Source organism: Micromonospora sp. CA-249363, from assembly GCF_050950185.1.
Classification (GTDB): domain Bacteria; phylum Actinomycetota; class Actinomycetes; order Mycobacteriales; family Micromonosporaceae; genus Micromonospora.
This window is the reverse complement of record NZ_CP192020.1, coordinates 678,197-733,337: the sequence shown is the minus strand read 5'-3', so window position 1 is coordinate 733,337 and position 55,141 is coordinate 678,197. Positions and strand designations below refer to the sequence as shown.

At 72.4% G+C, this 55,141-nt stretch carries 62 protein-coding genes and 1 tRNA gene (2 of these 63 cut by a window edge); 26 read left to right on the top strand and 37 right to left on the bottom strand.

All coding sequences use genetic code 11. From position 1 onward, the window contains the following. From ACQPZK_RS03560 to ACQPZK_RS03525, 8 genes are all read right to left on the bottom strand, one after another. A protein-coding gene (locus ACQPZK_RS03560) for a DMT family transporter (RefSeq protein WP_433536922.1) crosses the window boundary here: on the bottom strand, positions 1–357 show its start. 618 nt of this gene lie to the left of the window's left edge; only the first 357 of its 975 coding nucleotides appear in the window; the start codon lies at positions 355–357; the stop codon falls past the left edge of the window. Between the two features lie 179 nt (positions 358–536). Beyond that, the gene (locus ACQPZK_RS03555) at positions 537–1,172 is read right to left on the bottom strand and encodes a LysE family translocator (RefSeq protein WP_433536921.1); all 636 of its coding nucleotides are present in this window, start codon (positions 1,170–1,172) and stop codon (positions 537–539) included. A 262-nt stretch (positions 1,173–1,434) separates the two neighbouring features. Beyond that, a tRNA-Ala gene (locus ACQPZK_RS03550) sits at positions 1,435–1,508 on the bottom strand. 466 nt (positions 1,509–1,974) lie between these two features. Continuing rightward, a complete protein-coding gene (gene sepX / locus ACQPZK_RS03545; protein ID WP_433536920.1) occupies positions 1,975–2,754 on the bottom strand; it encodes a divisome protein SepX/GlpR in 780 nt (259 codons plus the stop codon). A gap of 179 nt (positions 2,755–2,933) precedes the next feature. Next, positions 2,934–3,584, bottom strand: coding sequence for a GNAT family N-acetyltransferase (locus ACQPZK_RS03540; RefSeq protein ID WP_433536919.1), 651 nt, complete (start codon positions 3,582–3,584; stop codon positions 2,934–2,936). Between the two features lie 55 nt (positions 3,585–3,639). Beyond that, the gene (locus tag ACQPZK_RS03535; RefSeq protein WP_421474421.1) at positions 3,640–4,953 is read right to left on the bottom strand and encodes a molybdopterin molybdotransferase MoeA; all 1,314 of its coding nucleotides are present in this window, start codon (positions 4,951–4,953) and stop codon (positions 3,640–3,642) included. Then, complete coding sequence (locus tag ACQPZK_RS03530) at positions 4,950–5,912, bottom strand: UTP--glucose-1-phosphate uridylyltransferase (protein WP_433536918.1); 963 nt, start codon at positions 5,910–5,912, stop codon at positions 4,950–4,952. Before ACQPZK_RS03530 ends, ACQPZK_RS03535 begins: the two co-directional genes overlap by 4 nt. A gap of 9 nt (positions 5,913–5,921) precedes the next feature. Then, entirely contained in the window at positions 5,922–8,303 is a 2,382-nt protein-coding gene (locus ACQPZK_RS03525; protein WP_433536917.1) for a diguanylate cyclase, read from the bottom strand. Positions 8,304–8,388: 85 nt separating this feature from the next. Between ACQPZK_RS03525 and ACQPZK_RS03520 the strand changes: the two genes are divergently transcribed. After that, positions 8,389–9,066, top strand: a complete 678-nt coding sequence (locus ACQPZK_RS03520) for a 5-formyltetrahydrofolate cyclo-ligase (RefSeq protein WP_433536916.1) — start codon at positions 8,389–8,391, stop codon at positions 9,064–9,066. A 63-nt stretch (positions 9,067–9,129) separates the two neighbouring features. Next, on the top strand, positions 9,130–9,507 hold the full coding sequence (locus tag ACQPZK_RS03515) for an FmdB family zinc ribbon protein (protein ID WP_433536915.1): 378 nt from the start codon (positions 9,130–9,132) through the stop codon (positions 9,505–9,507). A gap of 13 nt (positions 9,508–9,520) precedes the next feature. Here ACQPZK_RS03515 and ACQPZK_RS03510 read toward each other — a convergent pair whose 3' ends face one another. Beyond that, positions 9,521–9,700: a hypothetical protein gene (locus tag ACQPZK_RS03510; protein WP_433536914.1), complete on the bottom strand. Its 180-nt coding sequence runs from the start codon at positions 9,698–9,700 to the stop codon at positions 9,521–9,523. A 51-nt stretch (positions 9,701–9,751) separates the two neighbouring features. On the opposite strand from ACQPZK_RS03510, the gene ACQPZK_RS03505 reads away from it, so the two are divergent. Further along, a complete protein-coding gene (locus tag ACQPZK_RS03505; protein WP_433536913.1) occupies positions 9,752–10,078 on the top strand; it encodes a hypothetical protein in 327 nt (108 codons plus the stop codon). Positions 10,079–10,116: 38 nt separating this feature from the next. On the opposite strand, the gene ACQPZK_RS03500 is transcribed toward ACQPZK_RS03505, so the two are convergent. Continuing rightward, positions 10,117–10,599, bottom strand: coding sequence for a DUF2231 domain-containing protein (locus ACQPZK_RS03500; protein WP_433536912.1), 483 nt, complete (start codon positions 10,597–10,599; stop codon positions 10,117–10,119). A 199-nt stretch (positions 10,600–10,798) separates the two neighbouring features. Between ACQPZK_RS03500 and ACQPZK_RS03495 the strand changes: the two genes are divergently transcribed. Further along, entirely contained in the window at positions 10,799–11,227 is a 429-nt protein-coding gene (locus tag ACQPZK_RS03495; protein WP_433536911.1) for a Fur family transcriptional regulator, read from the top strand. A 74-nt stretch (positions 11,228–11,301) separates the two neighbouring features. Beyond that, the gene (locus tag ACQPZK_RS03490) at positions 11,302–12,159 is read left to right on the top strand and encodes an oxygenase MpaB family protein (RefSeq protein ID WP_433536910.1); all 858 of its coding nucleotides are present in this window, start codon (positions 11,302–11,304) and stop codon (positions 12,157–12,159) included. 122 nt (positions 12,160–12,281) lie between these two features. Here the strand turns inward: ACQPZK_RS03490 and ACQPZK_RS03485 are convergent, their stop codons facing one another. The 11 genes from ACQPZK_RS03485 to ACQPZK_RS03435 form a co-directional block, all read right to left on the bottom strand. Continuing rightward, a complete protein-coding gene (locus tag ACQPZK_RS03485; protein WP_433536909.1) occupies positions 12,282–13,202 on the bottom strand; it encodes a RecB family exonuclease in 921 nt (306 codons plus the stop codon). A gap of 44 nt (positions 13,203–13,246) precedes the next feature. Continuing rightward, complete coding sequence (locus ACQPZK_RS03480) at positions 13,247–13,861, bottom strand: MarC family protein (protein WP_421474411.1); 615 nt, start codon at positions 13,859–13,861, stop codon at positions 13,247–13,249. A 41-nt stretch (positions 13,862–13,902) separates the two neighbouring features. Then, on the bottom strand, positions 13,903–14,775 hold the full coding sequence (locus ACQPZK_RS03475) for a PHP domain-containing protein (protein WP_433536908.1): 873 nt from the start codon (positions 14,773–14,775) through the stop codon (positions 13,903–13,905). A 79-nt stretch (positions 14,776–14,854) separates the two neighbouring features. After that, positions 14,855–16,117, bottom strand: coding sequence for a hypothetical protein (locus tag ACQPZK_RS03470; protein WP_433536907.1), 1,263 nt, complete (start codon positions 16,115–16,117; stop codon positions 14,855–14,857). Next, complete coding sequence (locus ACQPZK_RS03465) at positions 16,114–16,938, bottom strand: SigE family RNA polymerase sigma factor (protein ID WP_433536906.1); 825 nt, start codon at positions 16,936–16,938, stop codon at positions 16,114–16,116. Before ACQPZK_RS03465 ends, ACQPZK_RS03470 begins: the two co-directional genes overlap by 4 nt. Before the next feature lie 103 nt (positions 16,939–17,041). After that, positions 17,042–17,917, bottom strand: coding sequence for a PH domain-containing protein (locus ACQPZK_RS03460; protein WP_433536905.1), 876 nt, complete (start codon positions 17,915–17,917; stop codon positions 17,042–17,044). Between the two features lie 6 nt (positions 17,918–17,923). Beyond that, positions 17,924–18,082 (bottom strand): hypothetical protein, encoded by a 159-nt coding sequence (locus ACQPZK_RS03455; protein WP_007455302.1) that lies wholly within the window; start codon positions 18,080–18,082, stop codon positions 17,924–17,926. 116 nt (positions 18,083–18,198) lie between these two features. Beyond that, the gene (locus ACQPZK_RS03450) at positions 18,199–18,831 is read right to left on the bottom strand and encodes a DUF6758 family protein (RefSeq protein WP_433536904.1); all 633 of its coding nucleotides are present in this window, start codon (positions 18,829–18,831) and stop codon (positions 18,199–18,201) included. Positions 18,832–18,955: 124 nt separating this feature from the next. Beyond that, on the bottom strand, positions 18,956–19,579 hold the full coding sequence (locus ACQPZK_RS03445; protein WP_433539095.1) for a TrmH family RNA methyltransferase: 624 nt from the start codon (positions 19,577–19,579) through the stop codon (positions 18,956–18,958). A 39-nt stretch (positions 19,580–19,618) separates the two neighbouring features. Next, on the bottom strand, positions 19,619–20,143 hold the full coding sequence (locus ACQPZK_RS03440) for a hypothetical protein (protein ID WP_433536903.1): 525 nt from the start codon (positions 20,141–20,143) through the stop codon (positions 19,619–19,621). A gap of 88 nt (positions 20,144–20,231) precedes the next feature. Beyond that, complete coding sequence (locus ACQPZK_RS03435) at positions 20,232–20,747, bottom strand: MaoC family dehydratase (RefSeq protein WP_433536902.1); 516 nt, start codon at positions 20,745–20,747, stop codon at positions 20,232–20,234. Between the two features lie 548 nt (positions 20,748–21,295). Between ACQPZK_RS03435 and trxA the strand changes: the two genes are divergently transcribed. The 3 genes from trxA (at position 21,296) to ACQPZK_RS03420 (ending at position 23,194) form a co-directional block, all read left to right on the top strand. Further along, complete coding sequence (gene trxA / locus ACQPZK_RS03430; protein ID WP_421474404.1) at positions 21,296–21,658, top strand: thioredoxin; 363 nt, start codon at positions 21,296–21,298, stop codon at positions 21,656–21,658. A 157-nt stretch (positions 21,659–21,815) separates the two neighbouring features. Next, positions 21,816–22,256: a hypothetical protein gene (locus tag ACQPZK_RS03425; protein ID WP_433536901.1), complete on the top strand. Its 441-nt coding sequence runs from the start codon at positions 21,816–21,818 to the stop codon at positions 22,254–22,256. Further along, the gene (locus tag ACQPZK_RS03420) at positions 22,253–23,194 is read left to right on the top strand and encodes an MFS transporter permease (protein ID WP_433536900.1); all 942 of its coding nucleotides are present in this window, start codon (positions 22,253–22,255) and stop codon (positions 23,192–23,194) included. The genes ACQPZK_RS03425 and ACQPZK_RS03420 overlap by 4 nt, the downstream gene beginning before the upstream one ends. On the opposite strand, the gene ACQPZK_RS03415 is transcribed toward ACQPZK_RS03420, so the two are convergent. Beyond that, a complete protein-coding gene (locus ACQPZK_RS03415; protein ID WP_433536899.1) occupies positions 23,158–23,577 on the bottom strand; it encodes a thiol-disulfide oxidoreductase DCC family protein in 420 nt (139 codons plus the stop codon). The two genes, ACQPZK_RS03420 and ACQPZK_RS03415, sit on opposite strands and share 37 nt — an antisense overlap. Positions 23,578–23,669: 92 nt before the next feature. On the opposite strand from ACQPZK_RS03415, the gene ACQPZK_RS03410 reads away from it, so the two are divergent. Next, positions 23,670–25,736, top strand: coding sequence for an intein-containing Rv2578c family radical SAM protein (locus ACQPZK_RS03410; RefSeq protein WP_433536898.1), 2,067 nt, complete (start codon positions 23,670–23,672; stop codon positions 25,734–25,736). Positions 25,737–25,762: 26 nt separating this feature from the next. Continuing rightward, positions 25,763–26,170: a CoA-binding protein gene (locus ACQPZK_RS03405; protein WP_433536897.1), complete on the top strand. Its 408-nt coding sequence runs from the start codon at positions 25,763–25,765 to the stop codon at positions 26,168–26,170. A 121-nt stretch (positions 26,171–26,291) separates the two neighbouring features. Here ACQPZK_RS03405 and ACQPZK_RS03400 read toward each other — a convergent pair whose 3' ends face one another. Next, a complete protein-coding gene (locus ACQPZK_RS03400) occupies positions 26,292–27,488 on the bottom strand; it encodes an acyl-CoA dehydrogenase family protein (protein ID WP_433536896.1) in 1,197 nt (398 codons plus the stop codon). A 175-nt stretch (positions 27,489–27,663) separates the two neighbouring features. Between ACQPZK_RS03400 and ACQPZK_RS03395 the strand changes: the two genes are divergently transcribed. Then, the gene (locus ACQPZK_RS03395) at positions 27,664–28,200 is read left to right on the top strand and encodes a DUF4190 domain-containing protein (RefSeq protein WP_433536895.1); all 537 of its coding nucleotides are present in this window, start codon (positions 27,664–27,666) and stop codon (positions 28,198–28,200) included. A 12-nt stretch (positions 28,201–28,212) separates the two neighbouring features. Here the strand turns inward: ACQPZK_RS03395 and ACQPZK_RS03390 are convergent, their stop codons facing one another. Next, positions 28,213–29,118 carry an SDR family NAD(P)-dependent oxidoreductase gene (locus ACQPZK_RS03390; protein ID WP_433536894.1) on the bottom strand — a complete coding sequence of 302 codons (906 nt, stop codon included), beginning with the start codon at positions 29,116–29,118 and terminating at the stop codon, positions 28,213–28,215. Between the two features lie 117 nt (positions 29,119–29,235). Here ACQPZK_RS03390 and ACQPZK_RS03385 point away from each other — a divergent pair, with 117 nt between their 5' ends. Beyond that, positions 29,236–29,778 (top strand): DUF4190 domain-containing protein, encoded by a 543-nt coding sequence (locus ACQPZK_RS03385; RefSeq protein WP_433536893.1) that lies wholly within the window; start codon positions 29,236–29,238, stop codon positions 29,776–29,778. A 76-nt stretch (positions 29,779–29,854) separates the two neighbouring features. Here ACQPZK_RS03385 and ACQPZK_RS03380 read toward each other — a convergent pair whose 3' ends face one another. After that, positions 29,855–30,811, bottom strand: coding sequence for an HpcH/HpaI aldolase/citrate lyase family protein (locus ACQPZK_RS03380; RefSeq protein ID WP_433536892.1), 957 nt, complete (start codon positions 30,809–30,811; stop codon positions 29,855–29,857). 125 nt (positions 30,812–30,936) lie between these two features. On the opposite strand from ACQPZK_RS03380, the gene ACQPZK_RS03375 reads away from it, so the two are divergent. Both ACQPZK_RS03375 and ACQPZK_RS03370 read left to right on the top strand, forming a co-directional pair. Then, the gene (locus ACQPZK_RS03375) at positions 30,937–31,761 is read left to right on the top strand and encodes an SDR family NAD(P)-dependent oxidoreductase (protein ID WP_433539094.1); all 825 of its coding nucleotides are present in this window, start codon (positions 30,937–30,939) and stop codon (positions 31,759–31,761) included. 10 nt (positions 31,762–31,771) lie between these two features. After that, a complete protein-coding gene (locus ACQPZK_RS03370) occupies positions 31,772–32,047 on the top strand; it encodes a hypothetical protein (protein ID WP_433536891.1) in 276 nt (91 codons plus the stop codon). Positions 32,048–32,059: 12 nt separating this feature from the next. Here ACQPZK_RS03370 and ACQPZK_RS03365 read toward each other — a convergent pair whose 3' ends face one another. Beyond that, on the bottom strand, positions 32,060–33,028 hold the full coding sequence (locus tag ACQPZK_RS03365; protein ID WP_433536890.1) for a DMT family transporter: 969 nt from the start codon (positions 33,026–33,028) through the stop codon (positions 32,060–32,062). A gap of 94 nt (positions 33,029–33,122) precedes the next feature. On the opposite strand from ACQPZK_RS03365, the gene ACQPZK_RS03360 reads away from it, so the two are divergent. Further along, on the top strand, positions 33,123–33,833 hold the full coding sequence (locus ACQPZK_RS03360; protein WP_433539093.1) for an HAD family hydrolase: 711 nt from the start codon (positions 33,123–33,125) through the stop codon (positions 33,831–33,833). A gap of 5 nt (positions 33,834–33,838) precedes the next feature. Here ACQPZK_RS03360 and ACQPZK_RS03355 read toward each other — a convergent pair whose 3' ends face one another. After that, complete coding sequence (locus ACQPZK_RS03355) at positions 33,839–34,369, bottom strand: hypothetical protein (protein WP_433536889.1); 531 nt, start codon at positions 34,367–34,369, stop codon at positions 33,839–33,841. A gap of 12 nt (positions 34,370–34,381) precedes the next feature. Next, complete coding sequence (locus ACQPZK_RS03350; protein WP_433536888.1) at positions 34,382–35,257, bottom strand: PhzF family phenazine biosynthesis protein; 876 nt, start codon at positions 35,255–35,257, stop codon at positions 34,382–34,384. Between the two features lie 33 nt (positions 35,258–35,290). Here ACQPZK_RS03350 and ACQPZK_RS03345 point away from each other — a divergent pair, with 33 nt between their 5' ends. The 3 genes from ACQPZK_RS03345 to ACQPZK_RS03335 all read left to right on the top strand — a co-directional run bounded on the left by ACQPZK_RS03345 (position 35,291) and on the right by ACQPZK_RS03335 (position 38,403). Next, the gene (locus tag ACQPZK_RS03345) at positions 35,291–36,577 is read left to right on the top strand and encodes a magnesium transporter MgtE N-terminal domain-containing protein (protein WP_433536887.1); all 1,287 of its coding nucleotides are present in this window, start codon (positions 35,291–35,293) and stop codon (positions 36,575–36,577) included. Then, positions 36,570–37,178: a DUF1003 domain-containing protein gene (locus tag ACQPZK_RS03340; RefSeq protein WP_433536886.1), complete on the top strand. Its 609-nt coding sequence runs from the start codon at positions 36,570–36,572 to the stop codon at positions 37,176–37,178. Before ACQPZK_RS03345 ends, ACQPZK_RS03340 begins: the two co-directional genes overlap by 8 nt. A gap of 76 nt (positions 37,179–37,254) precedes the next feature. Continuing rightward, complete coding sequence (locus ACQPZK_RS03335) at positions 37,255–38,403, top strand: P-loop NTPase (protein WP_433536885.1); 1,149 nt, start codon at positions 37,255–37,257, stop codon at positions 38,401–38,403. A gap of 360 nt (positions 38,404–38,763) precedes the next feature. Here ACQPZK_RS03335 and ACQPZK_RS03330 read toward each other — a convergent pair whose 3' ends face one another. After that, positions 38,764–39,186, bottom strand: a complete 423-nt coding sequence (locus ACQPZK_RS03330; protein WP_433536884.1) for a preprotein translocase subunit TatB — start codon at positions 39,184–39,186, stop codon at positions 38,764–38,766. A 76-nt stretch (positions 39,187–39,262) separates the two neighbouring features. Continuing rightward, a complete protein-coding gene (locus ACQPZK_RS03325) occupies positions 39,263–40,675 on the bottom strand; it encodes a S1C family serine protease (RefSeq protein WP_433539092.1) in 1,413 nt (470 codons plus the stop codon). Positions 40,676–40,958: 283 nt separating this feature from the next. Here ACQPZK_RS03325 and ACQPZK_RS03320 point away from each other — a divergent pair, with 283 nt between their 5' ends. After that, positions 40,959–41,546 carry an O-methyltransferase gene (locus tag ACQPZK_RS03320; RefSeq protein WP_433536883.1) on the top strand — a complete coding sequence of 196 codons (588 nt, stop codon included), beginning with the start codon at positions 40,959–40,961 and terminating at the stop codon, positions 41,544–41,546. Positions 41,547–41,594: 48 nt separating this feature from the next. Here ACQPZK_RS03320 and ACQPZK_RS03315 read toward each other — a convergent pair whose 3' ends face one another. Both ACQPZK_RS03315 and ACQPZK_RS03310 read right to left on the bottom strand, forming a co-directional pair. Then, positions 41,595–43,070 (bottom strand): leucyl aminopeptidase family protein, encoded by a 1,476-nt coding sequence (locus ACQPZK_RS03315; protein WP_433536882.1) that lies wholly within the window; start codon positions 43,068–43,070, stop codon positions 41,595–41,597. 146 nt (positions 43,071–43,216) lie between these two features. Further along, positions 43,217–43,384 (bottom strand): DUF3117 domain-containing protein, encoded by a 168-nt coding sequence (locus ACQPZK_RS03310; RefSeq protein ID WP_007455245.1) that lies wholly within the window; start codon positions 43,382–43,384, stop codon positions 43,217–43,219. 190 nt (positions 43,385–43,574) lie between these two features. Here ACQPZK_RS03310 and ACQPZK_RS03305 point away from each other — a divergent pair, with 190 nt between their 5' ends. From ACQPZK_RS03305 to ACQPZK_RS03290, 4 genes are read left to right on the top strand one after another with little or no spacing between them, the layout of a single operon-like run. Then, positions 43,575–44,393 (top strand): PaaX family transcriptional regulator, encoded by an 819-nt coding sequence (locus ACQPZK_RS03305; protein ID WP_433536881.1) that lies wholly within the window; start codon positions 43,575–43,577, stop codon positions 44,391–44,393. 4 nt (positions 44,394–44,397) lie between these two features. Then, complete coding sequence (locus ACQPZK_RS03300) at positions 44,398–45,189, top strand: enoyl-CoA hydratase-related protein (protein WP_433536880.1); 792 nt, start codon at positions 44,398–44,400, stop codon at positions 45,187–45,189. A 59-nt stretch (positions 45,190–45,248) separates the two neighbouring features. Next, complete coding sequence (locus ACQPZK_RS03295) at positions 45,249–46,547, top strand: DUF1800 domain-containing protein (RefSeq protein ID WP_433536879.1); 1,299 nt, start codon at positions 45,249–45,251, stop codon at positions 46,545–46,547. A 17-nt stretch (positions 46,548–46,564) separates the two neighbouring features. Next, entirely contained in the window at positions 46,565–47,806 is a 1,242-nt protein-coding gene (locus tag ACQPZK_RS03290; RefSeq protein WP_433536878.1) for a DUF1501 domain-containing protein, read from the top strand. On the opposite strand, the gene ACQPZK_RS03285 is transcribed toward ACQPZK_RS03290, so the two are convergent. The 4 genes from ACQPZK_RS03285 to ACQPZK_RS03270 are packed head-to-tail and all read right to left on the bottom strand — an operon-like array spanning position 47,803 to position 50,267. After that, positions 47,803–48,426 carry a hypothetical protein gene (locus ACQPZK_RS03285; RefSeq protein WP_433536877.1) on the bottom strand — a complete coding sequence of 208 codons (624 nt, stop codon included), beginning with the start codon at positions 48,424–48,426 and terminating at the stop codon, positions 47,803–47,805. The genes ACQPZK_RS03290 and ACQPZK_RS03285 overlap by 4 nt on opposite strands. 25 nt (positions 48,427–48,451) lie before the next feature. Then, the gene (locus ACQPZK_RS03280) at positions 48,452–49,021 is read right to left on the bottom strand and encodes a DNA-3-methyladenine glycosylase I (RefSeq protein ID WP_433536876.1); all 570 of its coding nucleotides are present in this window, start codon (positions 49,019–49,021) and stop codon (positions 48,452–48,454) included. A 56-nt stretch (positions 49,022–49,077) separates the two neighbouring features. After that, a complete protein-coding gene (locus ACQPZK_RS03275) occupies positions 49,078–49,575 on the bottom strand; it encodes an SRPBCC family protein (RefSeq protein WP_433536875.1) in 498 nt (165 codons plus the stop codon). Next, a complete protein-coding gene (locus tag ACQPZK_RS03270; protein ID WP_433536874.1) occupies positions 49,572–50,267 on the bottom strand; it encodes a DivIVA domain-containing protein in 696 nt (231 codons plus the stop codon). Before ACQPZK_RS03270 ends, ACQPZK_RS03275 begins: the two co-directional genes overlap by 4 nt. A 153-nt stretch (positions 50,268–50,420) precedes the next feature. On the opposite strand from ACQPZK_RS03270, the gene folP reads away from it, so the two are divergent. Further along, positions 50,421–51,290, top strand: coding sequence for a dihydropteroate synthase (gene folP, locus ACQPZK_RS03265; protein WP_433536873.1), 870 nt, complete (start codon positions 50,421–50,423; stop codon positions 51,288–51,290). Between the two features lie 187 nt (positions 51,291–51,477). Here the strand turns inward: folP and ndhC are convergent, their stop codons facing one another. Further along, positions 51,478–51,855 carry an NADH-quinone oxidoreductase subunit A gene (gene ndhC / locus ACQPZK_RS03260; protein WP_421474373.1) on the bottom strand — a complete coding sequence of 126 codons (378 nt, stop codon included), beginning with the start codon at positions 51,853–51,855 and terminating at the stop codon, positions 51,478–51,480. 128 nt (positions 51,856–51,983) lie between these two features. Here ndhC and ACQPZK_RS03255 point away from each other — a divergent pair, with 128 nt between their 5' ends. Both ACQPZK_RS03255 and ACQPZK_RS03250 read left to right on the top strand, forming a co-directional pair. Then, a complete protein-coding gene (locus ACQPZK_RS03255; protein WP_433536872.1) occupies positions 51,984–53,423 on the top strand; it encodes a hypothetical protein in 1,440 nt (479 codons plus the stop codon). Between the two features lie 224 nt (positions 53,424–53,647). Beyond that, positions 53,648–55,141 carry the 5' portion of a 2-oxoacid:acceptor oxidoreductase subunit alpha gene (locus ACQPZK_RS03250; protein ID WP_433536871.1) on the top strand. It continues 354 nt past the right edge of the window, so 1,494 of the gene's 1,848 nt are visible here — the first part of the coding sequence; the start codon lies at positions 53,648–53,650; its stop codon lies off the right edge, out of view.

The following is a 55,141-nucleotide window of genomic DNA, read 5'->3' as shown; positions in this document are numbered from 1 at the left end:
TCCGATGGCGATCAGGACCGGTCCGGATCCGAGGGTCACCACCGTCGCCACGGCCAGCCCGGCGTAGTCGACGGCGGCGAAGTAGGCGGTCTGGTAGATCGCCAACCCCAACCCGGTCGTCACCACCTGCTGCCAGCGCGGCCGGGCGGGGGTGCCGGTACGGCGGCGCAGCAGCAGGTAACCGGCGGCGAGGAGCAGGACTCCACTGGCGAACCGCCAGAAGGACACCGCCACGGGTCCCATGCCGCTGTTGTCGTAGAGGACGGCCGCCGCGGCGCCGCCGGTCCCCCAGGCGACAGCCGCGACAAAGATGTAGAAGATTCCACGCCCGACGGGCGGGCGCATATCAGTATTCACACAATTCTCCGAAGTCATCGCCACCCGGGCACCACAAACGCACCCGGGCTCAGAAATGAAAGAGCCGGGTCGGAACAGGTGTCGTTACCGGTTCGCCGGTGGTGGCGAGACAACGAAGAATTTCACCAGGACACCATACCGGCGTCCCCGGTGATCAGACAGTCACGCCGTGCCACAGGTCAGTCCCGGACCAGCATCAGCCGTAGGGCCAGGCCGACGAACACCGCCGAGGTGGCCACGTTGAGCGCCTTGATGATCCGCCGGCTACGGCGCAGCAACTGACCCGCGTGCCCGGCGGCGAGACCGATCACGCCGTCGATCAGGAGGTCGATGACCACCAGGGTCAGGCCGAGAATGAGGAACTGGCCGGCGACGTTGCCGAGGTCCGGGTTGACGAACTGGGGCAGGAACGCGGCGTTGAACAGGATCACCTTCGGGTTGAGCAGGTTGACCACCGCCGCCTTGCGGAACGCCACCCAACGGTTCACGCCGTCCGGCTCGCCGGCCGGCGCGGCCAGGGCCGTGTCGTTGCGTTCGAGGTACGTCTTGACGGCCAGGTAGACCAGGTAGGCCGCGCCGGCCCAGCGGATCACGTCGTAGAGAAACGGTGCCACGGCGAAGATCGCGGCGAAGCCGAGGATGGCCGCCAGCGCGTGCACGGCGAGGCCGGCCGCCACGCCCAGCGCGGCGGCGAATCCGGCCAGCGGGCCGCCGCCGACGCCCATGGTGATGATGAACGCCATGTCGGGTCCCGGCACGATCACCAGAATCACGGCCGCCAACACGAATGCCTGGTAAAGCGACAGATCGATCACCGACATAGTATTCCACACCGGTGTGGACAGGTAGGCGTCCGCAATCCCTCCGCCGTTCCCAGCATTTGGGCACCCGGCGCCGAAACAGATGTTGAATAATTGTCAGGCTGTCGCAGTTCGGTCGGATCGGTCCCAGGCAGCTGCCGCATCCTCGAACAGCGCGAACGTGGCCGCGCCCGGCGTTTGTGGAGGGTGATTCACAGTCACCGAGACAAACGTAAGGCCCCGACCGGCGTTTCCGCTGATCAGGGCCTTACAAGTGTGGAGCTGAGGGGATTTGAACCCCTGACCCCCTCGATGCGAACGAGGTGCGCTACCAGTCTGCGCCACAGCCCCCCACCGGCGAACCGGCTTCGGTCCCACCCGGCTTACACCGGGCGGGCCGGCAGCAAGGCTAACAGGTCGCCCGCCTCCACCGCGAATCCACCCCCGGTGCGCCGTGCCCTCCGGGCCCGAGATCCACTCGGCATCCCGGAAACCGGGGCATCCCGGACGCCCAGACACCACGCCTTCCCGGAAGGCGAGTCGATCAAGCGCCGCAGACCACCGCGCCCACCTTGATCGACTCGACATCGCCGACGTGGGGGCATCAACTCGCGGCGACACCCCCGCATCGGCGACCTGGAGTCGATCAAGCGCCCTCAAGCCCGGCAAGCCCCGGCAAGCGCCGGCAAGCGCGGCAAGCGCGGCAAGCCCGACGAAGGCCCACCGAAAGCGCGACGTGGGCCGCCGCAGACCCGCGGCAGGGCCACGCAGACCCGGCAGGGCCCACGCAAGCCCGGCGAGGACCGGGCGGGCGGGGTCAGGCGCCGCGACCGGCCTCGTAGGGGCGGCCGCGCAGGCCACCCGAGCGGCGGTACGAGACCGAGCCGCCGTTGACCGCCGCCGGCAGGTCCGCGGGCCGGTCGAGGCCCATGGCGGCTCGGCGTACCCCCTCGCGTTGGGCTGCCAGACGACGCTGCGCCTCCCGACGGGCCGCAGCGCGACGGGCCTGCTCCCGGCGGACCTCGGCCTGACGGGCCGCCAACCACGCGGCCTCCCGGGCCCGGGCGCGACGCCGGCGGCGGGCGGCGAGGGCCCGCCTGCGCAGGTGTACGACGTACAGGGCCAGCAGCATGAAGGTGACCGAGAAGCCGATCCAGAAGCCGGGGCTGACGAACAGCACGCCGACCAGCTCGACGACGTTGAGCAGCAGCAGCGCGGCGAGCACGCGGCGTCGCCGGTACACGGCGGGGGTGTGCTGCCGACGCGGTGGACGGCGGCGGGGACGCGTCAAGGTCGGCGGTACGGCGCGCAGGCGGCCGGAGCGGCGGGCCGCCGGAGGCGCGGAGACCGGTACGGCCAACTTTCCCGTAGTCGCATCTTCACTGAGTGTGACGACAAGAGAGCGGGGCGGGTGGAGGGGCTGCCGTCCCGGCACAGTACGACGCCGCCGACGGCGCTGGAGCACCCGCGCCGTCGACTGCGCCCGCTCCGCCACCAGCCGCTCGGTGGCGTCGTACCGGCGAACCAGCGCCGGAGCCAGGGCGAGCAGGCCGGCGGCGGCGAGGACGGCGAGGAGCACCGAGGTCGGCACCCTCACCCCTCCCGTCACCGAATTCGGAGCAACCGCTCCCCGGCCGCAGGATCTTCCATCAATCGCGCCTGAGCGCGTGGATCATCCGGGCGGTGAGCGCTTGCCGCAGCTTGCAGTTACTTGAGGTTACGGTGCACCGGTCGGGATACCGCTACGCCGCGCCGATCCCGTGCGTGGGACAGCCGCTACCGCGCGGTCGCGCGGATCCGGTGCCAGCGGGCCAGCAGACCGCCCTCGGCGGCGATCTCCTCGCTCGTCATCGCGTATCCGATGTGGTCACGCCATGCGCCGTCGATGTGCATGTAGCGCACGTGGTACGACTCCTCGCGGAAGCCCAGCTTCTCCACCACGCGCCGCGACGGGCGGTTCTCCGGCCGGATGTTGACCTCGATCCGGTGGAGTCCACCCGGGCCGAACGCGTGGTCGACGGCGAGCGCGAGCGCGGTCGGGATCACACCCTGCCCGGCGACCCGGGCGTCCACCCAGTAGCCGACGTAACCGGAGCAGAAGGCCCGGCGCACGATGCTGCCGACGTTGAGGTGCCCGACCAGCCGGTCCCGGTCGGCCTCACGCAGGCAGACCGCGAAGGGCATCCCCTCGCCCTCGCGGGCCGAGCGCCGCTGGTCGCGGTGCACCCACCGGAACGCGGCCGGGGAGTTCAGCTCGTCCCAACTGCCCGGCAACGACGACTCCCAGGGTGCCAGCCAGGCCTGGTTGGCCCGGCGTACCTCCGACCACGCCGCCGCGTCGGAGCGCCGGTACGGACGCAACAGCACCGGACCGTCGACCAGCACCGCCGGCCAGCCGGGTGCACGGACCGGTCCGAAGAGACTCACCCGCACAGTCTCCCGCGCGGGACCGGTTCGCGCGCAAGTGGACCTCCGGGGGATCTCACCGACGACGGTCCAGCAGCAGGACGTCCACGGTGGAGCCGGCCGCGGCGGTGGTGACCCGCTCGCCGAGCACCAGGAGCCCGTTCGCCTCGGCCAGGCCGGAGAGGGTGAACGGGCCGCCCCGCAGCGGTTGCACGGTGTAGCCGCCGCCGCGTCGCTCGGCGACGTGCGCGGGCCGGAACTCGCGCAGCCCGCCCGGTGACGACACGGTCTCCAGCAGGTGCGCCCGGACGCTGGGACGGAACACCGGCTCCGCGCCGGCGAGCAGTTGGATCGCCGGTCGGGCCAGCACCTCGAAGCCGATCAGCGCGGCACCCGGGTCGCCGGGCAGGCAGACCACCGGCACCTCCTCGGCGCCGACCGTGCCGAACCCGAGTGCCGTGCCGGGATAGAGCGCCACATCGGTGAAGGCCACCGGCCCGGCTCGGCCGCCCTCGCGGCGGGACAGGATCCGTCGGACCATGTCCCCGGGGCCGGTGCCGGTCCCGCCGGTGGTGATGATCAGATCGGCCCGCAGGGTCTGGTCCTCCAGCAGGCCGCGCAGCCCCTCCGGGTCGTCGTCGCAGATGCCGACCCGGTACGCCAGCGCGCCCACCTCGGCAGCGGCGGCGGTCAGCGCGTGCGAGTTGGCGTCCACCACCTGGCCGGGCTGGCTGCCCCGGCCCACGTCGACCAACTCGTCCCCGGTGGCCACGATGACCACCCGCGGACTCGGCCGGACCACCACGTGGCCGATGCCGGTGGCCGCGAACACGGCGACGAGCGCCGGGGACACGTACGTGCCGGCACGGGCGAGCAGCGTGCCGGCGGGCAGCTCCTCACCGGCCCGGCGGACGCCGTACCCCCGCTTGGGGGTGCGGAAGATCTCGACGGCGGCCATGCCCTGGTCGGTCCACTCCACCGGGACCACCACGTCCGCGGCGACCGGTAGCGGCGCCCCGGCGGCCACCGAGAAGCACGAGCCCGGGGTAAGCCGCACCGGGCGCCAGCTCGCCGCGCCCAGGTCGCCGACCACGTTGAGCCGGATGCTCCGCCCGCCGGGCGTGCCGGAGGGGGCCGGGACGTAGCTCGGGCCCCGCCCCCCTCCGGAAATGTCCTCCCAACGTGCCGCGTACCCGTCCACGGCCGCCTGGTCGAAGGCCGGGAAGGCGTGCGGCGCGACGACATCCTCGGCGAGGACGTTGCCGTGCGCCTGGGTGAGGTCGAGGTCGAGTGGCGGCAGCGCTCGTAACCTGCGCAGCACGCTGCCCAGGTAGTCGGCGAGCGGCGTCAACTCGTTCGCGGCCGCCTCGGCGTCGGCCGTCGCGGTCATGTACCAGATCCGCCTGCCGCGTCGGCCTTGACGAAGTCGGCCAGCCAGGCGCGGAACTCGGTGCCGACGTCCTCGCGTTCGGCGGCGATCTGCACGACCGTCTGGAGGTAGCCCAGCGGCATGCCGGTGTCGTAGCGGGTACCCCGGTAGACGATGGCGTGCACCGGCGTGCCCTCGGTGCGCAGCAGCTCCATCGCGTCGGTCAGTTGGATCTCGCCCCCGCTGCCCGGCTTGGTCCGCCGGATCGCGTCGAAGATCGTGCCGGGCAGCACGTACCGGCCCAGCACGGCCAGGTTGCTCGGCGCGTCCTCCGGCTGCGGCTTCTCCACCATGCCGGTCACCTTGACGACTTCGCCGATGTCGGTCAGGTCGTCCTCGGCGGGCTCGACCGAGGCGATGCCGTACCGCTTGGTGTCGGCCGGGTCGACCTCGAAGAACGCGAGCACCACGCCGCCGGTGCGCGCCTGCAACTCCAGCATCGCCGGCAGCAGCGGCTCGGACGGCTTCACGAACTCGTCACCGAGCAGCACCGCGAAGGGCTGGTCGCCCACGTGGGCCTCGGCGTACCCGATCGCGTGCCCGAGCCCGAGCTGCTCCGGCTGCCGGACGGTGTAGATCTCGGCCAGCTCACCGGGCCGACGCACGGCCGCCAGGCGCTCGGCGTCGCCCTTCTCCTCCAGCCTGGTCTCCAGGTCGGGGCGACGGTCGAAGTGGTCCACCATCGACGTCTTACCCCGACCGGTGATCAGCAACACGTCGCCGATGCCGGCCTGGGCGGCCTCCTCGACGATGTACTGCAGCACCGGCCGATCGACGACCGGCAGCAGCTCCTTGGGAACCGCCTTGGTGGCCGGCAGGAAGCGGGTGGCCAGTCCGGCGGCCGGGATGACGGCCTTGACCGCCAGGGGACGGCCGGTTGCGGCGACCGTCGCTGAGGAGTTCGCTGAGTGCTCCGACATGCCGCGAGACTATCGGCCACGGCTCTGCCGCGGCGGGTGTGGCCCAGAAGACGCGCCGCCGCCCGGCCCCGGCCGCGCCGCGTCCGGGCCGGCTCGCGCCGCGTCCGCCGTGCCGTCCGCCGGTTCCGGCCGCGCGTGCGCGGGTCCCGAACGGTTCGATTCGGGTACGCCCGCAGCCGACTCCGACCGGGCGTGGCCGCCCGGCTCCCGCGGGACCTGCACGGACCGGCCGGCTCTCGGCAGCCCGTCGGTCGGGCTGACCGCGCCGGCCGGCACCGGTATCTCCCGCGTCGGCACATCGGGGCGGACCTCCGCGACGCGGTAGGTGTCCCGGCCGGCGGCCTTGGCGACGTAGAGGGCGTCGTCGGCGGCCTCCAGCACCTCTCGCCCGGTGCTGCCGTGGTCGGGGTAGACGGCGATGCCGACCGACACGGTCACCACGATCGGCCCCGCGTACGCCTCGACGGCGATCGGCGTCTCGCGTACCGCCGCGCCCAGTCGCTCCGCGACGATCGCCGCGCCCCGGGCGTCGGTCTCCGGCAGGAGCAGCACGAACTCCTCCCCGCCCTGCCGGAACGCCAGGTCCACCTCGCGGATCTCCCCGCGTACCCGCCGGGCGAACTCCGCCAGCACGGTGTCGCCTGCCGCGTGCCCGTACGTGTCGTTGACGTCCTTGAAGCGGTCCAGGTCGAGGGCGAGGACGCTGAGCATCCGGCCGAACCGGCTGGCCCGCTCGACCTCCCGGCGGATCGACTCGCGCAGGTAGCGGTAGTTCCACAGTCCGGTGAGCGGGTCGGTGAGGGACAGCCGCTGGGCCTCCTCGTGGACCCGTACGTTCTCCACCGCCACGGCCGCGTGCCCGGCGAAGGTGCGCAGGGTGACCAGGTCGTCGTCGTCGAACTCGGCAGCGCCCACCCGATCGTAGAGCGCCAGCACGCCGAGGGCCGCCGCCGCAGCGCCCGCCTCGTCGGCCGGCCTCTCGCCGCCGAGGGTGTACGTCGTGCCGCCCGGGGTCCCCGGCGTACTCGTCATGCCGGGCGGGGTGCCTGACGTACCCGGCGTGCTCGTCGTGCCCGGGGTGGCGAAGGGGACCGCGACGTAGGTGCGGCAGCGCGGCTCGCCGGTCGGCGTCTCGGTCGGTTCGACGCGTCCCCGCTGCGGCTCGCCGGTCGCGGCCACCGCGCCGACCACGCCGACGCCCACGGGCACGCGCAGGGTCTGCGGCCCGTCCGGGTCGGAGGCCGGCCAGCGCCCGTCCAGACCCTCGCTGCACTGTGCGACCAGCACCCCACCGGTCTCCACCAGCAGTACCGCGCCGGCCCGAGCGCCGGTGGCGGCGATGGCGCTGTGCAGGATCACCCGCAGGATGCGTTGCAGATCGTGGGTGCTGGCCAGGGTGTCGCCGAGCACCGCCAGGTGCCCGCGGAGCTGGTCGCGGCTGCTGGTGAGCGCCGCGACGTACGAACCGGTCTCGCGGGTCATCCGGTTGAACGCCTCCGCGAGCCGGCCCAGCTCGTCCCGGCCGCGCACCGGCACCCGGGCGGTCAGGTCGCCGTACGCCACCCGGTCGACCGCGCCGGCCAGCTCCACCAGGGGCCGGGTGGTGACCCGGGCCAGACGCCACGCGGTCAGCACGGCGAGCAGCCCGGCCAGGACGACCACGCCGGCCAGCGTGACGTGCAGCCCCGGCGGCCTGGTGCTCGGCACCGACAGCACCAGCGGCAGCGGCTGGCCCACGGACGGTCCGATCCGCCGCACGTACCGGCCCTTGGTGGTTTCGGTGACCCGCTCGCCGGTGCTGTGGCCGGCGGCGGCCAGCACGCCGTCGCGTACCTCGCGGGACTCCGTGGTGTGGGTGAACCGGGCGGCGCTCGCGCCGCCGTCGAGCAGCGTGACCGCGACTCCGCTCACCGCCGCCAACCGGGCCACGAAGGCCGGGTCGACGAGTTGTGCGGCGGCCACACTTCCCAGCAGGGCGCCGGCCGCGTCCCGGCGGTCGACGCGGGCCGCCAGCGCGCGGACCGGGCCGGACGTCGCGGCGACCGGCTCCGAGCAGTCCCGCCAGGGGGTCGACGGCGCGCCCGGAGAGACGTACGTGGCCCGTCCGCTCACGTCGCTGACCAGCACCGCCGCGGCCAACCCGCGCCCGACGAGCTGGCCGGCGACGACGGCCGGATCACCGGTGAGGGCGACCGCGTCGGCGGCGGCACGGAGCTGCTGGCAGAGCGCGTCGACCGAGGTACGCACCGCGGACGCCGCCACGGCGAGACGTTCGGTGGACCGGGTGCGGTCGACGGCCGTGACGGTGGAGGCGACGAAGAACGCACCGAGCAGGACCGGGCCGAGCACCACCACGAGGAAGGCTGCCGTCAACCGCCCGCGTAGCGTCACTCGGTCCCCCCGGAAGTTCCGCCTCCGTTGCTTGCGATGCTGACACAGAGCAACCGTGGGAGTGGCGTTGCGTCAGGAGTGTTGCGTGTCAGATTTTTCTGATGAAGCGGAAGTGACCCGTGTGACGAAGCGGGACACCCGGATTCGGCTGCTCGCCCACCGTCGGGCCCTGGACGACGCGACGCGGGCCGAAGCCGCGCGGCGCGTCCAGGTCGAGCTGGTCGCCCTGGTACGCCGGCTGCGCCCGCGCCGGATGACGGCGTACGTGCCGGTCGGCTCCGAGCCGGGCGGGGCCGACCTCGCGGAGGTGTTGCGCGGGGCGTTACCGGCCGAGGGTGAGTTGCTGCTCCCGGTGCTTCGCGCGGATCTCGACCTGGACTGGGCGGCGTACGCCGGTCCGCACGCGCTGGCCGCCGCCGGCCGGGGCATCCGGGAACCGGCCGGCCCCCGCCTCGGCGTGGACGCGATCTCCGGCGCGGAACTGGTGGTCGTGCCGGCGCTCGCCGTCGATCACCACGGTCGACGGCTGGGCCGCGGCGGAGGCTCCTACGACCGGGCGCTGGCACGGGTGTCCACGGCGAGCCTGACCGTGGTGCCGTTGCACGACGGCGAGCTGGTCGAGGCCCTGCCCACCGAGCCGCACGACCGTCCGGTCCGCGCGGTGGTCACCCCCTCCGGCGGAATGCGTACGCTTGATGACGGCCTGGGTACGGCGGGGGGTGTCGCGCCCCACACGTCCGCTGGACGAACCCGGCCCGCATGACGCACCATTGGCACTCGAATACGTCGAGTGCCAATTGGCCGAGTCCAGACACCGGAGGAGAACGTGCCTACGTACCAGTACGCCTGCACCGCGTGCGGTCACCAGCTCGAGGCGGTGCAGTCCTTCTCTGACGAGCCGCTGACCGAGTGCCCGGCGTGCCAGGGGCGGCTGCGCAAGGTCTTCAACTCCGTCGGCATCGTCTTCAAGGGCTCGGGCTTCTACCGCACCGACTCCCGCGCGTCCGGCTCGGAGACGTCGGCCGGCGGCACCGCGAGCAAGCCGGCCAAGTCCGAGTCGTCCTCGGGTGGGGACTCCGGCTCGTCGTCGGGGTCGTCCTCGTCGTCATCGACGTCGTCCGGGTCCTCGTCGTCCGGGTCGTCCTCGTCGTCCGGCGGGTCGAGCGGCGGCGGCAAGGCAGCGGCGGCCAGCTCGGCCTCCTGACGCCGCGCGGGGCTCAGTCCCAGTGCGGAGGGCGTTGGGCGAGGAGCCAGTCGTCGTTGCCGCCGCCGCTGGGCTCGCCCCAGCCGTGGTCGGTGTCGTCGGAGGTCTGCTCGGGCAGCACCACGAAGTCGTCGCTCAGGTCGACGGTGCGGTCGTCGTCGCCGCGCGCGGCGCCAGGGTCCTCGGTGCTCACGAGCGGCAAGGGTAGCGCAGGTCGCCGGCTCCGTTGGTAGCGTCGGACGGCGTGACGACCCCCAGCGGTGGCAGCACCCCGGACGACTACTGGCGTCGGCCGGGGACCGGTGACGGCCCGGCGGCGGATCAACCGCCGCCCGCCGCACCACCCGCCGGCGGGTACGCGGGGCCACCTCCGAGCGTGCCGCCTCCGGCGGGCTGGCGTCCCCCCGTACACCTGGAGCCGGCGCCGCCACGACGTCTGCCACCTCAGGACATGGCCGCGCTGGACGCCTCGGAGCAACGGTCGCAGCGGGTCACGTACGGCTTCGGGGCCGCTGCCGCCGTGGTGGCGGTGGCACTGGTCTGCCTGCTCTGCTCGCGGATCGTCTTCTGACCGCCACGCGACCGGCCTCCTCCGACCGGCCGGCAGCGTCAGAGAGTGGTGCCCCAGACGGCTTCCGCGCCGGAGTGACCGGTCAGGGCGACATAGACCAGGGCGGCGATGGACAGCGCGACGACCGCCACCGCGAGCACCGGCGTCACCAGGGCCGGCAGCCGTGGCACCCGGGGGTGGCCGCTGGTCGCCACGAGGAGCGCGATGGCGACGATCCCCAGCGGCACCACGATCCGGAAGAGGATGTCGCCGTACCGCGAGTGCTCGAAGATCTGGTCGAGGATCTGCCCCTGGTAGCCACGGGCGACCAGGGCGTCGGTGAACGCCTCACCGGACTCGACGGCCACGAAGGCGGTCACCGGCGTCACCACGGCGAGGATGCCCAGCGCCCAGTCCAGTCGGTGCCGCCAGCGCGGCAGCACCACGTAGGCGATGGCCAGCACCGCCAGCAGGGGGACGAGGACCACCATCGCGTGTACGACGAAGACGTGTGTCGGCAGACCCAGGATCTCCTCGAACATCGACACCCCTCCAGGCGGATCACGGTCACGGGAGCGCCAGCGTACGTACGAACCGCCGGTCGTCCCGGGCTCTCCCCCGAAGACACGCACGAGGCGCTGCTGAGGTTCAGCACCCGGATCGATCTTCGTGAGCTGTGGTCGTGACCACCGCTGCCCGCCGACGGTTGTCGTCGCTGGTCGTACGTGCTGTCATTGGCGCGTGTCCAGAGGTGAGGAACTGCTGCGATCGAGGGGCCTGCGCGTCACCCGACCGCGCCTCGCGGTGCTGGACGTCCTCGCCGACGGTGGCCACCTGGAGGTCGACGAGATCACCCGGCGGGTCCGTGAGCGCCTCGACTCCGTCTCCACCCAGGCGGTCTACGACGTGCTGGGGGCGTTGAGCAGGGCCGGGTTGTCCCGCCGGATCGAGCCGGCCGGCAGCCCCGCCCGGTACGAGGCGCGCGTCGGCGACAACCACCATCACGTGGTCTGCCGGGGCTGCGGCGAGATCGCCGACATCGACTGCGCGGTCGGCAGCGCACCCTGCCTGGATCCCGGCGGCGCGCACGGCTTCGAGGTGGACGAGGCGGAGGTGACCTTCTGGGGTCTCTGCCCGAACTGTCAGTCGCGTCGCGCCGCCGACGGCTGACCTCTTCGCCACCGCCGTGCCGGGCCGGCCGGTGCTGACCGGCACCGACGCGCCGGCCGTGGCACGCTTGGTCGGTGGACTCCGATGACCTCGGCCTCTTCGGTCCGGGTTCGGTCACGTGGAAGGTGCACGAGGAGCCGATCCTGATCGTCGCCGGCCTGCGCTCGCTCTACCTCCAGGCGTTGCACCCCCGCGCCATGGCCGGTGTCGCGCAGAACAGCAACTACCGCACGGACGCGTGGGGACGGCTGGTCCGCACCGCCACCTACGTGGCGACCACCGTCTACGGCACCACCGGGGACGCGGAGCAGGCCGGGGCGCGGCTGCGTCGACTGCACGCCCGGCTGCGGGCCACCGACCCCGCCACCGGCGAGGAATTCCGGATCGACGACCCGGATCTGCTGCGCTGGGTGCACGTCACCGAGGTCGAGTCGTTCCTCAGTACGGCCCGGCGGGCCGGCCTGCCGCTCACCGATGACGAGGTGGACGGCTACTACACCGAGCAACGCCGGTCGGCCGCCCTCGTCGGGCTGGACCCGGCCACGGTGCCGGGCACCGCCGCCGAGGTGCAGCGGTACTACCGTGCCGTTCGCCCGGAGCTGCGGATGACCCGGGAAGCCGCCGAGACAGCGTTCTTCCTCACCGCCCCACCGCTGCCGTGGAAGCTCAGTCTGCCGGCCCGACTGGGCCTCAACCTCGGGCCGCCACGGTGGGCGTACCTCGGGATCGCGGGCACCGCGCTCGCGCTGCTACCCCCGTGGGCCCGGCGGATGTACGGCGGGTTGGGGCTGCCCACCACCGAGTTGTCCGCCGATCTCACCGTTCGCGCGCTGCGACTGGCACTCGCCGCGGTGCCCCGCCGCTACCTGGAGGGGCCGTTGATCCAGGCCGCCAAGCAACGGGCGGCCGGCCGAGCGGCGTTGGCAGGCTGACAGGCCTGGTTGCTGTTGCCCTCGGCCTTGATGCTGGGGTCGACCGCAGGCGGGCAGGACGGCTGTCACCTTCCGCAGCGTCACCGAACGCGGCCGCGTTGAGCTGGCCGGCGGACGCGCGATCAGCCCTCGGCGGACCGTTCCACGGCCGCCCACGGCTCCTTGCCCGGGGTCTGCGCCCCGGTGGGGCAGTGCCGTCGGTAGTCGCACCAACCGCAGCGCGGCCCGGGTGCCACCGGGAACGCCTCGTCGGCGTTCCCGCCGTCGGCGACGACCCGCTCGGCGGCCATGATGTCGCGGGCCGTGGCCTCGGCGCGGGTCAACTGACGGGCCAGCGACTCGACGGTGTGGTCGTGACCGGCGACCGTGCCGGTCGGCAGGTGGTGCAGCTCGACTCGGCGGCACGGTTTGCGGAACACCCGCTCGGCCGCGTACGCGTAGAGGGCCAGCGCCTGGGAGCCTCGGGCGTCGTCGGCGTCCAGCCCGGTGCGGCCCGTCTTGTAGTCGACGATGACCAGCTCGGGGCCCTCCGGTCCGGGGCGGGAGTCGATGCGGTCGGCGCGGCCGTTGAAGGCCAGCACGGCGGTCTTGACCGCCACCACCCGCTCGACACCGAGCGGGTCGGCGTCCGGCTCCAACGTCTCGACGTACGCCTCGAGCCAGCTCAGCGCCCGTCGGTAGGCGGCCCGCTCCTGCTCGTCGTCGCGGTAGCCCTCCCGAACCCAGGTGCCCTTGAGCAGGGTGGCCAGCGCCTCGGGACGGCGTCGGTCGGCGGGCAACGCGTACCAGTTCTTCAGGGCGGTGTGCACGCTGGCGCCGAGCGAGTTGTGGGCCCAGGGCGGGCCCTTCTGCGGTGCGGGCCGGTCGACGTAGGAGTAGCGGTAGCGGCGAGGGCAGTCGGCGTACGTCCCGAGTTTGCTCGGGGTGCAGACGAACAGTCGTTCCGGCATCCCCTCGAAGCCGAGCTGCTCGGCGCCGCCGGGGCGCTGTTGAGGGGCCCGACCGCCCGCGGCGGATCGTCCGGAGGAAGAGGCTCGTCGCACGCCTGCGATCCTGCCATCCACCCCCGACATCCCGGGTACGCCGGTCAGGTCATGTTCACGTAGTGCGTGACGAAGGCGGCGACCGCGTCGGCGATGAGCTGAACGGCGATCGCGGCAAGGAGCAGGCCGGCGATCCGGGTCAGCACCTCGATGCCTCCGGGCCGCAGGATCTTGACGATGCCGCCGGAGAAGCGCAGCACGATCCACACCGCGACCATGACGGCGAGGATCGCCGCGGCGATGGCGGTGAAGTCGCCCAGCCCGTCGGCCTGCTGGACGAAGAGCATGGTCGCCACGATGGCGCCCGGTCCGGCCAGCAGCGGGGTCCCCAGCGGCACCAGCGCGATGTTCGAGGTGACCTGCTGGCTGGGGTCGTCGGCCTTGCCGGTCAGCAGCTCCAGCGCGACCAGGACGAGCAGGAGCCCGCCGGCGGCCTGCAACGCGGGCAGGTCCACGTGCAGGTAGTCGAGCAGCGTCTGCCCGGCCACCGCGAAGATCACGATTACGCCGAGAGCCAACGCGACGGCCTGCCACGCCGCCCGGTTACGGTCGCGGGCCGGCAGCGGGCCGGTCAGCGCCAGGAAGATCGGCATCATGCCCGGGGGGTCGGTGATCACCAGCAGGGTCACGAAAACCTCGCCGAACAGCTTCAGATCCACGTGAGCAACCTAGCCGCGCCACGATGGGCGAAATACGCGGATCAGCCCGAAGCGACCTCGGTCACCCCGGCGGCGACGATCCGCTCGTACGCCTCGACGCCGGTGCTGAACGCGCCGAGCCGTACGGTCTTGTGAGTGCCGTGGAAGTCGGAGGAGCCGGTGACCAGAAGGTCCAGCTCAGCGGCGAGCGCCCGGACGTGCGCCCGCTCGGCGGGGCTGTGGTCCTCGTGGTCGGCTTCCAGGCCGGCCAGCCCGGCGGCGGCCAGCTCGGCGATCAACTTGTCGGGCACCACCCGGCCTCGTCGGGTGGCCCGGGGATGGGCGAACACCGGTACGCCCCCGGCGGCCCGGACCAGCCGGACCGCGCGGAAGACGTCGATGTCCTCCTTCGGCAGCCGGTACCGCTCGCCCAGCCAGTCCGGGCCGAACGCCGCGCGGGTGTCGGCGACCAGGCCGGCGCGGATCAGCGCCTGCGCGATGTGCGGGCGTCCCACCGTCCCGCCGGCCGCGCCCGCGAGGATCTCCGGCCAACTCACGTCGATGCCGTCGGCGCGGAGCAGAGCCACGATCCGCTCACCACGCTCCTCGCGAGCGGCCCGCACCCGGGCCATCTCGGCGACCAGCTCCGGGTGTTCCGGGTCGAACAGGTAGGCCAGCAGGTGCAGTGGGACCGCCGGCTCGGTGCCCTCCCAGCGGCAGGACAGTTCGGCGCCCCGGATCAGGAGCAGGCCGGGTGGCAACGCCCGTACGGCCGGCGCCCAACCTGCGGTGGTGTCGTGGTCGGTGATGGCCAGCACGTCCAGTCCGGCGTCCGCGCCGGCGCGGACGAGTTCGGCCGGCGTCAGCGTGCCGTCGCTGGCGGTCGAGTGGGCGTGCAGGTCGATCCGGGGCGCGGAGCCGGTACGCGAGGTCACCTCCCGACGCTACCGAGCGGACCCGAAGCAGACTCGCGTAGGTCGAGGCGACTCCGGCGCCCACCCGGACTCGCCCGGGTCAGGAGCCGCTGACCAGGACCGGTCGGTCGCCCGGCTCGATGCCGGGCACGGGCACCGGCTCGGCCTGTTCGCCGGCACGGACCCGCTTGACGTCGACCCGGACGAGCCGGCCGGAGCTGTCGACGTAGGAGACGTCCGAGTCGCCTCTCCAGGCGATCGTGCCGCTCACCGCCGGGCCGACCGGTACGACGTCCAGCTTCGTATCCAGCCGCTTCAGGTCGACCAGCAGGGAGCGGTCGGTCGACCCGACCTTGCCGTTCACCAGGAGCCACCGTCCGTCGTCGGACATCCCGCCGACGCCGTCCGGGCTCACCTGGGTGCCGCAGGCGGTACGTGCCGCTTTGGTGGCCCGCTTCGGATCGACGAACGCCAGGCAGGTGCCGTTCGAGGGGTTCGCCGACACCTGGCTGACCAGTCGCCCGTCGGGCAGCGAACCGTAGACGTTCAGGATGTCCTGCTCGGGCACCGCGGCCAGCTCGTCCGCGCCGGGCCGCCACAGGGCGTGACCCGGCCGGTTCGGATCGAGCCGGACCAGCAGGCTGCTGCCGACGAACCGGACGGGCTCGGCCCTGTCCGGGACGGCGATCCGCACCGTGCCGATGAGCTGGGTGCCGACGACTCCCGCCACGAGCAGGTCCCCGCCGTCCCGCCAGGCGACCTGGGTCGCGTCGGGCGCGAGGACGATCTGGCCCGCGCCGGCCAGCAGGACCTGCACCAGGCCGTCGTCCTGGGCGACCCAGAGCGAGCGCCCGGCGGCGGTGGGCGCTCCGACCACCAGCAGACCCGCGCCGTTGGGCAGCCGATGCGCGAGTTCGGCAGGGCCGACACCGGGCAGCGCCAGGCGCCTACCGTCGGCGTCGATCACGGCGCCGGCGACGAGCACGTCGGTCGGCGTCTTCGGCGAGTACGAAGGTGGGGCGACGCTGACCGTGGGGAGCGGTCGGCCCGACAGGTCCGGGTCGCCGATCACGACGATGGGTGGCCCCTGCTGGTCGGAGCTGCCGGAGAGGTGTGTCATGCCGGCGCCGATCAGCACGGTCGTGACCACCCCGAGCGCGACGCCGGCTCCGGCCCGCCGCCGTCGGATCCGGTTGGCACGCCGGATGGCCTGACCGGCCGGGTCGGCGCTCAGCGGACGGGTCACGGCGACCTGGCGCGAGAGAGACTCCCGCACCGCACCTTCGAGCTGGTCACGTCGCACCTGATTAGGACGCCGCAGGCCGCCCGTCAGGTTGTCGGGCAGCCGCGGAAACGCGCTCACTGCTGCTCTCCGGGGCCGGTGCCGACGGGCACGGCCACCGGAGCGGTGGACAGGTCGACCGCCGGGGCGATCGGATGGGGCGCGGGCGGGCGCAGCGCCACCGGCCGGGACTCGCCCCGACCGAGGCCGGGACGCGGCGTGACCGGAGAGGAAGCTCCCGACCTGCCTCCGACCGGACCGGACCGCACCGCCTCGACAGGCCCGCCAGGCCGGACCGCCTCGACAGGCCCGCCGGGTCGGACCGCCGCTCGGGAACGGGCGGCAGTCGCGTCACGGCCGCGCCGCGAGGCGGCGCCGGTCCCGGCCGGTTCGGCGGCCAGATCCGGAGTGTCGGCGCCCATGCGACGGCGCAACGTGGCCAACGCCCTGGATGCCTGGCTCTTCACCGTTCCGGGCGAGATATCCAGCAGTGCCGCCGTCTGCGCTTCCGACAGGTCCTCGTAGTAGCGCAGGACGAGCACCGCACGCTGCCGGCCGGGCAGCTCCTTGAGGTGCCGCCAGAGCAGGTCGCGGTCGAGCTGCTGTTCGATCTCGTCGAGGCCGGGGCGCTCGGGCAGCACCTCGGTGGGACGCTCACCGTGCCAGCGCCGCCGCCACCAGCTCGTCGACGTGTTGACCATGACACGCCGGGCGTACGGCTCGACCGCCTCGATCCCGCCGAGCCGCTTCCACGCGAGGTAGGTCTTCGTCAGCGCCGTCTGGAGCAGGTCCTCGGCCGTCGCCCAGTCCCCGGAGAGAAGATAGGCGGTACGGAGCAGGGCGGCGGAGCGAGCCGCGACGAACTCGCGAAACTCCTCCTCCAGGGGGTCCCTGCTCGCCACCACACACCTCCGCACCCAAACCGTTCTGGAAGAGTGCCACGTCAGCGGCGCTGCGGTCCATGACGAAAGGTGCGCACTTGCTCCGATGTTCGGACGAAAACTTTCACGCCCCGTCGTCGGCCTTGGCCTCGTCGGCCTCCTTGCCCAACCGCGCCTCGACGGCCTGCGGCTCGTACATCTCTTCGACGACGCGTAGATAGAGTTCGTTCGGGTTGGGCAGATTCTTGATCTCCCGCAGCGCCTGCTCCTGACCGGCGGACTCCAGCACGAAGGTGCCGTAGTTGAGCGCCCGGCCGGTCGGGGTCTGCTCGTACTTCATGTCGGTCACCCGGACCAGCGGCATCATGGCGACCTTGCGGGTGACGATGCCGTTGACCACCATGACCCTCTTGTTGGTCAGGATGAACCGGTCATACCACCAGTCGGCGACCTTCCACGCCACCCAGCCCATGACGGCGAACCAGAGCAGCACCGCGATGGTCGTCAACGCGCCGACGTTCTGCCCCGCGAGGAAACCGGACAGGTAGCCGAGCACGAAGGTCGCCGCGATGCCGATCAGGAGCGGGTTGGTGAGGTGGATCCAGTGCCGCTTCCACTCACCCCGGTAACGCTCGGTCGGGAAGAGGTAGCGGGCGACCAGCGAGCTGGGCTCATCCTCGAGAGGAAGGACCCGCCGAGGTGTCGACCCCATGGCGTCGGCGCGCAGCCCCGCCAACTCCTCCTCGGAGATCTGGGGCGGCTGGTTGGCGGCGTCGGGATCGCGGATCCAGGCCCGACCGGACCGCCCTTCGCCGGCATAGCCGGGCCCGTCGCCGTAGCCGACGTCGTCCGAAAGGGATGGCCCGTCGGACAGACCGGGACCACGGCCGTAGCCCGGGCCGTCATCGGGCCCGATCCGCGGAATCGGCTCGGTGTCGCGTTCGCGGCGTTCCCGGTCGGGGTCGTCCGGGTCGAAGGGTGGACCGGAGGGGCTGCCCATCGGCGGCTAGGCGACGAGACTGGTGAAGAAGTCGCCAAACCCCTGGGCGATGTCCATGATCCCGCCGCCCAGCGACTTGAACACATCAGCCGCAGAGTTTGGCCGATAGGCGACGAAGAAGATCAAGAATGCGATTCCGGCCCAGGTGAGGACCTTCTTGACCATGGCGGGCCATCCTCTCGCGCGGCGCCGGGTCCCATTACCGCAGCGGCACCCAGAGTATCAGTGTGGTGTCGTACAGTGAATATCTGCGTCCGTTCTCCGTCAACCCGGAAGAGTTGTCAAGCTCTCCCGGACAGGTACGGGGACGGTGCGCCGTACACGAGTTCGGGCGGAGTCCACTCGGTCAGGTCGTGCAACACGACATCCTCCGCGAGCAGATGACCCGCACTCGCCGGCCAGGCTATCGCATGCAGCCACATTCCCCGAGCCTCGCCGGCGTACGCGCTTCGATCCGTCGGAGAATTCACCAACCACAGTGGAGTCGGGTGTCCACCGACCCTGATCCTGGCCTGCCCGACGTGCTCGGGATGCCCGGGGCCGGGGTCGGTCAGCGCGTCGGCGAGCTCCGGTCCGGGATCGGGGCCGGCCAGGCCGGCGAGTCGCGTACCCAGGCCCACGCCCGGCTCCTCGGCGACGAAGACCAGATCCGCCGGACCGTCGCCGAGCGGCGCGGGCCCCGCGCAGGCCACCGCGGTCGCCCGTACGCCGGTGCGGTCGTCCCCGGCGTACGCCACGCCGGTGAGGGTCCAGCCGAGCGGCAGCGGCCACGGGCACCACAGTGGTGTCCCGGATGGACCGGGAGCAGCGGTGATCCGTTCCACCACGCTCGCGACGATCTCCGCCCCGATGTGTTCGGGCACGTGCAGCGGCGGCACGGGTCCGCAGCGCACGCACCTCGACTCGGTGTGCATCAGATCCGGCGCCCGTACCGGGCCCCCGCATCTCGGACAACTCACCGCGACACTCACATCCCCACCGTCACCCCGCATCGCCGGCACGTCAAGCCGGAACGCCGATCGCGTCGACGGGCGACGGTCAGTCCGGCGGTGGGCCGGCGTGCGTCCGGATCCACGCGTGCATCGCGATGCCGCTGGCCACTCCCGCGTTGATGGACCTCGTGGAGCCGTACTGGGCGATGGAGTGGAGGCGGGCGCAGGCGGCCCGGGCGGGCGCGGACAGGCCCGGGCCCTCCTGGCCGAACAGCAGCACGCAGTCACGCGGCAGGACGGCGGTCTCGATCGGCCGGGAGCCGGGCAGGTTGTCGATGCCGAGCACGGGCAGCCGCCGCCCCGCCGCCCAGGCGACGAACTCCTCGATCGTCTCGTGGTGCCGGACGTGCTGGTAGCGATCGGTCACCATCGCGCCGCGCCGATTCCACCGACGCCGGCCGACGATGTGCACCTCGGCGGCGTTGAACGCGTTGGCGTTGCGGACCACGGTGCCGATGTTGAAGTCGTGCTGCCAGTTCTCGATGGCGACGTGGAAGCCGTGCCGCCGTCGGTCCAGGTCGGCGACGATCGCCTCGTGCCGCCAGTAGCGGTAGCGGTCGACAACGTTGCGCCGGTCGCCCTCGGCCAGCAGTTGCGGGTCGTAGCGCGGATCCTCGGGCAGGTCCCCCGGCCAGGGGCCCACACCCACCTCAGGCTGGTCGTCGGTCACGGTCATCAGAGAGTACGGCCACCCCGGCGCCCCGCGATCTCAGCCCAGGCCGAGCGCGTCACCGAGCCGGTCCAGGAAGCGCCGGTCCGCCGGGCTGGCCGGCTGCCCGTCGAGGCCGGGCACCGACCGGCAGACGCGGGCCGCGACCGACTGCACCCACTGGCGGTACGCCGCCGAGTCGGCCGGGTCGGCGTGCCGACGCAGCACCCGGACCGCCGCCCGACACGCGGCCAGCAGGTCCACCAGATCGGCGAGTCGCTCGGCGGGAGCCGGCGCGCCGTCGTGGCGGGCGTAGATCGCGGTGACCACGGCTCGGACCAGGTCGCTGTCGAACCCACGACCGGCCGCCACCGCGTCCAGGCCGGCCAGGCCCGCCTCCACCCCGCGCTCCGGGCGGCCCACGCCGGGCGCGGCGGCGGCCACGAGGACCCGAGCGGGCAGGCTGGTGAGCAGATCCCACTCGGCGGCGGAGTAGACGGCGGTGGTCAAGGGCGCGGCGCGGCGGCCGGCAGAGGGCGGCTCTCCGGCGACGGAGTGGCTCATCGGAACCTCCGGCGTCAGCATAAGCCCGCAAAACGGGAACAGGGCCGCCACCGGCAGAACGTGCTGCCCGGGAAGCCCTGTTCCGGCGGTGTCCGCCCGCCGCGCGCCGTCAGCGCGGGGTGGGGAAGCTGGGCCGCTCCGGGTCCACCCCGTCCGCCACCGCGCTGGTCGCGTACTCCTTCTTCGGGACCATGACCCGACGGCGGAAGACGCAGACCATGGTGCCGTCCTGGTTGTAGCCCCGGGTCTCCACCGAGACCACGCCCCGGTCGGGCTTGGAGCCGGACTCCCGCTTGTCGAGCACGGTCGTCTCGCCGTAGATGGTGTCGCCGTGGAAGGTGGGTGCCACGTGGCGCAGTGACTCCACCTCGAGGTTGGCGATGGCCTTACCGCTGACATCGGGCACCGACATGCCGAGCAGCAGCGAGTAGATGTAGTTGCCGACCACGACGTTGCGCTTGAACTGGCTGGACGTCGCGGCGTAGTGCGCGTCCATGTGCAGCGGGTGGTGGTTCATGGTGAGCAGGCAGAAGAGGTGGTCGTCGTACTCGGTGACGGTCTTGCCCGGCCAGTGCCGGTAGACCGCGCCGACCTCGAACTCCTCGTAGTAGCGGCCGAACTGCATCCTGGTCCCCTTCGACGGGCGGCGATGGAGTTCGGCACAGCATGCCTTACCGGTGGTTAAGGCGACGGTGGGGGCGGAGCCTCGGCGGAAATGTCACACCGGTCACTCACCCGGGGGGAGACGCAATGAGCGGCGGGGCCCTCCCCGGCACCCGCCGCCCACGCTCTGATGTGAAGAATTCTGCCCTACGGTGCCGTAGCTTCAACAGAGATCGCGGTCACATTTATCTTTTCGCAACACTACTCTCGGTGACGACAGCAAGGTTGATCAGCGATCTCCGCAGGCCGGATACCTCCTCGTCAGGGCTCAAGTTACCGATTCGTAGCGCTCGATCGGGTGGATCTCCCTGGAAACGCTCCCATCACCGCAGGTCACGCAAGTGCGTCATGCACTTGCGTTCCGCAGGACAAGATGAACTCACGGCGCTCGATGCTCGTCCGGGTCCCCGCGCAGCCCCGCGCACGTTTCGCGTGCAGCGACCCGGGAATTCGATACGGTCAGCCCTGGTTCTACGGGACGCAGACAACCCGCGGTGATCGGAGAGTGCAATGGCAACCGTTGAGCTGACCTCGGCGAACTTCGACGAGGTGACCGGCAGCGACGGCATCGTCCTGGTCGACTTCTGGGCCGACTGGTGTGGTCCGTGCAAGCGGTTCGCCCCGGTCTACGAGCGCTCCTCGGAGAAGCACCAGAACATCGTCTTCGGCAAGGTCGACACCGAGGCCCAGCAGGAGTTGGGCGCGAAGTTCGACATCCGGTCGATCCCGACGATCATGGCGATCCGTGACGGCGTCATCGTCTTCGCCCAGCCGGGCGCCCTTCCCGAGTCCGCGCTGGAGAACCTGATCGAGCAGGTCGAGGCTCTGGACATGGACGACGTCCGCAAGCAGCTGGCCGAGCACAAGCACTGAGCCGTCCCCGCGACGGCACGCGAAGGCCGGGCCCGGTTCGGGTCCGGCCTTTCGTCGTACGTACCCCCAGGCCCGCCCATGATCACCGACCTGGGCAGGCGGAACTGACCATCGGGGGACCCGAGACGGCCGGTACATCCCGTATCGTCACCACCCGATGGAGACCCTGACCACCCGTGGGCGCATGACCCGGCTGGGCGTGACCGCACTCGGTCTCGTCCTGCTGCTGTCGGGCACGTTCTGGGGTAGCGACGACGACTTCCCGTTCGGCCCGTTCCGGATGTACGCCACCTCGAACCCGCCGAACGCCCCCGCACCGGACACCCGGGTGGAGGGCGTGAACAGCACCGGAGCGGTCGTCGACCTCGGCCAGGACGCGACCGGCATCCGCCGGGCCGAGATCGAGGGCCAGCAGGACCGGTACGCCGCCGACCCCGCGCTGCTCGCCGAGGTCGCCGACGCGTACGCCGAACGTCACCCGGATGCCGCCGCGCTGGTCGAGGTCCGCATCGTCATCCGTTGGCACGGCATCCGCGCCGGCCGGCCCACCGGTCAGCACACCGACGAGACCGTCGTCAGCTGGCAGGTCACCCGATGACCCGCTGGCTGACCGAGGCGGTGCCCCGCGGACGGATCGCCGCGTTCCGGACCCTGATCTACCTCTTCGTCGCCGCCGACCTGGTGGTCTTCACCCCCTGGGTACGCACCAGGGCCAGCGTGCCCGGCGAGCTGTACCAGCCGCTGCTGATCGGCCGCCTGCTCCCGCTGCCGACACCGACGCCGCCGGTCGTCGAGGTGATCTTCTGGGCGCTCCTGCTCGCCGCCCTGCTCGCCGCGACCGGCCGGGCACCCCGCCTGCTCGGCTGGACGGTCTGCGCGCTGTACCTCGAGTGGATGATCATCGCGATGAGCTACGGCAAGGTGGACCACGACCGGTTCGGCCTGCTCATCGCGCTGGCCGTGCTGCCCACCGCCGGACGGGCCCGCCACGGCGACACCACCCGCACGGAGGCCGGCGGCTGGGCCCTGCGCGTCACCCAGATCGCGGTCATCTGCACGTACTTCCTGGCCGCCTTCGCCAAGCTGCGTTTCGGCGGCCTGGACTGGCTGACCGGCTCGGTGCTGGCCCGGGCCATCATCCGACGCGGCACCGACCTGGCCGACCTCATCGCCCAGGTGCCGTACCTGCTGATCGTCGCCCAGTTCGGCATCGTGGCCTTCGAACTGCTCAGCCCCGTGGTGTTCCTGCTGCCGGCCCGCTGGCGACTGGCCATGGTCGGCTTCTTCTACTCGTTCCACGTGGTGACCATCGCGACGATCACGATCTCGTTCGCGCCCCACCTGGCCGCGATGACCAGCTTCCTACCCCTGGAACGGGTACGCCCGCTGGTGTGGGCACGCCGGCTCGCCGGGCGCGGCCCGGTCGACGTCGACACACCGCCCGCGCCGCCCGATCAGGCCGGCCCCGGCGTCGGCGACGAACCGTCAGCGCTCGGCGATCAGGTGCCGGCGGTCGGACGACCGGTCGGCCCGTAGAGGCGTTCCCGCGCCTCCTGGGGTAGCGAGCAGGCCGCCGTGCCGCCCGGGAGGCGGTGCCGGTTGCGGGCCACCCAGCGGTACACCGGCCAGGCCACGGCCCGCACCGGCGGGAACCGTAGACCCGCGCCGGCCACCCGCCACACCGGGCCACTGCCCGCGAGCAGCCTCGCGATGGCGTCCGGACCGGCAGCGCGTACGCCGTCCGCGCCGACCCACTGCACGGCCTCCTCGCACTCGGCCACGGTGAGGCCGAGCGCGTCGAGGTCGGCGAACTGCCAGGGCACCACCCGCGCCCTGGTGGGGATCCGACGTTCGATGAACTCCGCACAGGTCGTGCAGAACGCGCAGTCACCGTCGTAGACGAAGGTCGACGTGTCCATGCCGTCCATCCTCCCCCGTCCGAGCGCCGACCACGCACGGGTGTCCGGCGGGTCACTTGCGCTGAGGTCGTACACGTGTTCGAATAATGCCCATGCGCTGGGAGAACCTGACCGCTCCCCCGGTCGAGGGAGACCCCGAGAGGGCAGCGCCAGCGACGCCACCCCTGCCGCTGGCGCTGCCCGGCGCCGTCGTCCGCACCTTCGACACCCCCGAGTTCGCCGGGATGACCTTCCACGAGGTGCAGGCCAAGTCCATCCTCAACCGGGTGCCGGGCCAGTCCCGCGTCCCCTTCGAATGGACCATCAACCCGTACCGAGGATGCACTCATGCGTGTGTCTACTGCCTGGCCGGTGACACTCCGATCCTGATGGCGGACGGACGCACCAAGCCGATCAGCGAGCTCGAGCCCGGCGACCGCATTTACGGGACCGAGCGACGCGGCGCCTACCGGCGGTACGTGGTCACCACCGTCCTCGACAAGTGGTCCACCGTGAAGCCCGCGTACCGAGTCACCCTGACGGACGGCACCACGCTCATCGCCAGCGGAGACCACCGGTTCCTCTCCGATCGTGGCTGGAAGTACGTCACCGGGGCCATGCAGGGCGTCGGCCAGCGCCCCTACCTGACCACCAACAATCGCCTCATCGGCACCGGCCGCTTCGCATCCGGACCCAAGGAGTCAACCGACTATCGTCACGGCTACCTGTGCGGGATGATCCGAGGCGACGCCCACCTCGGCACATACTCGTACCCGAACGGGGTCGTGCATAGGTTCCGTCTGGCGCTGATCGATGATGAGGCGCTGAGTCGGAGCGAGCGCTACCTCGCCCAGGAGGGCGTCGAGACACAACGCTTCTCGTTCGCACCGGCCAGCGCCACCCGGCAAGCCCTGTCGGCCATCCGCACCTCCAAGCAGCGGGACATCGAGAAGATCACCGAGCTGATCCAGTGGCCGGCTACCCCCACCGACGAATGGCGTCTCGGCTTCCTGGCCGGCATCTTCGACGCCGAGGGCAGCTGCAGTAGAGGCATCCTGCGCATCTGCAACAGCGACGACGCGATCCTCGACCAGACGATGGCAGCGCTGAGCCGGTTCGACTTCACCGGCGTGCTCGAAGACCCCGGCAAACCCAACCGGGTGCGGCAGATCAGAGTGACCGGAGGTCTCCCCACTCGGCTTCGGTTCTTCCACCTCACCGACCCGGCCATCACCAGGAAGCGCTCGATCGAAGGCGCCGCGCTGAAGTGCAACGCGAACCTCAGGGTTGTCGACATCCAGGCTCTCGGGCTGGAGCTGCCGCTCTGGGACATCACCACCGGCACCGGCGACTTCATTGCCGACGGCGTGGTGAGTCACAACTGCTTCGCGAGAAACACTCACACCTACCTCGACCTCGATGCGGGTGCGGACTTCGACCGGCAGGTGATCGTCAAGGTCAACGCCGGTGAGTTGGTACGGCGCGAGCTGGCCGCGCCGAAGTGGCGGGGCGCGCACGTGGCCATGGGCACCAATGTGGACTGCTACCAGCGGGCGGAGGGTCGTTACCGGCTGATGCCGCAGATCATCGCGGCCCTGCGGGACTTCGCCAACCCGTTCTCGATCCTCACCAAGGGCACGCTGATCCTGCGCGACCTTCCCTTGCTGCGTCAGGCGGCCGAGGTGACGAGCGTCGGCATCTCCTTCTCGGTGGGCTTCGTCGACGACCAGCTCTGGCGCGGCGTCGAGCCGGGCACGCCACACCCGAGTCGCCGGCTCGACGCGGTCCGCCGGCTCACCGACGCCGGCTTCTCCGTCGGGGTGCTGATGGCGCCGATCCTGCCCGGCCTCAGCGACGGCGAGGAGTCGATCGACGCCACGGTCTCGGCGATCGCCGCCGCCGGAGCGACGAGCGTGACCCCGCTGCCACTGCACCTGCGCCCGGGCGCCCGCGAGTGGTACGCGCAGTGGCTCGCCCGGGAGCACCCACACCTCGTCCCCCGCTACCGGGAGCTGTACCGCTCGGGCGCGTACGCGCCGCAGGCGTACCAGCGCGAGCTGACCGCCCGGGTGCGGATCGCCTCCCGTCGCCACGGGCTGCTCCGGGGCGAGGTGGGCGACAACCGCCGGCTGCCCGAGCCGCCACCGCCACCGGTCGCCGAGCAGCTCGCCCTGCTCTAGGCGGGTTGCGGCGTTACAGTCGGCGGGTGCGTACCGCTCAGCAGATCCTCGCCGACTCCGCCGTGATCGCCGTCGTGGGGGCGTCCCGCGACCCGTTGAAGGCCGCGCACAGCGTCCCGTTGCAGATGCAGCGGTACGGCTGGCGGATCATCCCGGTCAACCCGAGCGTCGACGAGCTCTTCGGCGAGCGGGCGTACGCGACGCTGGCGGACATCCCGCACCCGGTCGACCTGGTGGACGTGTTCCGGCCGGCCGCGGACGCCGTGCAGGTGGTTCGGGACGCGGCGGCGATCGGCGCGCCGGCGGTCTGGCTGCAACTGGGCATCGTGTCGGCCGAGGCGCGCGAGATCGCCGAGGAGTCCGGCATGGACTACGTCGAGGACCGTTGCCTCATCGTCGAACGCGCCGCGGGGAACCTGACCCGCCGCCCCTGACCCGCCGCCCCTGACCCCGCGCTCCCTCCCCCGCGATCTTGCACTTTCGGTCGACGTTGTGCCCCGCTCTGCACCATTTGTCGCCACAGAAACTGCAAGATCGCGGGATTCAGGGGCGAGGTTAGAGCTTGTATTCCTTCAGCAGGCCTCGGCTGATGATGGTCTTCTGGATCTCTGAGGTGCCTTCGCCGATCAGCAGGAACGGGGCCTCGCGCATCAGCCGCTCGATCTCGTACTCCTTGGAGTAGCCGTAGCCGCCGTGGATGCGGAAAGCCTCCTGGACGACCTCTGCGCAGTACTCGGAGGCGAGCAGCTTGGCCATGCCCGCCTCAACGTCGTTGCGCTGGCCGGCGTCCTTGAGTCGGGCCGCGTTGACCATGAGAGCGTGTGCGGCCTCGATCTTCGTGCCCATCTCGGCGAGCTTGAAGGCGATCGCCTGGTGCCGGGCGAGCGGCTGCCCGAACGTCCTGCGCTGCTGGGCATAGCTGACGGCCAACTCGAAGGCGCGCAGGGAGATGCCGCAGGCGCGGGCGGCCACGTTGACCCGGCCGACCTCGATGCCGTCCATCATCTGGTAGAAGCCGCGGCCGACCTGGTCGGCGCCGCCGAGGATCGCGTAGTCGGGCACGGTCACGCCGTCGAGCACCATCTCGGTGGTCTCGACGCCCTTGTAGCCCATCTTCTCGATCTTCCCGGGGATGGTCAGGCCAGGCGCGGTCTCGCCGAAGCCCGGCTCCTTCTCCAGCAGGAAGGTGCTCATGTTGCCGTACACCGAGTCGGCGCCGGTGTCGGTCTTGACCAGGGTGGCGACCACGGAGGAGTACGCCCCGTTGGTCAGCCACATCTTCTGCCCGTTGAGGACGTAGTTGTCGCCCTCCCGGACGGCCCTGGACTTGATCGCCGAGACGTCGGAGCCGGTCTCGGGCTCGGACATCGAGAACGCGCCGCGCACCTCGCCCGTCGCCATCTTCGGCAGCAGGCGGGTCTTCTGCTCGGCGGAGCCGTGCTGAGAGATCAGGTACGCCACGATGAAGTGGGTGTTGACGATGCCGGAGATCGACATCCAGCCCCGGGAGAGCTGCTCCACCACGAGGGCGTAGGTGAGCAGCGACTCGCCGAGCCCGCCGTACTCCTCGTCGATGGTGAGACCGAACAGGCCCATCTCGCGCATCCCGTCGAGGATGTCGGCGGGGTACTCGTCGGCGTGTTCGAGCCGTTGGGCGTGCGGGATGATCTCCTTGTCGGCGAACTCCCGGACGGTCTCCAGGATCGACTGCTGCACGTCGGTGAGGCCGGGCGTCTGGGCGAGTCGGGCCATCTCAGCCTCCGGGGATCAGCGCACTACTCGTGGGTAACTGAACGCTCGGTCAGTATCGGTCTCCCGGCCGAACAGGCCAAGGTGACCAGTCCACACAACCGCTGTGAAAAGGTTCACCGCTACGGGTAGCGTCCGGCAAGAGGGACTTTTCCGGCACGGCAGGAGGAGGACAGCCGTGAGCCACCCGCCGCCGTCGGGCCCGCCCGGAGACGAGCCGCCGCCGTCGCCGTACGAGCCACCCCGGGACCAGTCGCCGTACGCGCCACCGCCGGCCGGCCAGTCGCCGTACGCGCCGCCGCCGGACCAGTCGTCCTTCGGGCCGCCGGAACGCTCCCCGTACGGGCCACCCGCCGACGAGCCGTCCCCGTACGAGCGGCAGGGGCCGCACCAGCCGGCACACTGGAGCCAGCAGCCGCCGTACCCCCCACAGGGCCCCTACGGCCAGTACGGCCCGCCTTCCGGCGGCCCGGGGCGAGGCACCAACGTGCTGGCGATCCTGTCGCTGGTGTTCGCCTTCGTGTTCCCCCCGGCCGGCGCCGTCCTCGGTCACCTGGCCAAGAGGCAGATCCGCACCAGCGGCGAGGAGGGTGACCAACTCGCCACCTGGGGCCTGATCCTCGGGTACGTGTTCACCGCGCTGACCCTGCTCGCCTGCTGCGGCTGGCTGGCGCTCGTCATTTTCAGCAACAGCGACAACGGCGGCACCTACTGAGCCACCGCGACGTCAGCGGAACCGGGCCTCCCGGACGCTGTTGCCGCCGTCCACCACGAGCATCTGACCGGTGATGTACGACGCGGCCGGCGAGCAGAGGAAGCTGATGGCGGCGGCCACCTCGTCGGGGGTGCCCGGTCGGCCGACCGGGGTGCCCAGGCCCTGCTTGATCTCGGCCATGGTGGACGCCGCCGTGTAGATGGTGCCCGGCGCCACGGCGTTCACGGTCACCCCGTCGGCGATCATCTCCATGGCCAGCGCGCGGGTCAGCCCGACGACCCCGGCCTTCGCCGCGGCGTACGCGGCCTCGGTGGGCAGGGCGTTGACCGGCCCGGCGGTGGCGGCCAGGTTGACGATCCGCCCCCAACCCCGCTCGGCCATCCCGCCGATGAACGCTCGGCTGCACAGGAAGGCGGTCGACAGGTTGCGGTCGATCTCGCCGCGCCACTCGTCGTAGGTCAACTGCGCGACCGGGCGCAGCACTCCCTGGCTGGCCCGGCTCGCCAGGCCGGCATTGTTGACCAGCACCTCGACGTCGCCCAACTGCTCGGCCACCGCGTCGGCCAGCGCGCCGACCTCGGACTCGTCGGTCAGGTCCGCGACGAACCCGGTGACGCCCAGCTCACCGGCCCGCTCGTGGATGCGGCGCGTGGTCGACACGATGGCGACCCGCGCGCCCAGGTCGACGAGCCGGCGGGCGGTGGCGTACCCGATGCCGTCCGCGCTGCCCGCGCCCGTCACCAGGGCGACCCGGCCGTCAAGCCGCATCGTCACCGGATCCGGCAGCGCGACCGGCTCGTCGGCGCCGGTCGCGCCGGCCGGCGTGGCCACCCGACCGCGCCGGGTCGCACCCGGACGGCTCACGTCCCGTCGCGGTCGACTGCCGGAACGGTCCGCGGCACGCGCGTCAGTTGCCATGCCAGGGATCCTGCCCGTTACGACCGGCCCGGGCAACGCGGCACCCGGGAGCGGGGGCGTCGGGTTTGGTCACTCCTGGCTACTCTGGCGGCGCACCCGAGCCGACGGAGATCACGCATGACCAATCCCCCGCCCCCCGGCGACTGGAACGACCCGACCTGGTCGGCTCAGCCGTCGAGCACGCCGCCGGACCCCACGCTGGTGACCGGTCAGCCGGTGCCGGCCCAGCCCGGCCCGGTGGACCCGTACGCGCCGGTCGACCCGTACGCGGGCGCGAACCTGCCACCCGGCGCGCCGGTGCCCGGTTACGCGCCGCCCGGTTACCCCGCGCCCGGGTACGCCCCGGCGGGTTACCCGCCGCAGTACCCCGGCTACGGCTACCCGGCTCCGCGCAAGACCAACGGGCTGGCCATCGCGTCGCTGGTGCTGGCCCTGGTCGGCCTCACGTCGTGCGGCGTCACCGCGCCGATCGGAGCGATCCTCGGGCACGTCGCGCAGAAGCAGATCCGGGCCAGCGGTGAGGACGGCGAGGGGATGGCGAAGGCCGGCATCATCGTCGGCTGGATCGTCACCGCCCTGATGGTGCTGGGGATCGCCGCCTACGTCGCCATCATCATCTTCGCGGTCGCGAACGGCAGCGACAGCAGCAGCAGCTACTGAGGCAGCGGGCCGGTGGGCGTACCGCCGAACGCTGGACCGGGTCGACAGCCGGCGGCGGTCGGCCCGGCCCGGCCGCTCACTCGGCCGGTGGGGTGAACGACGAGGTGCGGCTCATGCCGGCGGCGCGGCCCTTGGCGGCGATCACCAGCGCCATCTTGCGGGACGCCTCGTCGATCATCTCGTCGCCGAGCATGACCGCGCCCAGCTTGCCGCCGGCCTCCGAGGTGTAGTGCTCGTACGCGTCGAGGATCAGCTCGGCGTGGTCATAGTCGGCCTGCGCCGGCTGGTAGACCTCGTTGGCCGCGTCGATCTGGCCCGGGTGCAGCACCCACTTGCCGTCGAAGCCCAACGCCGCCGACCGCTTCGCCACCTCGCGGAACGCGTCGACGTCCCGGATCTGCAGGAACGGGCCGTCGATGGCCTGCTTGTCGTGCATGCGGGCGGCCATCAGGATGCGCATCAGGATGTAGTGGTACGGGTCGCCCGGATAGTCCGGGATCAGCCCACCGACCACCAGGGACCTCATGTTGATCGAGGCCATGAAGTCGGCCGGGCCGAAGATGATGGTCTCGACCCGGGGCGAGGCGGCCGCGATGGCGTCCACGTTGACCAGACCGGCCGCGTTCTCGATCTGCGCCTCGATACCGATCCGGCCGACCTCGAGGCCGAGCGTCTTCTCGATCTGGGTGAGCGTCAGGTCCAGCCACTGCACCTGGCCGGCGTCCTGCACCTTCGGCAGCATGAGGCAGTCGAGATTCGCGCCGGCGCCCTCGACCACCTCGATGACGTCCCGGTACGTCCACGGGGTGGTGAGGTCGTTGACGCGTACCACCCGGGTCTTGCCGGCCCAGTCGCCGTCGTTGAGGGCGGCCACGATGTTCTTGCGCGCATCCGGCTTGGCCAGCGGCGCCACCGCGTCCTCCAGATCGAGGAAGACCTGGTCGGCGGGGAGCCCCTGCGCCTTGCCGAGCATCTTGACGCTGGAGCCCGGTACGGCCAGGCACGACCGGCGGGGACGACCGACTGCGGCCATGGATGTGCTCCTTCCAGCGACCGGCGGGCACGCCGACGCCACCTGAATCCGAGGAAAACTTAACGATCCCAAAGGGCGTGGTGACGCCACGGTAACCTCGCGCCATGACCGCGGTGAATGGACCTGTGGAAGATCTCACTGGGCGTCGGCTGGTGGTGGTGACGGGCGCCAGCTCCGGCATCGGGTTGGCCGCCTCGGTGGCCTTCGCCTGCCGCGGCGACAAGGTGGTGCTCGTCGGACGGGACCCGGCCCGGTTGCAGGCCGCGGCGGAGCGCGTACGGGAGACGGCCGGCGAGCGCCCGGAGCTGTTCCGGGCCGACTTCGCGGTGCTCGACGACGTACGCGGGCTGGCCGAGCGGCTGCGCGACGCGTACGACCGCATCGACGTGTTGGCCAACAACGCCGGCGCCATCGCGCTCCAGCCGCTGACCACGGTCGACGGCTTCGAGCTGTCGATTCAGGCCAACCACCTGGCCCCGTTCCTGCTCACCAACCTGCTGGCCGACCGGGTGGGCCGGACGGTGGTGACCGCCTCGGGGGCGCACCGCTTCGGCGGACTCGATCCGGACGACCTCAACCGGCCGCTGCGCGGCTACCGACCGATGGGCGCGTACGGCACCAGCAAGCAGGCGAACATCCTGTTCGCGGCCGAGGCGGCCCGGCGTTGGCCGGGCATGTCGGCGTACAGCTTCCACCCGGGAGTGGTGCGGACCCGGTTCGCCAACGACAGTCGGCTGGTCGCCTTCGGCATGCGGTTCATGCCCTTCCGCAGCCCGGAGAAGGGTGCCGAGACACTGCTCTGGCTGGCGAACCAGGACCGGGCCCGGCTCAACGACGGCGGCTACTACTACAACCGCCGGCCACGTCGGCCGTACCGCAAGGCGGCGGACCCACAGCTCGCGGCCCGGCTCTGGGAAGCCAGCGCCACGGCCGTCGGCATCGATGGGTAGCGTCGCCACCATGCTGACGCTTGTCGCGATCGTCGAGTACGCCGCCGGGGCCGAGGCCGCCGGGCAACGCTACGAGGACACCGTGCTGGCCCTGCTCGGCCGGCACGGCGGCCGCCTGGAACGGCGGCTGCGCGGCACCGACGGGCGCAGCGAGGTACACGAGATCACCTTCGCGGCCCGCGCCGGCTACGAGTCGTTCCTCGTCGACCCGGAGCGTGCCGCGCTGCGCGCCGATCTCGGCGACGCCGCCCCGACCACCCGCGTCATCGAGGTGACCGAGGTCTGACGGTCCGTTCGCTCACGGCTCCAGCGGGGTGGCGTCGGCGGGCAACGGGGTGGGCGGGGCGGCGCGGCGGCCCGCGCGGGCACCGCCCAGCACCACCACCGCGACCCCGACCAGTAGCAGTCCCATGCCCAGCAGCGCGTACGGGCGGGGCACCTGGTGCAACCAGGCCCAGCCGAGCAGCGCCGCGCCGGGGGCCTCCAGCAGGACGAGCACGCTCACCGTCGTCGCCGAGATCTTGTGCAGGGCGTAGTTGAACATCGAGTGCCCGAGCAGTTGGGCGCCCGCCACCAGGGCCAGGATCGCGAGCCAGGTGCGCTCGTCGAAGCCGACCGTACGGACCCCGCCCAACAGGCAGATCACCAGCAGGACCGCCGCGCAGATGCCGTAGCAGATGGTCGTGTAGGTGGTGGTGCTGATGCTGGCACGGGCCCGTTCGCCGAAGGCGGTGTAGACGGCTGCGAACATGCCGCCGGTCACCGCCAGCAGGTCACCGACGACGGCTCGGCCGGAGATGCCCACGTCGGCCCCGGTGGCGACCACCGCGCCGCCGACGGCCACCGCGACGCCGACCCAGACCACCGTGGGCAGCCGCCGCCCCTGGGCACGCGCGATCAGCCCCTGCCAGACCGGCTGGGTGGCACCCAGGGCGGTGGCCGCGGCGACCGAGGTGAGCTGGGCGCTCGGCACCCAGGTCGCGAAGTGCCCGGCGAGCGCAACCCCGGAGAGTACGCAGAACAGCCCTTCCCGCCGGCCGGCGGGCGCCACGAGCGCACGGAACTCGGCGCGTCGTCGGGTCAGCGCGAACGGGCTCAGCACCGCCACCGCGAGCAGGTTGCGCCAGAACGCGATGGCCAGCGCGGGAGCGGCGGCGTACGCGATCAACGGGGCGGACGACGAGACGGCGACGACGGCCAGGCCGACCGCCCCGGTGGTCAGCGGGTCCAGGGATGGACGGTCGGAAGGTGACGACACGAGGAGCAATCCTCACACGTATGACGGACGACACGGAGGGTCATTGCTCCGTTACCATCACGCGGTCATGCCGGCGAACACGACCGCCCGGAGGCGCTCGCCCATGCCCAACTACCAGGCGGTGCTGTTCGATTTCTTCGGCACGCTGACGTGCTCGGTGCAGCGCGGCGCGGCGCACCTCGGCACCGCCGAACTGCTCGGCTGTCCCAGCGAGACGCTGAGCGAGGTGCTGAACCGCACCTACTACGAGCGCGCCACCGGCCGGATCGGTGACGCGGAGACGACCATGCGCTGGGTCTGCGCCCAGGCGGGCGTACACCCGAGCGACCCTGCCCTGCGGGCGGCGGTGGTGTCCCGGCATCGCGCGATCCGCGCGGACACCCGGCTGCGCGCCGATGCGGTGCCCGTGCTGGCGGCGCTGCGGGGGCGCGGCGTCCGCACCGGCGTGATCAGCGACTGTACGCACGAACTGCCGGCCTTCCTGCCGCAACTACCCGTCGCGCCCCTGCTCGACGTGCGGGTCTTCTCCGTGCAGGTCGGACGCTGCAAACCGGATGCCGCGCTCTACCTGACCGCCTGCCGTCGACTCGGGCTGGCGCCCGACGACTGCCTGTACGTGGGTGACGGCGGCAGCCAGGAACTGACCGGCGCCGAACAGGCCGGCATGACCGCGGTCCGACTGGCCGCGCCCGATCTGGCCGAGCACATGGTCTTCAACGCCGACCAGTGGCGCGGCACCACGCTCGGCACCCTGCGTGAGGTGCTCGACCTCGTGGACGCCGGGCTCACTGCCGCCGCTGTCGGGACGAGCTGACCCGGTCAGCGGCGACGGACCCGGTGCAGGCGGAACGGCTTGCGGGTGGCGCGGACCGCCGGAGTCTCGCGAGGCTGCTCGGCCTGCGCGTCGGACGGCAGTTCCGTGCCGGCCAGGGGCGTGCCGGCCGGGGCGAGGCGGTTCAGGGCGCAACCATCGGCGACCCAACGGGCCACGAGGTCGGCCGTCGGACCGGGCGCGTTCAGCCGCTTGCCCGCCACCAGCGGCGCGGCGGTGTCCCACGCCTCGGTGCCCGGTGCCAGCCGGGTCACCCGGGCCGACCAGGTGACGATCCGCCCCCCGTGGTCGCCGCGCAGCGTGACCTGCGCCTCGGTCGCGTCGGCGAGACCCGGGGCCGCCTGCTCGCCCGGCCCGCTCACCACCAGGAGCGCGCCCTCCAGCGGGGCGCACCAGAGCGCGAGCGCGGGCCCACCGGACACGCTGACCCAGGCCACAGCGGCCTTCTTCATCGCCTCGTCGACCAGCGGCGTGCCACCGGCGGTGTCCTCGTCCGTCACACCCGCATCCTCCCGCATCGACGCCGTCGCTCAACCCACGAACGGCGGCACGGCGATCTCGCCCCGGGCCACCGGCATCACCTGGCCGGCGACGGTCGCGCCGACCGCCACGCCGTTCGCCGCGGTCACCGTGCAGGCCAGCGCTGACGGACGGCCCATCTCCATGCCCTGGCGCACCGAATAGTGCGACAGCCCCTCCGCCGGCAGCAGCCCGCTGGCCACCAGCCAGACGCCCAGCCCGAGCGCCGCCGAACCGGTCGCCGGGTCCTCCGGGACCCCGATCCCTGGCACGAAGACCCGAGCGTGCGCGGTTTGCGTGGCGGCGTCCCAGGAGAAGACGCTGACGTGCGCCACCCCCAACCGTTCCGCTGCCGCCGGGTTCACCCGTGCCCGGGCCACCGCGTCCGGGTGGACCGGCAGGTAGGGAAACTCCAGCCCGCAGCCGGCCACCCGGGGAGCCGGCCCGGCAGCGACGAGGTCGTCCGCGCCGAGCCCGGCGATCTCCAGCAGCGGCTCCGGGTCCAACTCGGGGCCGAGGGTGGGAACGCCTCCGGTGAGGGTCGCACCGGAGACCGTCACGTCGATCGGCAGCACGCCGGCCCCGCACTCCTGGGTGACCTGCCCCACATCGAACATCCCGCGCCGACTCGCGGTGACCGCCGCGCCGACGCTGGGGTGCCCGGCGAACGGCAGCTCCTCGACCGGCGTGAAGATACGGGCCCGGTAGGTGGCGCCGACCTGCGTCGGAGGCAGCACGAACACCGTCTCGGAGAGGTTGAACTCCAGCGCGAGCGCCTGCATCTGCTCGGTGGCCAGCGCCTCCGCGCCGAACACCACGGCCAGCGGATTGCCGGCGAACGGGCGGTCGGTGAAGACGTCCACGATCTCGTAGGCCAAGGTCGACATGTTGATAAACACTAGGCGCTTAGGCTGGTGCCCGTGAGCACGCCGACCCGGGTCTACATCGCCCGACTCGCCGGAGTCGCCGTCTTCGATCCGAACGGCGACCAGGTGGGTCGGGTCCGTGACGCCGTGGCACGGCTGCGCGCGACCGGCAAACCGCCCGAGGTGGTGGGTCTGGTCGCCGAGATGCCGATGCGTCGGCGCATCTTCCTGTCCATCAACCGCATCACGTCGATCGACGCGGACGCCGTGGTCCTCGGCTCCGGCACGCTCAACCTGCGGCGCTTCGAGAAGCGCCCGAACGAGCTGCTGGTGCTCCAGGAACTGCTGGACCGACGCGTACAGCTCGACCCGGGCGGCCAGCCCGGAGCGGTGGTGGACGTCGCCATGGAGTGCACCAGGGGCGGCGAGTGGTCGCTGACCCGGGTGGCGGTCCGCGAGCAGACCGGCCGGCTCAGCCGCCGCGGCCACCTGCACCAGGTCGAGTGGGACCGGGTGCGCGGCCTCAGCGGCATCGCCGACAACCGGGGTACGGCGAACCTGCTCGCCGTCCTGGAGGACATGCGCCCCGCCGACCTCGCCAACGCGCTACAGGACCTGCCCGACGCCCGGCGCAACGAGGTGGCCGCCGCGCTGAACGACGAGCGGTTGGCCGACGTGCTCAGCGAACTGCCGGAGCACGACCAGGTGGAGATCCTCGCCGCGCTGGACCGGGAACGGGCCGCCGACGTGCTGGAGGAGATGGACCCGGACGACGCCGCCGATCTGCTCAACGAGCTGCCCCCACCGGAGCAGGACGTCCTGCTGGACCTGATGGAGCCGGACGAGGCGGACCCGGTCCGCCAACTGTTGAAGTACACGCCGGGCACGGCGGGCAGCGTCATGACCTCGGAGCCGGTCATCCTGCCGCCGGACGCCACCGTCGCCGAGGCGCTGGCCCGGATCAGGGAGCCGCAGCTCTCCCCCGCCGTCGCCGCGCAGGTCTTCGTGACCCGGGCCCCGCAGAACACCCCGACCGGCCGCTACCTGGGCATGGTGCACTTCCAGGCGTTGCTGCGCGAACCGCCGGCCGACCTGCTGGGCAAGGTGGTGGTCAACGACATCGACCCGTTGCGTCCCACCACCCCGCTGCCGGAGATCACCCGCCGGATGGCCACCTACGACCTGGTCGCCATGCCGGTGATCGACCGGAACAGCCGGCTGGTCGGCGCCGTCACGGTCGACGACGTCCTGGACCACTCGCTGCCCCGGGACTGGCGCGACCGGGACGCCGTGAACGCCCCGGGCACGCCCGACGCGGTACTGGACGGCGACGGTGGCTGAGCAGCGGCGGACCGAGCGGCTCGACCAGCCCCGCGAACCCCGGGGCATCACCCTCCCCCGGTTCGACGCGGAGGCCTTCGGCCGCTGGTCGGAGGGCATCGCGCGGGGCATGGGCACGGCCAACTTCATCGTCGTCATGACGGTGGTGATCGCGATCTGGTTCGGCTGGAACACCCTGGCCCCGGCCGAGCTGCGCTTCGACCCGTACACCTTCACGTTCCTGACCCTGGTGCTGTCGTTGCAGGCCAGCTACGCCGCGCCGCTGATCCTGCTGGCGCAGAACCGGCAGGCGGACCGGGACCGGCTGGCCCTGGAGGAGGACCGGCGACGGGCCACGGCCCAGAAGGCGGACACCGAGTACCTGGCACGGGAGATCGCCGCGCTGCGGATCGCGCTCGGCGAGGTGGCCACCCGCGACTTCCTCCGCTCCGAACTGGCCCGCCTGGCCGAGGAGTTGGACGAGGCGGGGCAGCGCCGACAGCGCCTGGAACGCCGGCAGCAGGAGAAGGGCAGCCAGCGGTCGACCGACGCCCCGGGGCTGGACGAGCCGCGCGACGAGCTGGACGGCGACTACGCCCGCGACGCCCACCCAGAGCGCTGACGACGGCTCATCGTTTGGCTCACACCACCTGCGGCCAGCGGTCGGTCGGGATGCCCCGCGACGTAGCATTGCGGGCATGTCAGCACCCGTGAGCACCGTCGAGGACGCGATCCAGGCCGCCCTGGCCACCGTCAACGACCCGGAGATCCGCCGGCCCATCACCGAGCTGGGCATGGTCCGCTCCGCCACCATCGGCGCGGACGGCGTCGTCCGGGTCGAGCTGCTGCTCACCGTCGCCGGCTGCCCGCTCAAGGACAAGCTGCGTACGGACATCACCGCCGCGGTGGGGGCGGTGCCGGGCGTGGCCGGCGTGGAGATCGACTTTGGCGTGATGAGCCCCGAGCAGCGGCAGTCGCTACAGGCGCAGTTGCGCGGCGGCGGTGCGAGCGAGGAGCCGGTCATCCCGTTCGCCCAGCCCGGCTCGCGCACCCGCGTGTACGCCGTGGCCAGCGGCAAGGGTGGTGTCGGCAAGTCCAGCGTGACGGTCAACCTGGCGGCGGCCCTCGCCGCCCGAGGGCTCTCCGTGGGCGTGGTCGACGCGGACATCTACGGTCACTCGGTGCCCCGCATGCTCGGCGCGGACGGCCGACCCACCCGCGTCGAAGACATGATCATGCCGCCGCAGTCACACGGCGTGAAGGTGATCTCGATCGGCATGTTCACCGCCGGCAACGCGGCCGTGGTGTGGCGCGGCCCGATGCTGCACCGGGCGTTGCAGCAGTTCCTCGCCGACGTCTACTGGGGCGACCTGGACGTGCTCCTGCTCGACCTGCCGCCGGGCACCGGAGACGTGGCCATCTCGCTGGCCCAGCTCCTGCCCAACTCGGAGATCCTGGTGGTCACCACCCCGCAGGCCGCCGCGGCCGAGGTGGCGGAGCGCGCGGGCGCGATCGCCCTGCAGACCCACCAGCGGGTGGTCGGCGTCATCGAGAACATGTCGTGGCTGGAACTGCCGGACGGTTCCCGCATGGAGATCTTCGGGGCCGGTGGTGGCGCGGCGGTTGCCGAGTCGCTGAGCCGGACGATCGGCGCGCAGGTGCCGCTCCTGGGACAGATCCCGCTGGACACCCGGGTCCGTGAGGCCGGCGACGCCGGTAACCCGATCGTGCTGGCCGAGCCGGAGTCCCCGGCCGCGCAGGCGCTCGGCGGCGTCGCCGACCGGCTCGCGCTGCGCCGTGAGTCGCTGCTCGGCAAGCCGCTCGGCCTCAAGCCCGCCGGGCGCTGACGCTGTTCGACCGGGCGCACGACATGGTGCTCATGCGCCCGGGACACGCAACCTGCTTTGCGGACGACCAGGGTGCGATCGGACGGTCGCCCTGGTCGCCTCGGCGACCCCGCCGCACGACTACGCCACAGGTCTGACGACGGCGCTGCGTTGCCCTGTACAGCCTCAAACCGGTGCCTGCCACCTCATGACCACGCTTTGGAGCTGATGCCGCAAACGAATCTGCTGACCGACACCCTTGCCCCGGCCTAGCTGATGACGCAGACGATTCAGCTCCAAAGGGCGCATGCAGTGCAGGCCTAGGGGCTGCGGGCGCACAGCAGGCCAATGCCGGACGGCGGCGGGTCGGGACGGTGCGGGTCAGGTGGCGTCGTCGTAGCTGACGCGGGGAGCCGGCGCGGAGGGCGTACCGGTGGTGGTGCCTGGCCGCGTTCCGTTCGATCGCAGGTCGGCGGCGTTGGCCACGTCCTTCAGATCGTTGTGCACGCCGTTGACGTCCGCGCGCAGGTTGTCATAGACGCCCTGCAGCGGCTTGCGGATCGCCGCCTCGTCCTCCTCGCTGAGGAGGTGCTTGCGGATGAAGGCCTTCGGGTGCAGATCTTCGAGCTGGATGTCGGTGCCCAGCTCACGACTGAGGTCGCCGGTGGCGTTGCGGGCCATGTTCCGCAGGTTGCGGACCATGCGCAGGCCGTCGTTGATCACAGCGGGCAGCCGGTCACCGAAGATCAGCAGCGCCAGGAGCAGCAGCGCACCGATCTCCCACCAGTTCAGGTTGTCGAGCATCCCGCGGGCCTCCTCTCGGCGTCAGCAGCAAGACTACGCACGTCGGGCGGCTTTCCGGCAGGGGGTGACCCGCTGTTCACTTCGCATCCGCGGCGAGGGTCACCGACGTGTTCCGTCGCGCGGTCCCGCGCCGGAACTCGACGGTCACCACCGACCCCGGGGCGAACTTGCGGACCAGCGCGATGAGGTCGGTCGGCTCGGTCATCGGCCGGCCGTCGAGCTTCAGGATCACGTCGCCGACCTTGAGCCCCGCCCCGGCCGCCGGGCCGGAGGGCTCCACGGCGGCCAGCCGTACGCCGCCGCCCGCGCCGGCGCCCGGTCCACCGACCTGGGCGCCGATCACCGTACGCCGGGCCTTGCCGGTGCCGATGATCTCCTGGGTGACCCGCTTGGCCTGGTTGATCGGGATCGCGAAGGCGAGGCCGATGTTGCCGGCCTCCTGCCCGTCGGCCACCAGCGACTTGATGGTGGAGTTCACGCCGACAACGCGCCCGGCGCCGTCGACGAGCGGGCCGCCCGAGTTGCCGTGGTTGACGGCGGCGTCGGTCTGGATGGCCGCGTAGTAGCGCGTCGGGCCGCCCGGCTCACCGGCCTGCATCGTCCGGTCCAGCGCGCTCACGATGCCAGCGGTGACCGTGTTGGCCAACGACAGGGGTGAGCCCATCGCGAGGACCGGATCACCGACGGCCAGCGCCTCGGAGTCCCCGAACTCCACCGGCCGCAGACCCGTCCGGTTAACTTTGATCACCGCGATGTCGGACTCCGGGTCCTGACCAACCACGGTCGCCGCCGCCGAACTGCCGTCGTTGAAGACCACCGAGGCCTTGCCGCTGCTGCCGGCCACCACGTGGTCGTTGGTGATGACGTGCCCGTCGGCGCTGGCGATGAACCCCGAGCCCTCGCTGGTCCCGCCGAGGCTGCTCACGCGGATGGTGACCACGCTGGGCAGGACGCGCTCGGCGACCCCGGCCAGCGACTCCGGCTTGCGCTGGGCCAACGCCGGTGGATCCGCGGCCTCCGCACCGAGCACAGTGCCGGCCGCGCCACCGCGCACCGCGAACGCGTAGCCCAGCGCGCCGCCGAGGGTGCCCGCCAGCAGAGCGGTGATCACCGGGATGAGCAGCAGGTTCCGCAACGTCGGTCGACCTGGCGCGTCCGGGTCGATGACCGGCTCGGGCTCGGTGCCGGCGGCCACCACCCCGGGCACCACGACCGCGGCGGGAGCCGCCGGGTCACGCCACGGATCGCCAAGGGCGTCGGACCACCACGGCGACGGACCGGGCGCGGGGGCGGGAGGCGGGCCGGCGTACGCCACCGAAGGGCCCGCCACGGGCGCGGCGTCGCCTGCCGACGGCTCGGGCACGCTGCCGCTCCCCGGCGCGGCCGGCGGCCCCACCGGCGGGGCTTCGGCCCCCGTCGGGCGCGCCGGAGCCGGAGTCTCACCGTCCCGGCGCCATTCCCAGCCGTCGGTCACGTCGGTGCCTCCCAGTCCGTCCCCCGGATCCCGTACGACGTCACCCGGCCACGGTTGAGCGCGGTCGAGGCTGACGGAATACCGCTTCCAGGATTGCACGGATGCGCGCGGTGGAGTCAGCGGTTGCCTCCGGCGATCGCGGAGGGACGGACGCGCGGCTGCGCCTCGCGCCGGTCGCCTCTACGCTCACAGTGCCAACCCGCCCCTCGCACCACGCGCCGCCCGGAGGTGCCCCATCGCCACGGTCGCCGGTTCCGGCAGTTCGACGACCCAGGCTCAGCAGTTCGCCGAGTCGTACGTGACCGAGGATCTCGTGCTGCGTACCGCCCGCAGCCTGGCCCACGAGGTGGGCCTCGACGCGGTCACGCCCGGAGCGGGGGCGGCGTTACGGCTGCTCGCCGCGGCCGGCAACGCCCGCGCCGTCGTGGAGATCGGCACCGGTACGGGCGTGAGCGGCGTCTGGCTGCTGCGCGGTATGCGGGCCGACGGTGTGCTCACCACCATCGACGTGGAGGTGGAGCACCAACGGATCGCACGCCGGATCTTCACCGAGGCGGGCTTCGCCGCCGGCCGTACCCGCATCATCACCGGCCGGGCGTCGGACGTGCTGCCCCGGCTGGCCGACGGGGCGTACGACCTCGTCTTCGTCGACGCCGAGGCGACCGGGTTCCACGCCTTCGTGGAGGCGGCGCTGCGGCTGCTGCGTCCGGGCGGGGTGCTGGCGCTCAACGGCATGCTGGCCGGCGGCCGGATCGGTGACCCGGCCGCCCGGGACGCGGCGACGGTGACCGTCCGCGAGACCATCAAGGCGTTGCGGGAGTCGGAACACTGGATTCCCGCGCTGCTCCCGGTCGGCGACGGGGTGCTCGCCGCCGTGAAGTGCTGACGGGCGCTCGCCGCCGTACGCCACCGGCGGGCGCTCACCGCTGACGGGTCAGTCGACGGCGGTCAGCCAGCGCAGCAGCGAGCGCACACCCCAGCCCGTCGCGCCCCGGCTCAACTCCGCCTGGTCGCCGTCCGCCCAGGACGGTGCGGACATGTCCAGGTGCAGCCAGCGGTCCCGCAGGTCGCCGGTGAACTCGCGCAGGTAGAGCGCGGCCGTCACCGACCCGGCGCCCTGGGCGGGCGCGCTGTACAGGTCGGCGATCTCGCTGCCCAGGTACTCGACGTAGTCGCCGTGCAGCGGCATCCGCCAGGCTGCCTCGCCGGCCGCCTCAATGGCATTCAGCACGTCAGCGGCCAGGTCGTCGTTCTCGCTGTACAGGGCAGCGGTCCGCTTGCCCAGTGCCACCGCGTTGGCGCCGGTGAGGGTGGCGAGGTCGACGAGCAGGTCGGGCTTGAGCCGCTGCACCGCGTAGGCGAGCGCGTCGGCGAGGACCAGGCGGCCCTCGGCGTCGGAGTTGGTCGTCTCGCTGGTCGTCCCGCCGTAGTGCCGGATGACGTCGCCCGGACGGAACGCCGAGCCGCTGACCATGTTCTCGGCGAGCGGGGCCAGGGTGGTGACGCGCACCGGCAGGCGCAGCGTCGCCGCGCCGAGGGTGGCGGCGACGACCGCGGCCGCGCCGGCCATGTCCTTGCGCATCAGCTTCATCGCGGGCACCGGCTTGATCGAGATGCCGCCGGTGTCGAAGGTGATGCCCTTGCCGACCAGCACCACGTGGGTACGCGCGTTCGCGGGGTGCCAGTCCATCTCGAGCAGGCGTGGCTCGCTGGCCGAGCCGCCGCCCACGGCGAGGATCCCGCCGAAGCCCTCGGCGGCCAGCTCGGCCGGGCCCCGGACCGTCAGGCGCAGGTCCGGCAGGTCGTCGGCGGCGGAGGCCACCTGCTCGGCGAACCACTGCGGGGTCTTCACCGAGGAGGGGGTGTTGGTCAGGTCGCGCGCGAAACGGGTCATCGCGGCGGTGGTCCGGGCGGTGGCGAGGGTGTCCGCGTAGGCCGCCGGGTCGGTCAGCAGCAGGTCGACGCCGTCGAGCGCGGGCGGCGCGTCGGCGTCGGTGAGCCGGAACCGGTACGAGGCGAGCAGCAGCCCCTCGGTCAGCCCGCGCACCGCGGCCGGGGTCACCCCGGCCGGCAGCGCGATAGTGATGTGCGTCTCACCTGACGCGGAGCGGGCCAGGGCCGCGCCGGCCGTCCGCCAGTCGGATTCTCCGCCGTCGCCGATACCGAGCAGCACCAGCCGGCCGGGGTCACGCCCGGGACGTAGCTGGGTGCTGATCTCGCCGGCCCGTCCGCACAGTCGGGCGGCCGGCGCCAGCGCGGCCGCCTCCTCGGCGGTGCCGTCCGGCGGCGTCACTGCGGTCGGCGCCGGCTCCGCCGACGCGTCATCTCCCGCCACCGGCTCAGTGGGGCGTACGGGCAGGACGAGGACATCGAGCCGTTCGGGCTCGGCGAGCGGACGGATGGCGAGCACGCGGAACCGCACCTCCAGGAAGTTTCACAAAGTGGATCGGGCCATGCCCGCGCACAGATATGAAGACCCTGAGCCACCGGCGGTCCCGGTGGCTCAGGGTCCAAGAAACGCTCCGACCGGCGTACGCCGTCCGGATCGTCCCTCACTCAGCCGGCGGCTGCCTTCAACGCGTCACCGAGCGCGTTGGCCTCGTCGGGAGTCATCTCGACGACGAGCCGGCCACCGCCCTCCAGCGGGACCCGCATGACGATGCCCCGACCCTCCTTGGTGACTTCCAGCGGACCGTCGCCCGTCCGCGGCTTCATCGCCGCCATGTTGTCTCCCCTCAGACCTACACCAGGGTCGGTGGGTTGCCCCACAGCCACTTCGTCACGACCACCCGCAACGCTCGCGGGGGTGTCGACAGACGATTTTCCCTGATGAACACCGCCGGACCCAAACCGGAGCAGCATTGATGTAACAGCATCTAGCATATCTTGAGAAGGCCTGTCACAATGTGCGGTCATGCAGGCACGGTCGGCACTCTTCGACCTGTACGGCGACCACCTCCGGCCGAGGGGTGGCCGCGCACCGGTCGCCGCCCTGGTCAAGCTATTGGCGCCGTTGGGAATCGCGCCGCCCGCCGTTCGCACCGCCGTGTCCCGGATGGTGCGTCAAGGCTGGCTCGACCCGCTCCGATTGGCCTCCGGACCGGGATATTCGATCACACCAAAAGCCGCCCGACGACTCGACGAGGCGGCGGCCCGGATCTACCGAACCGGCCGGGTCACCTGGGACGGCCGGTTCGATCTGCTCGTACTCGACGCGCCGGGCGCCCGGCGGGACCGGCAGCGGCTCGCCGCCACCCTCAGCTTCCTCGGCTACGGCACCCTCGACGAGCAGACGTGGGTCGCCACCCGGCCCGCCGAAGACGTCGACCTGCTGCTGGCCGAGGCCGGCATCCGGTTCGAGCGCTTCACCGCATCGCACTTCTCCGGCACCCCGGGCGCGATGGGCGTCGTCCGTCGCGCGTGGGACCTGGCCGAGATCGGCCGCGCGTACGAACGGTTCGTCGCCGACCAGCGCCCGCTCCTGAGCGCGGTCACCGTGCGCAGCAGCGACGAGGAGGCGTACGCGGCCCGGTTCCGGCTCGTGCACGCGTGGCGTACCTTCCTGTTCCGGGACCCACAGCTGCCCCCGGCGCTGCTGCCCGAGCGCTGGCCCGGCACCGCCGCGGCCAGTTTCTTCGACCGGCACGCGGCCCGCCTGCGTCCGGCCGCCGACCGGTACGTCGAGCAGTGCCTCGACGCCGGTAACCGCATCGTTCGACAGAAGGGTCGTTAGACACGTGACCGAGCCGTTGCTCGTCGACCGGACCGACGCCGTCGTCACTCTCACGCTGAACCGGCCGCAGGCGATGAACGCGCTCGACGTCGCGCTGAAGGAGGCGCTGCGGGACACCCTGGCGGAGCTGGAGACCGACCGGTCCTGCCGGGCGGTCGTGCTGGCCGGAGCGGGCGGGTCGTTCAGCGCCGGGCAGGACCTGCGCGAGCACGTATCGACGCTCGAGACCGGCTCGACCGACCCGCTGGGCACCGTCCGGGTGCACTACAACCCGATCGCCGCCCGGCTGGCCAACCTGCCCAAGCCGGTGGTGGCCGCCGTGCGCGGGATGGCCGCCGGGGCGGGCGCGTCGCTGGCCTTCCTGGCCGACATCCGCATCGGCGGGCCGAGCACGAGCTTCCTGATGGCATTCGCCAAGGTCGGTCTGGCCGCCGACACCGGCGCGTCCTGGACGCTGCCCCGGCTGGTCGGCCACGCCAAGGCGGTCGAACTGCTGATGCTGGCCGAGCCGGTCCGCGCCGAGGAGGCCTGCCGTCTCGGGCTGCTCACCCGACTGACGGACGACGACGAGCAGGTGCTGCCGGCCGCGCAGGACCTGGCCGCCCGACTCGCCGGCGGCCCCACCGTCGCGTACGGGGCGATCAAGCGGCAGCTCTCCATCGCCGATGCCGGCACGCTCGCCGACGCGCTCTCGGCCGAGGCGCAGGCCCAGGCGATCTGTGGCGCCACCGCCGACCACAAGGCGGCCACCCTCGCGTTCGTCGCCAAGCAGAAACCGGTCTTCGAGGGACACTGAACGCGATTCGCACCCCGTCTTTACCGTCCTCGTACGCGGGCCGCCTAGCGTCGGGCTCCATGAGCGAACGTGAAGCCGTGGCGCACCTGCTGCGCCGGGCCACCTTCGGGCCGACCGCCGACGAGGTGGACGCGGCCGAACGGGCCGGCGCGGCGGCGACCCTGGACAAGCTGCTCACCCCGGGACGGGCCGACCGGGGTGCGGCGGCCACCCCACTACCGGCCCTGCCCGCCGACCCGTACGCCGCGCTGACCAAGGAGTCCACGCGCGAGCAGCGGCAGAAGGCCAACGCCCAGCGCCGGGAGCAGCTTCAACAGGTCACCCTGTGGTGGCTGGACCGGATGGTCGCCGCCGAGGACGGGCTGACCGAGAAGCTGCTCTTCTTCTGGCACGGGCACTGGGCGACCAGCGCACAGAAGGTCAGGTCGGCGCGGATGATGCTGGGCCAGTTGGAGACGCTGCGCCGGCACGGGCGCGGGCCCCTGGCCCCGCTGGTCGCCGCGATGGTGCGCGACCCGGCGCTGATCATCTGGCTGGACGGGCAGAAGAACACCCGTAAGGCGCCGAACGAGAACCTGGCGCGCGAGCTGATGGAACTCTTCACCCTCGGCATCGGCGGCTACACCGAGGCCGACGTGAAGGCCGGCGCGCGTGCGCTGACGGGCTGGACGGTCGACCGACGGACCGGGGTGGCCCGCTTCGAGGCCAAACGACACGACCCCGGCGAGAAGACGATCCTCGGGCAGACCGGCCGCTTCGACGCCGAGGCGTACGCCGGACTGCTCGCCGGCCAGCCGGCGGCGGCGACCTTCGTGGCCCGCCGGCTCTGGTTCCGCTACGCCGGCGCCGACGTCCCGGCGCCGGACGGCCTGGCGGGCGCGGACACCGTCGCCACCCTGCGGGCGCTGTTCTCGTCGCCGGCTTTCGCCCAGACCCGGGGCACCCTGGTCAAGCAGCCGGTGGAGTGGATGGTGGGCGCGCTGCGACAGCTCGGCATCCGCTCGACAGCTCTGCCCGAACAGCAACGCAAGCAACTGCTGGGCGGGCTGAACGCCCTGGACCAGGTGCCGCTGCGACCGCCCAGCGTGGGCGGGTGGCCGGCCGGCCCCGCCTGGCTGACCACGTCGTCGTTGCAGGGCCGACTCCGGCTGGCCGGGATGCTCGCCGCGGCGGCCAGCCCGACGGTCCTGGACCGGCTGAAGGCCGCACCGGTCGCCGGCCGGCCGGACGCCCTGGCCCGGCTGCTGGTCGTCGACGGTTGGGGCGCCCGTACCCGGGCCGCCCTCACCCCGCTGGCCGACGACCCCCGAAAGCTGTTGGCAGCCGGCCTGGTCAGCCCCGAGTACACCGTCAGCTGAGCGGAGGAGTCGAGAAGATGGACACCCTGACCCGACGCAGGTTCCTGCTCACCAGCGGGGTGGTCGGCGCGGGCGCGCTGGCCGCCGGCGTGGGCGCGTACAACCTGCGGGACCTGCTGGACACCGCCGGAGACCGCGACCCACAGTCGCAGACCCTGGTGCTGGTGACCCTCTACGGCGGTAACGACGGCCTGAACACCGTCATCCCGTACGGCGACCCGGCCTACCGGGCGGCCCGCCCCGAGCTGGCGTACCCCGACAGCGAGGTACGTCGCCTCGACGACGACTTCGCCCTCAACCCGGCGCTGGAGGGCCTGCACAAGCGCTGGTCCACCGGCGGACTCGCGATCGTGCGCGGGATCGGCTATCCGAAGCCGGACCGGAGCCACTTCCGGTCGATGGACATCTGGCACACCGCGCAACCGGACCGACCGGGCACCACCGGCTGGCTCGGCCGCTGGCTCGACCGGGCGGGCGGCGATCCCCGCCTGGCGGTCTCGTTCGAGCCGGCGTTGCCGCCACTGCTGGCCGGTGAGCGCAGCGCGGGCGCAGCCGTGCCGGTCACCGACCGCAAGGCCGCCAAGGGACTGTCCGCGGAGACGCTGAAGGCGTTCTCCGCCGCCGAGGCGGGCGAGTCGCCGGCCCGCGCCCGGGCCGCCGCCTGCTTCGCCGACATGCGCTCGGTGGACGAGATGATCCGCGAGGTCCGCGACTCCACCGAACCGGACACGACGGACCCGGACGGCGACCAGGCGCCCGCGACCGCCACCGGCGGGGCTCGTACGCCACTGGACGCGCAGCTGGACCTGGTCGCCCAGTGCGTGGAGGCCGGGGTGTCCACCCGGGTCTTCTCGGTCTCGCTCGGCGGCTTCGACACGCACGCCGACGAGAAGCAGTTGCAGGCCGTGCTGCTGGGCCAGCTCGACCGGGCGTTGACCAGGTTCGCCGACCGGATGAGCCGCACCGAGGCGGGCCAGAAGGTGGTGGTGGCTGTCTACTCCGAGTTCGGTCGCCGGGTCCGGGCCAACGCCTCCGACGGCACCGACCACGGCACGGCGTCGGACATGCTGCTGCTCGGCGCGGGCGTGCGCGGCGGCTGGCACGGGGACGCGCCCAGCCTCACCGACCTCGACGACGGGGACCTGAAGTACACCACCGACTTCCGGGACGTCTACGCCACACTCCTGGAACGGGTGCTGGACACCGACCCGGGCCCGGTGCTCGCCGACTGGCGCGGACGCCTCGACAGGTTGTTCTAGTCGTCCTCTTCCGGGTCCTGGTTGGCCTCCGCGCCGAGCACGAACGCCTGCATGGCCAGCTCGTCGCCGGACGGTGCGACGAAGGCGGGCAGCTCACGCGGCCCCAGCTCCTGCACGTACGACCAGAACAGGCGTACCGCCTCGGCGGGCGTGCCGGCCTCGATCGGCAGGTCCAGGCTGACCAGCCAGGTGCGCCGCGCCGGGGGCGGACCGAGCTGATCGGCCAGCGCCCGGAAGGTCGCCGGTTCCAGTGCGGTGACCGGCCCGTCGAGGGTCAGCAGGTCGGCCGGCACCGGCTCGTCGAAGGCCCGCCGGGTGTACGTCACGACGAGCGTCTCCGGCTCGACCGGGGACTGCGGGTCGTCCGGGTCTTCACGGTGCCGTTGCGTCGGCGCGGTGACCCGGCCCAGGGCCACCAGGCGCGGTGGGGCGTCGGCCAGCACCGCCACCCGGTCGCCGGGGCCCGGCCGTCCAGCGTCGGTCAGGCCGGTCAGTTTCAGCGAGTCGTGGTGCACCAGCCGCTCGGCCTCGTAACGCTCGGCAGGCAGCAGCACCGCCCAGGTGCCCGGCCCGTCGGCGTGGCCGGCCCCGTCGGCCCGGTACGCGGTCTCGGTCGTCATGCCTGCCATCCCATCACGCCGGCACTCAGCGGGTGACGTGACAGCCGACGATGTGATCGTCGACCATCCCGGTGGCCTGCATGAGGGCGTACGCCGTGGTGGGGCCGACGAACCGGAAGCCGCGCTTCTTGAGTGCCTTGGCCATCGCCGTCGACTCTGCGGTGATCGGCGCCAGCTCGGCGAACGAGGCGGGACGGGCCGGCCGGCGCTCCGGCGCGAACGACCAGAGCAGCGCGGACAGCCCGTCGGGCAGTTCCAGCGCGGCGCGGGCGTTGGCGATCGTCGCCTCGATCTTGGCTCGGTTGCGGACGATGCCGGCATCGGCGAGCAGCCGGGTCACGTCCGTGTCGTCGTAGCCGGCGACGGTGGGGATGTGGAACTCGTCGAAGGCCAGCCGGAACGCCGGCCGCTTGCGCAGGATGGTCAGCCACGACAGGCCGGACTGGAACGCCTCCAGGCTCATCCGCTCGTAGAGCGCGTCGTCGCCGTGCAACGGCCGCCCCCACTCGGTGTCGTGGTAGACGGCGTAGTCGGGGGTGCTCGCCCCCCAGGCGCAGCGGGCCAGCCCGTCCGCGCCGATCACCAGGTCACTCACGTCGCACACGCTAGGGCATCGCACCGACAGCCGGGCTCATCCGGGCGGCAGCGCCGTCAGGGCAGGCGGCCCTGCTCGACCAGCCGCCCGAACCTCTTGAGCGCCTGGGTGAGGCCCAGCTTGGAGCCCGGCCACAGCACCGGCCAGGCGAGCCGGCCGGCCGCGCCGCCGGGCAGGTGGAACCACTCGTGCCAGACGACCTGGGTACGGGCCTGGCCGAGCTCGGTGCAGCGCAGCACACCCGGGCCGCGCAGGACCTGGCCGTGGTGGACCACGCCGATCTCGTACGGCTCGTCCACCCGGACCACAAGCATCTCGTCGCGCAACGTCGCCCGGCCGAGCGCGGTCACCGCCTCGATCCGGCTGCCCTCGCGCCCGTCGCCCTCGACGACCCGGACCCTGGTGAACGGGATCCAGTCGGACTGCCGTTCCCAGGCGAGCAGCGCGGCGAAGACACGGGACGCCGGCGCGTTGACGATGACCGTGGCGGTCACCTCACCGGCGCCCGGTTGGGCCGCCTCCCGGAGAGCATCGGCGCCCTCCGGGCCGGTCACGCGGACTCCGACCGGACCGCCGCGCCCTGCTGTCCGGCACGCCGGGCCGCCTCGGCCGACGTGTCGTCGGAGGAGGCGCCGACGCTCACGTCATCGTTGGCCGGCGCGACGCCATCGGCATCCGCAGCCGAAGAGGTGGCCGGCGCGACGCCGTCCGCGTCCACGGCCGAAGGGGTGGCCGGCGCGACGCCGTCCGCGTCCACGGCCGAAGAGGTGGCGGGTGCCACGCCGTCGGCGTCTGCCGGCGAGGAGGTGGCGGCCGGCGGCGTGCCCGAACCGACCGAGGCCGCCCGGTCGTCGGCAGGCTCCGCCGCCGCGTCGTCGGGCACCGCGCTCACGGACTGCTCCCGCGCCTGGCGCAGCACGTCCGCGTCGTCGGTCCGGCCCTCGCGCAGCGCGATGACCTCCGCCTCCAACACACCGATCAGTTCGGACTTGTAGCCGATGTCGTAGGCGGCGCGGCGCATCGCCTGGTCGACCTGGGCCATCCGGTAGCCGCGCAGACCGGTGTCGAAGCGGACCGCGCCCACGTCGGATTCGCGCAGCGGCCGGGTGCCCGGCAGCGGTACCGCCTGCGAATCCGGTTCCGTCGGGGCGAGACCGGGATCGCGCCCGCCGACCAGCACCGTCACGCCGAAAACCACCGCCGCGACGGTCAACGCCACGACCAGGAGGAGCAGAAGCTGACCCATGCACTGATCGTGGCACGACAGCCGGCCGGTAGCGACCCCACCACCCCGATCACCCATCGACGCCCACGCCCGCCCCGCGCGTGCCCCCACCGACCGGCTAGCGTCGGTGGCGGCCGGAGCAGCGGCGACGGCGCGCACGAGGCGGGAGGCGGCATGGCCGGGGCACTTCGGCTCGGTTCGCGGACGTTCGCGCCGGGTGAGCTGGTGGTGATGGCCATCGTCAACCGCACACCGGACTCGTTCTTCGACCGGGGCGCCACCTTCGCCGCGGACAGCGCGCTCCGGGCCGTCGAGCGGGCGGTCGACGAGGGCGCCGAGATCATCGACATCGGCGGGGTCAAGGCCGGTCCGGGCACCGAGGTGGACGTCAGCGAGGAGATCCGACGCACGGTGGACACGATCGCCGCCGTACGGGCCGCGTTCCCGGAGGTGGTGATCTCCATCGACACCTGGCGCGCGGAGGTGGCGACGGAGGCCGTGGCCGCCGGCGCGGACCTGCTCAACGACACCTGGTCGGGCGTCGACCCGGCGCTCGCCCGGGTCGCGGCGCGCACGGGCGCCGGGCTGGTCTGCTCGCACGCCGGCGGCCTGTCCCCCCGGACCAGGCCGCACCGCGCCGCCTTCGACGACGTGGTCGCCGACGTGGTCGCGACGGTGACCGGGCTCGCCGAGCGAGCGGTGGCGGCGGGGGTACGCCCCGACGGGATCCTCATCGACCCGGCGCACGACTTCGGCAAGAACACCCGCCACTCGCTGGAGATCACCCGGCGGCTGGGCGAGCTGAGCGCAACCGGCTGGCCGGTGCTCGTGGCGCTCTCCAACAAGGACTTCGTGGGCGAGACGCTCGACCTTCCGGTGGGCGAGCGCCTGGAGGGCACGCTCGCCGCGACGGCGGTCTCCGCGTGGCTGGGTGCCCGGGTGTTCCGGGCCCACCAGGTCGGGCCCACCCGCCGGGTGCTGGACATGGTGGCCTCGATCCGCGGCGACCGCCCACCCAGAGCCACCAGAAGAGGCCTGGCCTAACCCTGCCCCGCCCGGCCCGGCCCGGCCCGGCCCGGCCCGGCCCGGCCCGGCCCCGATGATCATGAAGTTGTTGCCCCGCCGCACGGCGTGTTCGGACAACAACTTCATGATCATCGACGGGGGCGGCGGGCGCGCCGTAGGTGGGGTGGGGGGCGCCGGAGGTGGAGGGCTGGACCTGAGCGGGGGCTCAGGTCCAGCGGAGGATGTTTCGGCGCCAGGCGTAGAGGATGCCGAGGGCGAGCACCGCCACGAAGATCGCCATCTCCACGACCGTGACCAGGCCGAAGCCGGGCCGGTCGAAGACCACCGCCCACGGGAAGAGGAACACCGCCTCGACCGCGAACAGCACGTAGAGATATGCGTAGACGTAGTAGCGGATCTGCATCTGCGCCCAGTCCGCGCCGACCGGGTCGAGCCCGCACTCGTAGCTTGCCCGCTTGCCGAACGGGTCAGCCGGACGGGCGGGACGTAACACCCGGTTGGCCGAGAACGCCGTCACAAAGAACAGGACACTGACGAGCAGCAAGAGCCCGAGCGTCGCGTACGAGCCCAGGTAACCGGTCACATCGGGAGCCTACCGCCCACCCGGGTTGGACCACCCCCAACACGTTACGCATTTGTTTCCGGGTGGGACTAGTGCACCAGGGCAACTATTAACAATATTGGACTCCCACCCACGTCACCGGAGGACAGATGGCCCGCGTGAAGGTTTCGCCCGATCGCTGGGCCGCAGGGCGGCGTCCGACGCACCTGCTGGCGACGTCGCTCGCGCTCGGGCTGCTCGCGGCGTTGGCCGTCGCGCCGGCCCTCGCCAGCGCCGCGGCGCCGCACGCCCACCCGGTCACCGCCGTGACGGAGTCGGCACCCGACCCAGATCCGGACCCGGAGACCACTCCGCCGCAGGAGCCCACCCCGACCGAAGAGCCGGGCGGCGGTCCCGCACCGACCGACCCGCCCCCGCCGACCACCGCACCACCGCCGGAGACCACAGCGCCGGCACCCCCGCCGACCACCGCTCCTGCGCCGCCGGTCACCACCGCTCCCGCCCCGGGCGGCGCCACCCGTCCGCCGACAGCCGGGCCGCCTCCACCCCCGGTCCCACCGGTCAACCCGCCCGCACCGGGCGGCTCGCAGGCGCCGCCGCCGAGCCCACTCGGCGTGCAGGTGACCACCGAGGACGTCACCCTGTCGGCGACGTACTGGAACGCCCCCAGCACGACCACCATGCTGCGGGTCACCGTGACGAACACCGGCACCTCCGCGCAGCGGGTCCGGCTGTCGTACACCCTGCCGGCCGGCGTGAGCGACGCCGGCACGAACGGGTGCGTCGGCGAGGGTGGCGGCGCGTACCGCTGCGGGGCGTGGACGACCGAGGCGGGCACCCGGTTCAGCAGCCTGATCCGGCTGCGGATCACCGGTGCCGCCTGGGAGCGGATGCCCCTCAGCGGCTCCGTACGGGTCGTCGCGGACGTGCCGGGGATGCCCGGCGAGGTGGCCGACGACCAGGGCTTCGCGGTGCTGTTCCCGCCCGGCCCGCCGGTGCCCGGGATCTCGCTGGCCGCCGACGAGGTCGGGTTCGACATCAGTGGCGCACAGAGCACCCTCGCGGTGCGGCTGGGCAACACCGGCACGGTGGACGCCGCCGGCCTGGTGGAGGTGGTCCTGCCGACCGGGGTGAGCGTGCCCGCCCCACCGGCGGGCTGCGTGGCCGTCGACGCGGCCCGTACCCGGTGCGACGCGGGTCTGCTGGCCGCAGGCGAGACCCGTGAGCTGCGGCTGCCGGTGGAGGCGACTCCACAGGCCCAGCGGGAGGCTCCGCTGTCCGGGGCGGTGGTCGGTCAACTCGACCCACGCAACGGCGCGACGCGGCGGTTGCAGATGAGTTTCCGGATCACCGCGGCGGCAGCGCTGGCCACGCCGGTCGTCTCGCCGCCCGCGCCGACCGGCTCCCAGGGCGTACTGCCGGCGGGCGCCACCACCGACGACGGCATGACCTCGGTCCAGCGCACCGCGATCATCCTGGTAGCGGTCTCCGCGCTGCTGGTGGTGCTGGCCCTCACGCTGGCGACCACCTCGCTGCGTCGCCGGATCGGCGGAACGGTGAGCGACACCTCGGCCCCGCCCACCGACTGATCGATCGACGACCCTGGCCGCCACCGGCCGGGGTCGTCCCCGCCCGGCGTACGGTGATCTGAATTACGGCGGGCGGGGCAAAACCCCGCATTTCACAGCAATTCTCATGGTGAACCCTTCTCAGTCGGCGGACCTCCGGGGAGGGCCGGGCCTCCGTTCGACGTAGGCTCTGGGTGGGGAACGACAGCGCTTGCGAGCCCGCAGTCGCGAACGAAGGTGGCACAGTGACCAAGCAGATCCGTCAACTCGACCGGGTGGTCATCCGGTTCGCCGGCGACTCCGGCGACGGCATGCAGTTGACCGGCGACCGGTTCACCTCCGAGACGGCGCAGCTCGGCAACGACATCTCCACGCTGCCGAACTTCCCCGCCGAGATCCGGGCCCCCGCCGGCACGTTGCCGGGCGTGTCGAGCTTCCAGGTGCACTTCGCCGACTACGACATCCTCACCCCGGGCGACGCGCCCAACGTGCTGGTGGCGATGAACCCGGCGGCCCTCAAGGCCAACCTGACCGACCTGCCGCGCGGCGCGGACATCATCGTCAACACCGACGAGTTCACCAAGCGCAACCTGGCCAAGGTCGGCTACCAGAGCAGCCCGCTCGACGACGACTCGCTGGCCGGCTACGTCGTGCACCCGGTGGCTCTGACGTCGATGACGGTCGGCGCGTTGGCCGAACACCAGGTGTCCAAGAAGGACGCCGAGCGGTCCAAGAACATGTTCGCCCTCGGCCTGCTCTCCTGGATGTACTCCCGGCCGTACGAGTCGACCCTGCGCTTCCTGGAGGCCAAGTTCGCCAAGCGCCCGGAACTGGTCGCCGCGAACGTCGCCGCCTTCAAGGCCGGCTGGAACTTCGGCGAGACCACCGAGGACTTCGGGGTGCGTTACGAGGTCAAGCCGGCGAAGATGCAGCCGGGCACCTACCGCAACATCACCGGCAACGCGGCCCTGTCGCTGGGGCTGGTCGCCGCCGGGGTCCGTTCGGGGCTGCCGGTCTTCCTCGGCGCGTACCCGATCACGCCGGCGTCGGACATCCTGCACGAGCTGAGCAAGCACAAGCGCTTCGGCGTGCTGACCATGCAGGCCGAGGACGAGATCGCCGCGGTCGGCGCGGCGTTGGGCGCCTCCTACGGCGGGTCGCTCGGCGTGACCACCACGAGCGGCCCGGGTGTGGCGCTCAAGAGCGAGACGATCTCCCTCGCGGTGGCGCTGGAGCTGCCGCTGGTGATCGTGGACGTGCAGCGGGCCGGCCCGTCGACCGGAATGCCGACCAAGACCGAGCAGGCCGACCTGAACATGGCGCTGTACGGCCGGCACGGCGAGGCGCCCGTCGCGGTGATCGCGCCCCGGTCGCCGTCGGACTGCTTCTTCGCCGCGCTGGAGGCGGCCCGGATCGCCCTGACGTACCGCACGCCGGTGATCCTCCTGTCGGACAACTACGTGGCCAACGGCTCCGAGCCGTGGCTGCTCCCCGACGTGGAGTCGCTGCCCGACCTGCGCGTCGACTTCGCCACCGCGCCCAACGGCGAGGACGGCACCACCTTCCTGCCCTACCTGCGCGATCCGGAGACCCTGGCCCGCCCGTGGGCCATCCCCGGCACGCCGGGGCTGGAGCACCGGATCGGCGGTCTGGAGAAGGCCGACAAGACCGGCGACATCTCGTACGACCCGGCGAACCACGACTTCATGGTCCGCACCCGGGCCGCCCGCATCGAGACG

What these genes read in the sequence shown, in the direction of transcription:
- ACQPZK_RS03450 (WP_433536904.1), bottom strand. Translation starts at nt 18,831, where the DNA reads ATGCACACCGAGTCGAGGTGCGTGCGCTGCGGACCCGTGCCGCCGCTG.
- ACQPZK_RS03385 (WP_433536893.1), top strand. Translation starts at nt 29,236, where the DNA reads ATGACCAATCCCCCGCCCCCCGGCGACTGGAACGACCCGACCTGGTCG.
- ACQPZK_RS03425 (WP_433536901.1), top strand. Translation starts at nt 21,816, where the DNA reads ATGGAGACCCTGACCACCCGTGGGCGCATGACCCGGCTGGGCGTGACC.
- ACQPZK_RS03270 (WP_433536874.1), bottom strand. Translation starts at nt 50,267, where the DNA reads ATGGGTCAGCTTCTGCTCCTCCTGGTCGTGGCGTTGACCGTCGCGGCG.
- ACQPZK_RS03360 (WP_433539093.1), top strand. Translation starts at nt 33,123, where the DNA reads ATGCCCAACTACCAGGCGGTGCTGTTCGATTTCTTCGGCACGCTGACG.
- ACQPZK_RS03255 (WP_433536872.1), top strand. Translation starts at nt 51,984, where the DNA reads ATGGCCCGCGTGAAGGTTTCGCCCGATCGCTGGGCCGCAGGGCGGCGT.
- ACQPZK_RS03335 (WP_433536885.1), top strand. Translation starts at nt 37,255, where the DNA reads ATGTCAGCACCCGTGAGCACCGTCGAGGACGCGATCCAGGCCGCCCTG.
- ACQPZK_RS03435 (WP_433536902.1), bottom strand. Translation starts at nt 20,747, where the DNA reads ATGCAGTTCGGCCGCTACTACGAGGAGTTCGAGGTCGGCGCGGTCTAC.
- ACQPZK_RS03415 (WP_433536899.1), bottom strand. Translation starts at nt 23,577, where the DNA reads ATGGACACGTCGACCTTCGTCTACGACGGTGACTGCGCGTTCTGCACG.
- ACQPZK_RS03410 (WP_433536898.1), top strand. Translation starts at nt 23,670, where the DNA reads ATGCGCTGGGAGAACCTGACCGCTCCCCCGGTCGAGGGAGACCCCGAG.
- ACQPZK_RS03400 (WP_433536896.1), bottom strand. Translation starts at nt 27,488, where the DNA reads ATGGCCCGACTCGCCCAGACGCCCGGCCTCACCGACGTGCAGCAGTCG.
- ACQPZK_RS03285 (WP_433536877.1), bottom strand. Translation starts at nt 48,426, where the DNA reads ATGACGACCGAGACCGCGTACCGGGCCGACGGGGCCGGCCACGCCGAC.
- ACQPZK_RS03535 (WP_421474421.1), bottom strand. Translation starts at nt 4,953, where the DNA reads ATGACCGCGACGGCCGACGCCGAGGCGGCCGCGAACGAGTTGACGCCG.
- ACQPZK_RS03500 (WP_433536912.1), bottom strand. Translation starts at nt 10,599, where the DNA reads ATGTTCGAGGAGATCCTGGGTCTGCCGACACACGTCTTCGTCGTACAC.
- ACQPZK_RS03310 (WP_007455245.1), bottom strand. Translation starts at nt 43,384, where the DNA reads ATGGCGGCGATGAAGCCGCGGACGGGCGACGGTCCGCTGGAAGTCACC.
- ACQPZK_RS03350 (WP_433536888.1), bottom strand. Translation starts at nt 35,257, where the DNA reads ATGTCGACCTTGGCCTACGAGATCGTGGACGTCTTCACCGACCGCCCG.
- ACQPZK_RS03290 (WP_433536878.1), top strand. Translation starts at nt 46,565, where the DNA reads ATGGACACCCTGACCCGACGCAGGTTCCTGCTCACCAGCGGGGTGGTC.
- ACQPZK_RS03420 (WP_433536900.1), top strand. Translation starts at nt 22,253, where the DNA reads ATGACCCGCTGGCTGACCGAGGCGGTGCCCCGCGGACGGATCGCCGCG.
- ACQPZK_RS03460 (WP_433536905.1), bottom strand. Translation starts at nt 17,917, where the DNA reads ATGGGCAGCCCCTCCGGTCCACCCTTCGACCCGGACGACCCCGACCGG.
- ACQPZK_RS03390 (WP_433536894.1), bottom strand. Translation starts at nt 29,118, where the DNA reads ATGGCAACTGACGCGCGTGCCGCGGACCGTTCCGGCAGTCGACCGCGA.
- ACQPZK_RS03370 (WP_433536891.1), top strand. Translation starts at nt 31,772, where the DNA reads ATGCTGACGCTTGTCGCGATCGTCGAGTACGCCGCCGGGGCCGAGGCC.
- ACQPZK_RS03355 (WP_433536889.1), bottom strand. Translation starts at nt 34,369, where the DNA reads ATGCGGGAGGATGCGGGTGTGACGGACGAGGACACCGCCGGTGGCACG.
- ACQPZK_RS03330 (WP_433536884.1), bottom strand. Translation starts at nt 39,186, where the DNA reads ATGCTCGACAACCTGAACTGGTGGGAGATCGGTGCGCTGCTGCTCCTG.
- folP (WP_433536873.1), top strand. Translation starts at nt 50,421, where the DNA reads ATGGCCGGGGCACTTCGGCTCGGTTCGCGGACGTTCGCGCCGGGTGAG.
- ACQPZK_RS03295 (WP_433536879.1), top strand. Translation starts at nt 45,249, where the DNA reads ATGAGCGAACGTGAAGCCGTGGCGCACCTGCTGCGCCGGGCCACCTTC.
- ACQPZK_RS03305 (WP_433536881.1), top strand. Translation starts at nt 43,575, where the DNA reads ATGCAGGCACGGTCGGCACTCTTCGACCTGTACGGCGACCACCTCCGG.
- ACQPZK_RS03530 (WP_433536918.1), bottom strand. Translation starts at nt 5,912, where the DNA reads ATGTCGGAGCACTCAGCGAACTCCTCAGCGACGGTCGCCGCAACCGGC.
- ACQPZK_RS03455 (WP_007455302.1), bottom strand. Translation starts at nt 18,082, where the DNA reads ATGGTCAAGAAGGTCCTCACCTGGGCCGGAATCGCATTCTTGATCTTC.
- ACQPZK_RS03440 (WP_433536903.1), bottom strand. Translation starts at nt 20,143, where the DNA reads ATGCTGACGCCGGAGGTTCCGATGAGCCACTCCGTCGCCGGAGAGCCG.
- trxA (WP_421474404.1), top strand. Translation starts at nt 21,296, where the DNA reads ATGGCAACCGTTGAGCTGACCTCGGCGAACTTCGACGAGGTGACCGGC.
- ACQPZK_RS03380 (WP_433536892.1), bottom strand. Translation starts at nt 30,811, where the DNA reads ATGGCCGCAGTCGGTCGTCCCCGCCGGTCGTGCCTGGCCGTACCGGGC.